The sequence below is a fragment of the Neobacillus sp. NRS-1170 genome (genome assembly GCF_050468025.1).
In genome coordinates this window covers 1-57,671 of the sequence record NZ_JBITPF010000039.1, presented here as the reverse complement: position 1 = coordinate 57,671, position 57,671 = coordinate 1, and the positions used below count along the sequence as shown (strand labels likewise).

The 57,671-nt window shown below is 40.1% G+C and carries 55 protein-coding genes, 1 tRNA gene and 1 other annotated feature (1 of these 57 running past the window's edge); of the genes, 51 read left to right on the top strand and 5 right to left on the bottom strand.

The annotated features are described in order from the left end of the window. The 19 genes from sdhA to yihA all read left to right on the top strand — a co-directional run. Positions 1-1,040, top strand: partial view of a succinate dehydrogenase flavoprotein subunit gene (gene sdhA, locus ACIFOT_RS17960; RefSeq protein ID WP_430066714.1) — the 3' portion only. The gene continues 712 nt to the left of window position 1, outside the view; 1,040 of the gene's 1,752 nt are visible here — the last part of the coding sequence; its start codon lies beyond the left edge, outside the window; it ends in the stop codon at positions 1,038-1,040. A gap of 20 nt (positions 1,041-1,060) precedes the next feature. Beyond that, complete coding sequence (gene sdhB, locus ACIFOT_RS17955) at positions 1,061-1,822, top strand: succinate dehydrogenase iron-sulfur subunit (RefSeq protein ID WP_430066713.1); 762 nt, start codon at positions 1,061-1,063, stop codon at positions 1,820-1,822. 118 nt (positions 1,823-1,940) lie between these two features. Beyond that, positions 1,941-2,522, top strand: coding sequence for a class D sortase (locus tag ACIFOT_RS17950; RefSeq protein WP_430066712.1), 582 nt, complete (start codon positions 1,941-1,943; stop codon positions 2,520-2,522). A gap of 487 nt (positions 2,523-3,009) precedes the next feature. Beyond that, positions 3,010-3,474 carry an acyl-CoA thioesterase gene (locus ACIFOT_RS17945; protein ID WP_430066711.1) on the top strand — a complete coding sequence of 155 codons (465 nt, stop codon included), beginning with the start codon at positions 3,010-3,012 and terminating at the stop codon, positions 3,472-3,474. A 119-nt stretch (positions 3,475-3,593) separates the two neighbouring features. Then, positions 3,594-3,818: a spore germination transcription factor GerE gene (gene gerE, locus ACIFOT_RS17940; RefSeq protein WP_026572264.1), complete on the top strand. Its 225-nt coding sequence runs from the start codon at positions 3,594-3,596 to the stop codon at positions 3,816-3,818. A gap of 183 nt (positions 3,819-4,001) precedes the next feature. After that, complete coding sequence (locus ACIFOT_RS17935; RefSeq protein WP_430066710.1) at positions 4,002-4,451, top strand: MarR family winged helix-turn-helix transcriptional regulator; 450 nt, start codon at positions 4,002-4,004, stop codon at positions 4,449-4,451. A 14-nt stretch (positions 4,452-4,465) separates the two neighbouring features. After that, positions 4,466-5,260: a glutamate racemase gene (gene racE / locus ACIFOT_RS17930; RefSeq protein WP_430066709.1), complete on the top strand. Its 795-nt coding sequence runs from the start codon at positions 4,466-4,468 to the stop codon at positions 5,258-5,260. A 133-nt stretch (positions 5,261-5,393) separates the two neighbouring features. Then, complete coding sequence (locus ACIFOT_RS17925; protein WP_430066708.1) at positions 5,394-6,449, top strand: GerMN domain-containing protein; 1,056 nt, start codon at positions 5,394-5,396, stop codon at positions 6,447-6,449. 101 nt (positions 6,450-6,550) lie between these two features. After that, a complete protein-coding gene (gene rph, locus ACIFOT_RS17920; protein WP_430066707.1) occupies positions 6,551-7,306 on the top strand; it encodes a ribonuclease PH in 756 nt (251 codons plus the stop codon). 59 nt (positions 7,307-7,365) lie between these two features. After that, positions 7,366-7,977, top strand: coding sequence for an XTP/dITP diphosphatase (locus ACIFOT_RS17915; RefSeq protein ID WP_430066706.1), 612 nt, complete (start codon positions 7,366-7,368; stop codon positions 7,975-7,977). Next, entirely contained in the window at positions 7,974-8,495 is a 522-nt protein-coding gene (locus tag ACIFOT_RS17910) for a metallophosphoesterase family protein (protein ID WP_430066705.1), read from the top strand. Before ACIFOT_RS17915 ends, ACIFOT_RS17910 begins: the two co-directional genes overlap by 4 nt. A 481-nt stretch (positions 8,496-8,976) precedes the next feature. Next, on the top strand, positions 8,977-9,132 hold the full coding sequence (locus ACIFOT_RS17905; protein ID WP_430066704.1) for a hypothetical protein: 156 nt from the start codon (positions 8,977-8,979) through the stop codon (positions 9,130-9,132). 312 nt (positions 9,133-9,444) lie between these two features. Beyond that, positions 9,445-9,521 (top strand) — tRNA-Arg (locus tag ACIFOT_RS17900). 99 nt (positions 9,522-9,620) lie between these two features. Then, a complete protein-coding gene (locus ACIFOT_RS17895) occupies positions 9,621-10,646 on the top strand; it encodes a tetratricopeptide repeat protein (protein WP_430066703.1) in 1,026 nt (341 codons plus the stop codon). A gap of 170 nt (positions 10,647-10,816) precedes the next feature. Continuing rightward, positions 10,817-12,094 (top strand): trigger factor, encoded by a 1,278-nt coding sequence (gene tig, locus ACIFOT_RS17890; protein ID WP_430066702.1) that lies wholly within the window; start codon positions 10,817-10,819, stop codon positions 12,092-12,094. Positions 12,095-12,596: 502 nt separating this feature from the next. Beyond that, positions 12,597-13,856 carry an ATP-dependent protease ATP-binding subunit ClpX gene (clpX, locus tag ACIFOT_RS17885; protein ID WP_430066701.1) on the top strand — a complete coding sequence of 420 codons (1,260 nt, stop codon included), beginning with the start codon at positions 12,597-12,599 and terminating at the stop codon, positions 13,854-13,856. 272 nt (positions 13,857-14,128) lie between these two features. Next, a complete protein-coding gene (lonB, locus tag ACIFOT_RS17880) occupies positions 14,129-15,796 on the top strand; it encodes an ATP-dependent protease LonB (protein ID WP_430066700.1) in 1,668 nt (555 codons plus the stop codon). A 200-nt stretch (positions 15,797-15,996) separates the two neighbouring features. Then, positions 15,997-18,324, top strand: coding sequence for an endopeptidase La (gene lon / locus ACIFOT_RS17875; protein WP_430066699.1), 2,328 nt, complete (start codon positions 15,997-15,999; stop codon positions 18,322-18,324). Then, positions 18,321-18,902, top strand: coding sequence for a ribosome biogenesis GTP-binding protein YihA/YsxC (gene yihA, locus ACIFOT_RS17870; RefSeq protein ID WP_430066698.1), 582 nt, complete (start codon positions 18,321-18,323; stop codon positions 18,900-18,902). Before lon ends, yihA begins: the two co-directional genes overlap by 4 nt. A gap of 30 nt (positions 18,903-18,932) precedes the next feature. Here yihA and ACIFOT_RS17865 read toward each other — a convergent pair whose 3' ends face one another. Further along, positions 18,933-19,421: a LiaF transmembrane domain-containing protein gene (locus ACIFOT_RS17865; protein ID WP_430066697.1), complete on the bottom strand. Its 489-nt coding sequence runs from the start codon at positions 19,419-19,421 to the stop codon at positions 18,933-18,935. 203 nt (positions 19,422-19,624) lie between these two features. Here ACIFOT_RS17865 and hemA point away from each other — a divergent pair, with 203 nt between their 5' ends. From hemA to ysxE, 8 genes are all read left to right on the top strand, one after another. Continuing rightward, the gene (gene hemA, locus ACIFOT_RS17860) at positions 19,625-20,968 is read left to right on the top strand and encodes a glutamyl-tRNA reductase (protein WP_430066696.1); all 1,344 of its coding nucleotides are present in this window, start codon (positions 19,625-19,627) and stop codon (positions 20,966-20,968) included. 16 nt (positions 20,969-20,984) lie between these two features. Next, positions 20,985-21,818 (top strand): cytochrome C assembly family protein, encoded by an 834-nt coding sequence (locus tag ACIFOT_RS17855; protein WP_430066695.1) that lies wholly within the window; start codon positions 20,985-20,987, stop codon positions 21,816-21,818. 9 nt (positions 21,819-21,827) lie between these two features. Then, positions 21,828-22,766 carry a hydroxymethylbilane synthase gene (hemC, locus tag ACIFOT_RS17850; RefSeq protein ID WP_430066694.1) on the top strand — a complete coding sequence of 313 codons (939 nt, stop codon included), beginning with the start codon at positions 21,828-21,830 and terminating at the stop codon, positions 22,764-22,766. Beyond that, on the top strand, positions 22,760-23,542 hold the full coding sequence (locus ACIFOT_RS17845; protein ID WP_430066693.1) for a uroporphyrinogen-III synthase: 783 nt from the start codon (positions 22,760-22,762) through the stop codon (positions 23,540-23,542). The genes hemC and ACIFOT_RS17845 overlap by 7 nt, the downstream gene beginning before the upstream one ends. A 38-nt stretch (positions 23,543-23,580) precedes the next feature. Then, positions 23,581-24,561 carry a porphobilinogen synthase gene (gene hemB, locus ACIFOT_RS17840; RefSeq protein ID WP_430066692.1) on the top strand — a complete coding sequence of 327 codons (981 nt, stop codon included), beginning with the start codon at positions 23,581-23,583 and terminating at the stop codon, positions 24,559-24,561. Between the two features lie 25 nt (positions 24,562-24,586). Beyond that, the gene (gene hemL / locus ACIFOT_RS17835; protein WP_430066691.1) at positions 24,587-25,873 is read left to right on the top strand and encodes a glutamate-1-semialdehyde 2,1-aminomutase; all 1,287 of its coding nucleotides are present in this window, start codon (positions 24,587-24,589) and stop codon (positions 25,871-25,873) included. 282 nt (positions 25,874-26,155) lie between these two features. Beyond that, a complete protein-coding gene (gene spoVID, locus ACIFOT_RS17830; RefSeq protein WP_430066690.1) occupies positions 26,156-27,274 on the top strand; it encodes a stage VI sporulation protein D in 1,119 nt (372 codons plus the stop codon). Between the two features lie 88 nt (positions 27,275-27,362). Continuing rightward, positions 27,363-28,397 carry a spore coat protein YsxE gene (gene ysxE, locus ACIFOT_RS17825; protein WP_430066689.1) on the top strand — a complete coding sequence of 345 codons (1,035 nt, stop codon included), beginning with the start codon at positions 27,363-27,365 and terminating at the stop codon, positions 28,395-28,397. Between the two features lie 21 nt (positions 28,398-28,418). On the opposite strand, the gene ACIFOT_RS17820 is transcribed toward ysxE, so the two are convergent. Then, the gene (locus tag ACIFOT_RS17820) at positions 28,419-28,610 is read right to left on the bottom strand and encodes a hypothetical protein (protein ID WP_430066688.1); all 192 of its coding nucleotides are present in this window, start codon (positions 28,608-28,610) and stop codon (positions 28,419-28,421) included. Between the two features lie 176 nt (positions 28,611-28,786). On the opposite strand from ACIFOT_RS17820, the gene ACIFOT_RS17815 reads away from it, so the two are divergent. The 4 genes from ACIFOT_RS17815 to ACIFOT_RS17800 all read left to right on the top strand — a co-directional run bounded on the left by ACIFOT_RS17815 (position 28,787) and on the right by ACIFOT_RS17800 (position 36,329). Then, complete coding sequence (locus ACIFOT_RS17815; protein ID WP_430066687.1) at positions 28,787-30,106, top strand: O-antigen ligase family protein; 1,320 nt, start codon at positions 28,787-28,789, stop codon at positions 30,104-30,106. Positions 30,107-30,218: 112 nt separating this feature from the next. Continuing rightward, positions 30,219-30,453 (top strand) — a binding site (T-box leader). Between the two features lie 51 nt (positions 30,454-30,504). Then, complete coding sequence (locus tag ACIFOT_RS17810; RefSeq protein ID WP_430066686.1) at positions 30,505-33,147, top strand: valine--tRNA ligase; 2,643 nt, start codon at positions 30,505-30,507, stop codon at positions 33,145-33,147. Positions 33,148-33,219: 72 nt separating this feature from the next. Continuing rightward, positions 33,220-34,542 carry a bifunctional folylpolyglutamate synthase/dihydrofolate synthase gene (locus ACIFOT_RS17805; RefSeq protein WP_430066685.1) on the top strand — a complete coding sequence of 441 codons (1,323 nt, stop codon included), beginning with the start codon at positions 33,220-33,222 and terminating at the stop codon, positions 34,540-34,542. 71 nt (positions 34,543-34,613) lie between these two features. Next, on the top strand, positions 34,614-36,329 hold the full coding sequence (locus tag ACIFOT_RS17800; protein ID WP_430066684.1) for a diguanylate cyclase: 1,716 nt from the start codon (positions 34,614-34,616) through the stop codon (positions 36,327-36,329). Positions 36,330-36,386: 57 nt separating this feature from the next. On the opposite strand, the gene ACIFOT_RS17795 is transcribed toward ACIFOT_RS17800, so the two are convergent. From ACIFOT_RS17795 to ACIFOT_RS17785, 3 genes are read right to left on the bottom strand one after another with little or no spacing between them, the layout of a single operon-like run. Next, positions 36,387-37,577 (bottom strand): hypothetical protein, encoded by a 1,191-nt coding sequence (locus ACIFOT_RS17795; protein WP_430066683.1) that lies wholly within the window; start codon positions 37,575-37,577, stop codon positions 36,387-36,389. Then, a complete protein-coding gene (locus ACIFOT_RS17790) occupies positions 37,574-38,038 on the bottom strand; it encodes a PulJ/GspJ family protein (RefSeq protein WP_430066682.1) in 465 nt (154 codons plus the stop codon). The genes ACIFOT_RS17795 and ACIFOT_RS17790 overlap by 4 nt, the downstream gene beginning before the upstream one ends. Before the next feature lie 11 nt (positions 38,039-38,049). Then, complete coding sequence (locus ACIFOT_RS17785; RefSeq protein WP_430066681.1) at positions 38,050-38,505, bottom strand: type IV pilus modification PilV family protein; 456 nt, start codon at positions 38,503-38,505, stop codon at positions 38,050-38,052. 269 nt (positions 38,506-38,774) lie between these two features. Here ACIFOT_RS17785 and ACIFOT_RS17780 point away from each other — a divergent pair, with 269 nt between their 5' ends. The 20 genes from ACIFOT_RS17780 (at position 38,775) to ACIFOT_RS17685 (ending at position 57,531) form a co-directional block, all read left to right on the top strand. Next, positions 38,775-39,551, top strand: coding sequence for a hypothetical protein (locus ACIFOT_RS17780; protein ID WP_430066680.1), 777 nt, complete (start codon positions 38,775-38,777; stop codon positions 39,549-39,551). 23 nt (positions 39,552-39,574) lie between these two features. Continuing rightward, positions 39,575-40,888 carry a G5 domain-containing protein gene (locus ACIFOT_RS17775; RefSeq protein WP_430066679.1) on the top strand — a complete coding sequence of 438 codons (1,314 nt, stop codon included), beginning with the start codon at positions 39,575-39,577 and terminating at the stop codon, positions 40,886-40,888. Continuing rightward, entirely contained in the window at positions 40,872-42,566 is a 1,695-nt protein-coding gene (locus tag ACIFOT_RS17770) for a GspE/PulE family protein (protein WP_430066678.1), read from the top strand. Before ACIFOT_RS17775 ends, ACIFOT_RS17770 begins: the two co-directional genes overlap by 17 nt. A 12-nt stretch (positions 42,567-42,578) precedes the next feature. After that, a complete protein-coding gene (locus ACIFOT_RS17765; protein ID WP_430066677.1) occupies positions 42,579-43,628 on the top strand; it encodes a type IV pilus twitching motility protein PilT in 1,050 nt (349 codons plus the stop codon). Continuing rightward, positions 43,621-44,826: a type II secretion system F family protein gene (locus ACIFOT_RS17760; protein ID WP_430066676.1), complete on the top strand. Its 1,206-nt coding sequence runs from the start codon at positions 43,621-43,623 to the stop codon at positions 44,824-44,826. Before ACIFOT_RS17765 ends, ACIFOT_RS17760 begins: the two co-directional genes overlap by 8 nt. Positions 44,827-44,969: 143 nt before the next feature. Further along, positions 44,970-45,392, top strand: coding sequence for a prepilin-type N-terminal cleavage/methylation domain-containing protein (locus tag ACIFOT_RS17755; protein ID WP_430066675.1), 423 nt, complete (start codon positions 44,970-44,972; stop codon positions 45,390-45,392). After that, positions 45,392-46,138 (top strand): prepilin peptidase, encoded by a 747-nt coding sequence (locus ACIFOT_RS17750; protein WP_430066674.1) that lies wholly within the window; start codon positions 45,392-45,394, stop codon positions 46,136-46,138. The genes ACIFOT_RS17755 and ACIFOT_RS17750 overlap by 1 nt, the downstream gene beginning before the upstream one ends. 26 nt (positions 46,139-46,164) lie before the next feature. After that, a complete protein-coding gene (pilM, locus tag ACIFOT_RS17745; protein ID WP_430066673.1) occupies positions 46,165-47,160 on the top strand; it encodes a type IV pilus biogenesis protein PilM in 996 nt (331 codons plus the stop codon). Further along, positions 47,157-47,984 carry a PilN domain-containing protein gene (locus tag ACIFOT_RS17740; protein ID WP_430066672.1) on the top strand — a complete coding sequence of 276 codons (828 nt, stop codon included), beginning with the start codon at positions 47,157-47,159 and terminating at the stop codon, positions 47,982-47,984. The genes pilM and ACIFOT_RS17740 overlap by 4 nt, the downstream gene beginning before the upstream one ends. Next, the gene (locus ACIFOT_RS17735) at positions 47,981-48,814 is read left to right on the top strand and encodes a hypothetical protein (protein WP_430066671.1); all 834 of its coding nucleotides are present in this window, start codon (positions 47,981-47,983) and stop codon (positions 48,812-48,814) included. Before ACIFOT_RS17740 ends, ACIFOT_RS17735 begins: the two co-directional genes overlap by 4 nt. Positions 48,815-48,948: 134 nt before the next feature. After that, on the top strand, positions 48,949-50,019 hold the full coding sequence (locus ACIFOT_RS17730; RefSeq protein WP_430066670.1) for a hypothetical protein: 1,071 nt from the start codon (positions 48,949-48,951) through the stop codon (positions 50,017-50,019). 227 nt (positions 50,020-50,246) lie between these two features. Further along, positions 50,247-50,819: a Maf family protein gene (locus ACIFOT_RS17725; RefSeq protein ID WP_430066669.1), complete on the top strand. Its 573-nt coding sequence runs from the start codon at positions 50,247-50,249 to the stop codon at positions 50,817-50,819. A 45-nt stretch (positions 50,820-50,864) separates the two neighbouring features. Beyond that, positions 50,865-51,554, top strand: coding sequence for a RadC family protein (gene radC, locus ACIFOT_RS17720; protein ID WP_430066668.1), 690 nt, complete (start codon positions 50,865-50,867; stop codon positions 51,552-51,554). A gap of 162 nt (positions 51,555-51,716) precedes the next feature. Continuing rightward, complete coding sequence (locus ACIFOT_RS17715) at positions 51,717-52,730, top strand: rod shape-determining protein (RefSeq protein ID WP_430066667.1); 1,014 nt, start codon at positions 51,717-51,719, stop codon at positions 52,728-52,730. Positions 52,731-52,755: 25 nt separating this feature from the next. Continuing rightward, positions 52,756-53,637: a rod shape-determining protein MreC gene (gene mreC / locus ACIFOT_RS17710; RefSeq protein WP_430066666.1), complete on the top strand. Its 882-nt coding sequence runs from the start codon at positions 52,756-52,758 to the stop codon at positions 53,635-53,637. Next, positions 53,634-54,149 carry a rod shape-determining protein MreD gene (gene mreD, locus ACIFOT_RS17705; RefSeq protein ID WP_430066665.1) on the top strand — a complete coding sequence of 172 codons (516 nt, stop codon included), beginning with the start codon at positions 53,634-53,636 and terminating at the stop codon, positions 54,147-54,149. Before mreC ends, mreD begins: the two co-directional genes overlap by 4 nt. Positions 54,150-54,286: 137 nt before the next feature. Continuing rightward, entirely contained in the window at positions 54,287-54,967 is a 681-nt protein-coding gene (gene minC / locus ACIFOT_RS17700) for a septum site-determining protein MinC (RefSeq protein WP_430066664.1), read from the top strand. A gap of 1 nt (position 54,968) precedes the next feature. Then, on the top strand, positions 54,969-55,772 hold the full coding sequence (gene minD, locus ACIFOT_RS17695) for a septum site-determining protein MinD (protein ID WP_430066663.1): 804 nt from the start codon (positions 54,969-54,971) through the stop codon (positions 55,770-55,772). A 99-nt stretch (positions 55,773-55,871) separates the two neighbouring features. Next, on the top strand, positions 55,872-56,672 hold the full coding sequence (locus ACIFOT_RS17690; protein WP_430066811.1) for a peptidoglycan DD-metalloendopeptidase family protein: 801 nt from the start codon (positions 55,872-55,874) through the stop codon (positions 56,670-56,672). After that, on the top strand, positions 56,665-57,531 hold the full coding sequence (locus ACIFOT_RS17685) for a M50 family metallopeptidase (protein ID WP_430066662.1): 867 nt from the start codon (positions 56,665-56,667) through the stop codon (positions 57,529-57,531). Before ACIFOT_RS17690 ends, ACIFOT_RS17685 begins: the two co-directional genes overlap by 8 nt. Positions 57,532-57,671: the final 140 nt, after the last annotated feature.

Below are 57,671 nucleotides of genomic sequence, written 5' to 3'. Positions count from 1 at the left end.
CTGCTATTCCTGGCGATGACAAGCTTCGTCTCATGAGTGAGTCTGCACGTGGTGAAGGTGGGCGAGTTTGGACATATAAAGATGGTAAGCCATGGTACTTCCTAGAGGAAAAATATCCTGCATACGGAAACCTTGTACCACGTGATATCGCAACACGTGAAATTTTTGATGTGTGTGTAAATCAAAAATTGGGAGTTAACGGCGAAAATACAGTTTTCCTTGATCTTTCCCACAAGGATCCACACGAATTAGATATTAAACTAGGTGGAATCATCGAGATTTATGAAAAATTCATGGGTGATAATCCACGTAAAGTACCGATGAAAATTTTCCCTGCGGTTCACTATTCAATGGGCGGCCTATGGGTTGATTATGACCAAATGACTAATATCAAAGGTCTGTTTGCAGCAGGTGAGTGTGATTATTCACAGCACGGTGCTAACCGTCTAGGAGCAAACTCCCTCCTTTCAGCCGTTTACGGAGGAATGGTTGCAGGACCAAATGCAGTTAAATATATCAATGGACTAGAAAAGAGTTCCGATGCTGTTTCTTCTTCTGTCTTCGATCGTCATGTAAAAGAACAGGAAGAAAAGTGGAATTCGATCATGTCTTTAAATGGAACGGAAAATGCTTACGTTCTTCATAAAGAGCTTGGTGAATGGATGACTGATAATGTAACCGTTGTTCGTTACAATGACAAGCTGTTAAAAACAGATGAAAAGATTCAAGAGCTCATGGAGCGCTACCAAAATATTAACATTAATGATACATCTAAATGGAGCAACCAAGGTGCAGCCTTCACACGTCAATTACAAAACATGCTGCAAATGGCTCGTGTTATCACCCTTGGTGCTTACAATCGTAATGAAAGCCGTGGTGCTCATTACAAGCCAGATTTCCCAGAGCGTAATGATGAGGAATTCATGAAAACAACAATGGCTAAATTTGTTGATTCTAAATCTGCTCCAGCTTTCCATTATGAGGACATCGATGTATCCTTGATTAAGCCACGGAAGCGCGATTACACTACAAAGCATTAATGAAAGGGGAGTAGGAAAAAATGTCTGAAAAGAAAATGGTAAAATTTATTATCCAACGTCAGGATAGCGAAAATGCCGCTCCGTATGAGGAGACTTTTGAAGTCCCTTATCGTCCGAATATGAACGTTATTTCTGCGTTAATGGAAATTCGTAAAAATCCTGTCGATGCCAGTGGAAAAGCTACTACCCCAATCACTTGGGATATGAACTGTTTAGAGGAAGTTTGCGGTGCTTGCTCAATGATTATCAATGGAAAGCCGCGCCAATCCTGTTCCGCTCTTGTTGATCAATTGGAACAGCCAATCCGTTTAGCGCCAATGAGAACTTTCCCTGTTGTCCGGGACCTTCAGGTTGACCGCAGCAGAATGTTTGATGCCTTAAAGAAAGTTAAAGCTTGGATTCCAATCGATGGAACGTATGACTTAGGTCCTGGACCACGTATGCCAGAAAATAAGCGTCAGTGGGCCTATGAGCTTTCAAAATGTATGACATGCGGTGTATGTCTAGAGGCCTGCCCGAATGTTAACAGTAAATCTGACTTTATTGGTGCACAACCATTATCTCAGGTTCGTCTCTTCAACGCCCATCCAACAGGCGCAATGAATAAGGCTGAGCGTTTGGAAGCAATTATGGGTGATGGTGGACTTGTAAACTGTGGTAACTCGCAAAACTGCGTTCAATCCTGCCCGAAAGGTATTCCATTGACTACTTCAATTGCAGCATTGAACCGTGATACAACGATTCAATCATTCAGAAGATTCTTCGGAAGCGACCATCAATAAATTTGCTTATTAACCTTCTTTTCAATTTTGGAAAGAAGGTTTTTCTGTTTTTAAGATTGAAATCTTTGTTATACTTGTAAATATGAAAATACCTTTTAAAAAGGCAGGTATCCCTAACGTGAAAGCTAAATTTCCGTTATTCATTATTTTTATCGGACTCGTTCTTTTAGGCATCGGTGCCTGGCAATATATTGATGTCAAACTCCAAACAAAGGCGTCTCTAAAAGAGGCAAAGGAGATGGTCCTTGACCACCCTGCTAAAGCAGAAGTGCAGCAGCAAAAACATGATGTGTCAAAGATGGGGGAAACGGCCGGTCTTTTAGTCATTCCCAAAATTAAAGCAGAGTTGGCGATCGTGGAGGGCACAGACCCGGATGATCTTGAAAAAGGTGTCGGCCATTATAAAGGCTCATTTTTCCCAGGAGATAAGGGGCAAATTGTTTTATCTGGACACAGGGACACGGTTTTCCGCCGCTTAGGTGAATTGAAAATTGGCGACTCCCTGAAAATGCAAATGCCATATGGGAACTATACCTATGAAATTACCCATACCAGAATTGTTAAATCCGATGATACCAGCATAATCACCTTGCAGCACGAGAAGGAAGAATTAATCCTCACGACCTGTTACCCATTTCGATATGTAGGGAATGCCCCGAAAAGGTATATTATCTATGCGAAGCTGAAAAAGCTTAATTAATAAACAGTCTCCATTGCCCAAAATGCGGGAAAAAGCCTTTGCTGGGGTAATGAAAAGGTGTTTCATTGCCCGTGAAGAGAAAAATCGCTTGTGTAGGGTCAATGAAAAGGTGTTTCATTGCCCCTGAAGAGGAAAAATGCTTGTGGGCGGTCGTTGAAAAGGTGTTTCATTGCCCCTGAAGAGAGGAAAACTTTTCCTTCGGTCAATGAACGTATGGAAAAGCAAAAACTGTCCTAATTGAGGCTCATGCGGACTAAAACTAAGACTGCAAAAAGACAAACTGTCTTCATAGAGCGTTCATGTAGACAAAAAACAGTACAGAAAAGCAAAATCTGTCCTCATGAAGAATTCATTCCATATATCAAACTGGCATCACCATTACCCCTTATATAATATAAGGGGTTTTTTCTTTTTAAGATTCACAATATAATAAAAAACAGACAATAAAATGAATAGTCATTCATTCGTACAAAAGGGGACAAACAAAATGGCAAAAGCAGCATACATAAATGATTTTCATAAATGGGAGCAGGAATTTGAATTTTATCTCCCCGTCAAGGTTCGATTTTCCGAAACGGATATGTTTGGGAACCTCAACAACACTGTACCATTTATCTATTTTGAAGAATCGCGAGTTGAATTTTTAAAATCAATCGGATTTATGCAAAGCTGGACACGGCCGGAAAGTAAGACAATTCCCGTGGTAGCGGACCTCCAGTGCGATTTTTTAAAGCAGATTTACTTTGATGAACAATTGAAAATCTATGTGAAAGCAGAATCTGTTGGAATTTCTTCCGCTTACATCCACTATATGGGGAAAAGGGAAGACGGTTCGATTGGATTTGTCGGCAGGGGTGCCATTGTTCAAATCTCCAAAAAGACAGGCAAAGGGTTTCCTTGGACAGAGCAACAGAAAAATTTACTCATAAATAATGAAAAAATTGGCATATAATTTTATTTTCCTTTAAGGAAATATAGTCACTCCATTTGCCTTATTCACATAAGATATGGTGACTAAATATATACCCACCCCCGGTGCATAACTGGCGAAGGCAAGGAGGGTCACAATACTTGAAGGAGAATGATTATACTCACAAGCCATTACTCACCAAACGCGAAAGAGAAGTATTCGAACTGTTAGTACAAGACAAAACAACTAAGGAAATCGCTGGTGAACTTTTTATAAGCGAAAAAACGGTTCGAAACCATATTTCGAATGCCATGCAAAAGCTTGGTGTAAAGGGGCGTTCTCAAGCTGTTGTAGAGCTCCTTCGAATGGGAGAGCTCGAACTATAATAATGACCGGCATCCATTTTGGAGGCCGGTTCATTATTTTATTTAAAAACTCTTCGATTATTTCAACTTGAAATTTTAGCGAAAAAAGTAGAAAATAAGTACAAGCATTAAGACTATTTAAAAAAAATCATTAAATAGATAATCTTGTCTTAAGGGAGAAGTTTTTTATAGGAGTGTATGATCATGAAACTCGAAAATACCGAAAAAATTAACGTGGAAATTGTTGCCAATATTGAAAAAGACTTACGCTATATATCCGGAATCATCAAGCAAAAAGGAAGAGAAATGCTAAGCAATTATAAAATTACCCCTCCGCAATTTGTTGCCTTGCAATGGCTGTTTGAAGATGGCGATATGACAATCGGTGATCTTTCAAATAAAATGTATTTGGCCTGCAGCACAACGACGGATCTTGTAGACCGCATGGAGAAAAATCTTCTAGTTGAACGTGTAAAGGATCCAAGCGACCGCCGGGTGGTCAGAATCCATCTGCTGGAAGAGGGCAAAAGAATTATTGATGAAGTCATTAAAAAACGTCAAGTGTATTTAGAGGAAGTATTAGACGATTTCTCAGTGGAAGAAATTCAATTCCTTCAAAAAAGCTTGATGAAACTCCATCAGGAAATGCGTTAAAAGAGGCGAGAAATTTGAAGCAACCAATTGGTGTAATCGATTCTGGTGTGGGTGGATTAACCGTTGCCAAAGAGGTCATGAGGCAGCTTCCTAATGAGAAAATCATCTATTTGGGTGATACTGCCCGCTGCCCGTATGGCCCCCGGACACCCAGAGAAGTAAAAAAATTCACATGGGAATTGACCACCTTTTTACTAGAAAAAAACATAAAAATGCTTGTAATTGCTTGTAACACGGCAACGGCGGCAGCTCTTGATGAGATTCGAAAAGAATTATCGATTCCCGTTCTTGGCGTTATTAACCCAGGAGCAAGGGCAGCCATCAAGCGGACGAAGAACTACCGGGTTGGGATTATCGGTACAGAAGGGACGGTCAAAAGCGGTGCTTACGAAAGGGCACTCAAATCACTAAATAGCCGGCTTTTTGTGACCAGCCAGGCCTGCCCCAAATTCGTCCCTCTTGTAGAGAGCAGTGAGTTTGACGGGCCTATCGCTGAGAAAATCGTTGATGAGGCATTAAAACCGCTCCAAAATCAAAATTTGGACACGTTAATTTTAGGCTGTACTCATTATCCGTTGTTGGAACCATTAATAAAAAATGTAATGGGTGACAATTGTAGTGTTATCAGTTCCGGCGATGAAACAGCAAGGGAAATCAGTGCCATCCTGCAGTATAATGGCTTGTTGGAAACATGTGAGGAAGAATCTTTGCATGAATTTTACACGACCGGTTCAAGGAGGATTTTTTCAAAAATTGCCTCGCAATGGCTGGGAATCCCTATAAATGAAGTAAAAAAAATCAAACTGTAGAGTTCTCAATTCGGGAGCTCTTTTTGTATGAAAAAAATTTTAAAAAGATGTTCTTTTTTCTGGCCTAAGGCGGTCTAATTTTTTCCTAGGCTCGTATACATATTAGTACAAACAGTCTTAGGGGGGAATTAATTTGTTTAAAAATAAAGCAAAAATCCTTGGTTTGACGGTGCTGACTTCATCAGTGCTGCTATCTGGCTGCGGCTTGTTTGGCGGTGAAACACAAAAGAAAATTGATCCGCCAAAAACAACACAGGTAGTCGATAAAAAAGAAAATAAAGAAACAGCGGCTGCGAAGAAGGCCAACGCTGAAAACACTGTTCAAACAGAACTATACTTAATTGATAAAAATGGCTATGTCGTTCCTCAAACACTGGCACTTCCTAAGACCGCTTCAGTGGCCAAGCAGGCTCTTGAATACTTAGTGGTGAATGGCCCTGTTACTGACATGCTTCCAAATGACTTCCGAGCTGTCCTGCCAGAGGATACAGAAATTTCTGTAAACATTGATAAAGACGGGCTGGCTACGGTTAATTTTTCAAAAGAATTTAAGAATTACAAGCAGGAAGATGAGAAAAGAATTCTTCAATCTGTCACATGGACTTTAACCCAATTTGATAATGTTAACACGGTGGCTATTAAAATGAATGGAACGGCGCTAACGAAAATGCCTGTGAAAGGGACTCCAATCAGCGAGCATCTTTCAAGAGCATCGGGTATTAACATTGATACAGCGGATGTAATGGATATTACGAATACCAAGCCTGTTACCGTCTATTACATAGGTGGAGAGGAAGAGGGCTCCTATTACTATGTTCCGGTAACCCGCCGTGTCCCTGCCAGCGAAAAGGATAACATTACTGCTGTTGTGAATGAATTGATTCAAGGGCCTAGTGAAAATTCAAACTTAGTTTCTGAGTTTATGTCTGATGTAAAGCTTTTAGAAGCCCCTAAGATTGCCAATGGTCAGGTGACTTTGAACTTTGATGAAAATATTTATGGCAGCTTTGAAGAAAAAGAAATCTCTCAATCATTACTTAATGCGCTCGTGCTTTCATTAACGGAGCAAAAGGACATTAAAAAAGTGGCCATCCAAGTTAAAGGCACGGCAGAGCTGAAAAATGATAAAGGCAAAAAATTATCTGAGCCGGTAACTCGTCCAGAAAAAGTAAATACAGGTAGTTTCTAAAAAAAAATTTTTGTTATACTATATAGTGACCATGAAAGAGGTTGGCTTTTAAGGCCGCCTCTTCTTTATTTGGCATTGTCGTAATGAAGGGGGCGTATGTTATGCGTGTTGATGGCAGGGAGCCATTGCAGCTAAGGCCAATACATATTGAAACAAACTATTTAATGCATCCCGAAGGATCTGTCCTCATTTCAGTTGGGAATACGAAGGTAATTTGTACGGCGAGCATCGAGGATCGAGTCCCGCCGTTTATGAGAGGCGAAGGCAAGGGCTGGATTACGGCCGAATATTCAATGCTTCCACGGGCAACGGAATCGAGAAATATAAGGGAATCTTCAAAAGGAAAGGTCACCGGCCGGACTATGGAGATTCAGCGTTTAATTGGTAGAGCACTTCGCGCAGTGGTAGACCTTAGTGCTCTTGGCGAGAAAACAGTCTGGATTGATTGCGACGTCATTCAAGCAGACGGCGGCACAAGAACTGCTTCGATAACAGGGGCTTTTGTCGCGATGACAATCGCCATAAATCGTTTATCGGAGAAAAAGTCAATGTCAAAGTTTCCTATTATCGATTATTTAGCGGCTACAAGCGTAGGAATTTTACAAAAAGGTGAAACGGTTCTCGACTTGAATTATGCTGAAGATTCCAAGGCCCACGTCGATATGAATGTCGTAATGACTGGCAACGGTGAGTTCGTCGAATTACAAGGGACTGGCGAGGAATCTACCTTTTCTTATGAACAGCTGCAAGGCTTACTTCATGCCGCACAGGAAGGGCTGATGGAGCTGTTTGAACATCAAAAAACCGCACTTGGCGAAGAGATTACGAAGAAAATTGAGGGCCGGCGAAAGAAGTAGACTCATTTTTGGTATAGGTTGATATTACAGTCTGATATATAACATGAGAGGCGAATGAAATGAAGGAAGTTATTATTGCTACTAAAAACCCTGGTAAAGCAAGAGAATTTGAGCATATTTTTGCCCCTAGAGGGTATTCGGTTAAAACCCTGCTAGATTTTCCGGAGATCCCAGAGGTCGAAGAAACAGGCTCAACCTTTGAAGAAAATGCCATATTAAAGGCGGAGGCTGTTTCACAGGCGCTAAATAGAATGGTGATTGGTGACGATTCGGGCCTAATCGTGGATGTCTTAGAAGGCAGACCAGGAATCTACTCCGCCCGTTATGCAGGAGAGCCAAAGAACGATCAGAATAACACAGAAAAAGTTCTGTCTGAATTAAAAGGAGTTCCTGAGGCGGAGCGAACTGCCCGTTTCTATTGTGCATTAGCAGTGGCGGTTCAAGGGCAAGAAACCTTCACGGTGTCAGGCACCTGTGAAGGGCGTATTTTAGAAGAGCAACGTGGTACTAATGGTTTTGGCTATGATCCCGTATTTTATGTCCCTGAAAAAGGCCGTGCAATGGCTGAGCTTTCTTCAGATGAAAAAAATAAAATCAGCCATCGGGCAAATGCTCTGAAGAAGCTGGATGATGTGCTCGATGGTATTTTAGAAAAGGCTAATGAGGCATGAGCAAGGTTTTAGTTGTTAGCGATAGTCATGGATTGACAAAGGAACTCGAGATTTTACGTGAAAGACATTTGAATGAAGTCGATTTGATGATTCATTGCGGCGATTCACAATTGATGCCTGATGATCAATCCATGTCTGGTTATTTAACCGTAATGGGTAACTGTGATTTCGGCGGAGGGTACCCATTAGATACAACAACGGAGGTTGCCGGCAGGAAGTTCTTCATTACCCATGGTCATCGATATTCTGTAAAAACTTCTTTGATGAATTTAAAGTATATAGCACAAGAGGTTAATGCTGATATCGTCTGCTTTGGACATTCGCACGTCTTAGGTGCAGAAGTTATTGGAGAGACGTTTTTCGTAAATCCAGGCAGCATCCGTCTTCCCCGTGAGCGACTGGAAAAAACATATGTTATCCTAGATTTATTTGTAGATAAAATTAAGATGTCCGTGTTTGAATTGAATGGGCGGGAGATCTTAGAGCTTTCTCGGGAATTTATATTACCTCAAAAATGATTTGAAACCTATTAGTGACCGTGCAGGGGGAAATTAGCTTTGCACGGTTGTTAAGAAGGGCTCATAATGCCTGTGAACCGAGAAAAAGAGGTTTCATGGTCGTTAAGAAGGGCTCATAATGCCTGTGAAACGAGAAAATAGGTTTCACAGTCGTTAAGAGGGGTTCATAATGCCCGTGAAACGAGAAAAAGAGGTTTCACGGTCGTTAAGAGGGGCTCATAATGCCTGTGCACCAGGAAAAAGAAGTTTCCCGGTCGTTAAGAAGGGTTCATAATGCCCGTGCACCAGGAAATAGAAGTTTCCCGGTCGTTAAGAAGGGCTCATAATGCCTGTGAACCAAGAAAAAGAAGTTTCCAGGTCGTTAAGAAGGGTTCATAATGCCCGTGAAACGAGAAAAAGAGGTTTCACGGTCGTTAAGAGGGGCTCATAATGCCTGTGCACCAGGAAAAAGAAGTTTCCAGGTCGTTAAGAAGGGTTCATAATGCCCGTGAAACGAGAAAAAGAGGTTTCCCGGTCGTTAAGAGGGGCTCATAATGCCTGTGCACCAGGAAAAAGAAGTTTCCGGTCGTTAAGAAGGGTTCATAATGCCTGTGCACCAGGAAAAAGAAGTTTCCCGGTCGTTAAGAAGGGTTCATAATGCCTGTGAACCAAGAAAAAGAGGTTTCCCGGTCGTTAAGAGGGGTTCATAATGCCCGTGAACCAAGAAAAAGAGGTTTCCCGGTCGTTAAGAGGGGCTCATAATGCCCGTGAACCAAGAAAAAGAGGTTTAACGGTCGTTAAGAAGGATTCATAATTCCCTTGAATCAAGAAAAACGTGTTCCCGGTCATTAAAACGATTAAATTTACATATCGAAAACTTAAATTAAAATAAAAATAAAAAATGTGAAAAACCCGTTGACTTTTAGATATTTGGATAATATAATAAATCTTGTCGCTGATAATTAAATACGTCCCAGTAGCTCAGCAGGATAGAGCAACGGCCTTCTAAGCCGTCGGTCGGGAGTTCGAATCTCTCCTGGGACGCCATACTACATACCAGACATTAACTCACTTTTGATAGTGAGTTTTTTTTGTGCCTCATTTATGCTACACTATTTTCCAAGACACGCAAAAGGACGGATTTTTATGAAAAAACGGGAAAAAGCGAAACGAATCGATAATGTAATTTTCTTTCCCGGAATCGAAAAAAGATTAACAGATAAAGGCTTAGAGAGCCTGCATAATAAAAAATTTCAAGAGGCAATTACCCTTTTAGAAGAAGCAAAAGAACTAGATCCAGAAAATGACGACATCTTAATTGGACTTGTTCTTGCCTATTTCGAGGCAGGATCCTTTAAAAAAGCAAGAAAGCTTGCCAACGAAATGCTCCTAAAAGGAATTGGCGACTATTTTCAAATGGTAGACCTCTACTTAACAATCCTTATCCAACTCCATGAATACCAAGAAATCGTCTCGACCATTGAAGTCTTGTTAGAAGAAAAAGAGATTCCGCTAGACAAACATGACCATTTTTTAACTATCCTTCAATTCAGCCGGAGAATGGCAGAAAATCGCAAGCTGGAGATAAATGAACCCGAGATTGAGGAAAACCATCCACAGCAGCTAAATCTTTTATCATCAAACAATCTTAATGAACAAATGCTGCTAATTTCGAACCTGGCAGAAAAAAATATCCGCCCCTATGTTCCTGAGATTGAAGAATACCTCAATTCCGAAGAAGGGCATCCGTTTCTTAAAACGATTCTGTTAACGCTGCTCAAAGAGCAAGAAATCGATCGGGAATTAAAAATCACAAAATTCTCACAAGAAAACACAGTCATCCCCACTCAATTACCGGACGTTAGACAACAGCCAAGAATGATCCAAATTAAAGCTCTATTAGAAAATCAACTTGAAAGCAGTAACCCTGTTCTCTTTGAAAATATCATCGCCTTGGTAGAACGCATTTTTTTTATGAGCTTTCCGTTTGAGCTGCAACCTGTGAACAGTTCTGCTTGGGCCGCAGCCTTCTACATTCTTGCTCAAGAATACATGGGAATGGAGCCTAAATTACCTCAAACAGCGATGGAATATGGAGTCACATTGCAAGAAATAGAGCAAGCTAGAGGCCAAATTGAACAAATTGAAAAAATTTCTTATCCTAATATATAACCTCCGGTGTTGAAACACAGGAATCCTGTGTTATAATGTAGGGGTTGCATTGTGTAAATAATTATATTTTACATTAAAAAAAGTGGAAATATGACTTATTGGACAAGACATATTTCGATTCTTAATTCGTTACGAATGAAATGAGAATAGATGTTGGAGGGAAAATAGGTATGACAGCAAAATGGGAAAAATTAGAAGGAAACCGCGGCGTCCTTACAGTTGAGGTAAGTGCTGAACAAGTAAGCAAAGGTTTAGACGAAGCATTCCAAAAAGTTGTTAAGCAAGTAAACGTTCCAGGCTTCCGTAAAGGAAAAATGCCTCGCGGTATGTTTGAAAAGCGTTTCGGTGTAGAATCACTTTATCAAGACGCATTAGATATTCTTCTTCCAGAAGCATACGGCAATGCAATCGACGAAGCAGGAATCGAGCCAATCGACCGTCCTGATATCGACATCGAACAAATGGAAAAAGGCAAAGATCTTATTTTCAAAGCAACAGTTCAAGTTAAGCCTGAAGTAACATTAGGCGAATACAAAGGCCTTGAAGTAGAAGCGTTAGATACAAATGTGACTGACGAAGACGTTCAAAAAGAATTAGAAACACTTCAAAACCGTCACGCTGAGCTTGTTGTAAAAGAAGACACTGCTGCTGAAAACGGTGATACAGTTGTTATCGACTTTGAAGGATTCGTTGATGGCGAAGCTTTCGAAGGCGGCAAAGCCGAAAACCACTCTTTAGAACTAGGATCAGGATCTTTCATTCCGGGCTTCGAAGAACAATTAGTTGGTGTTAAAGCTGGCGAATCTAAAGATGTAGAAGTATCATTCCCTGAAGAATATCATGCAGCTGAGCTTGCTGGCAAACCAGCAACGTTCAAAGTAACTGTTCATGAAATCAAAGGCAAAGAGCTTCCTGTATTAGATGACGAGTTTGCAAAAGATGTTGACGATGAAGTAGAAACATTAGATGCATTAAAAGAAAAAATCAAAACTCGTTTAGAAGACAGCAAAAAGCATGAAGCAGAACACCACCTTCGTGACACAGTAGTGGAAAAAGCTGCTGAAAACGCACAAGTTGAAATTCCAGAAGTTATGGTTTCTAACGAAGTAAACCGCATGCTTCAAGAATTCGAACAACGTCTGCAAATGCAAGGCATGAACCTTGAGCTTTACTTCCAATTCTCTGGTCAAGACGAAGCGGCTCTTCGCGAACAAATGAAAGAAGAAGCACAAACTCGCGTGAAAGTGAACTTAACACTTGAAGCAATTGCAAAAGCTGAAAACCTTGAAGCAACTGACGAAGATGTAAACGCTGAGCTTGATAAAATGGCTGGTATGTACAACATGTCAGTTGATGCAATCAAACAAGCAGTTGGCGGCGTAGAAGGCATCAAAGCTGAACTTAAATTCAAAAAAGCGATCGACTTTATTGTTGAAAACAAAAAGTAATTTTTATAAGTAATCGCAAGGCACGATTTTGATCGTGCCTTGTTTTATACATTTTTTCAATTACATATTATAATTATGTCAGGGAAACCTTTTTAATATCTAGCTTCAGCGCCTAGGGGCTCGAGGTCATAAGCCAATCCGGCATGAAGGTTAAAAAACAACCTTCCTGCCGGCTCGTCTTATGCTTGTCGCCCCTGGTCAAGGCGCTTCAGCTTTTATTTACAATGGGCAGGAAATTCAACACTACATATCGAATTAATAATTTCCAAAGAGCTTTTAGATTTATTTTTAAAAATTATGGCAAAGATTAATGAGTACATATGTTTTAAACTGGTGCTTCTCCAAACAAATCAAAACATAATGCATTTTAGTTCCAGTCCATTGGCCAAATATGTTACAATGCAGAATACATACCATTTTAGAAATAGTTTGAACTCGGCTTTTGTTTGGATGATCCACCAGCTTCAAAGAAGGATATAACACGTTTCAAGGGGTGAAAGAGTTGTTTAAATTTAATGATGAAAAAGGACAATTAAAATGTTCATTCTGTGGAAAAACGCAGGATCAAGTCCGTAAACTAGTGGCAGGGCCGGGAGTTTATATATGTGACGAGTGCATCGAGCTTTGCACAGAAATCGTTGAGGAAGAGCTTGGAACTGAAGAAGAAGTAGAATTTAAAGATGTTCCAAAACCGAAGGAAATCTGTGAAATTCTTGATGAGTATGTAATTGGTCAGGATAAAGCGAAGAAATCGCTTTCCGTAGCCGTATACAACCACTATAAGCGCATCAATTCCAACAGTAAAATTGATGACGTTGAGCTTTCCAAGAGTAATATTGCTATGATTGGGCCAACAGGAAGCGGGAAAACACTATTGGCGCAAACATTAGCACGTATCTTGAATGTGCCATTTGCTATCGCTGATGCTACTTCTCTTACAGAGGCAGGCTATGTCGGTGAAGACGTTGAAAATATTTTATTAAAATTAATTCAAGCTGCCGATTATGATGTAGAAAAAGCGGAAAAAGGCATTATCTATATCGATGAAATTGATAAAATTGCCCGTAAATCCGAAAACCCATCGATTACACGCGATGTTTCCGGTGAAGGCGTACAGCAGGCATTATTAAAGATTCTTGAAGGTACGGTGGCAAGTGTTCCTCCTCAAGGAGGAAGAAAGCACCCGCATCAAGAATTCATTCAAATTGATACCACCAATATTCTATTTATCTGCGGTGGAGCGTTTGATGGAATTGAACCGATTATTAAACGCCGTTTAGGACAAAAAGTAATTGGTTTTGGTGCAGATCCAAAGCAAGCAGAGATTACTTCCAAAGAGCTGCTTTCAAAGGTATTGCCTGAAGACTTGCTGCGATTTGGTTTAATCCCTGAATTTATTGGCCGTCTTCCAGTTATCGCAAGCCTTGAACAGTTGGACGAGGCGGCATTAATTGAAATTTTAACAAAACCAAAGAATGCGCTTGTGAAACAATATCAAAAAATGCTTGAAATTGATGATGTTGAGTTAGAATTTGAAGAAGGCGCATTAACTGAAATCGCGAAGAAAGCGATTGAACGCAAAACGGGTGCCCGTGGATTACGTTCAATCATTGAAGGAATTATGCTTGATGTCATGTTTGACCTTCCTTCCCGCGATGATATTACAAAGTGTATCATTACGAAAGAAACAGTCATCAACAACAGCGTTCCGAAGCTTGTTTTAGAAGACGGAACAGTCGTTGTTGAAGAAAAATCAGCATAATATAGAAGGGCCTGGCGTTTGCTAGGTTCTTTTTTATGTGCTTTTTTACAGAAATTGTTAAAATGTACAAAACCATTGAAAAAATAGACAATGTACCTCAAAAAATAAACAAACCCACTAAAAAATTAGACAAAGCACCCCAAAAAATAGACAAACCCATCCCAACACAGATTCCCAGCACATCAGTTTCTTGCATTTTGTGGTTTATTCCACCACTCGGCAGGAAATACTTATTAATATCTATAGAAGTACAAAGTGCTGGAGGGAAAAATATGAGTTGGACGGGGATTGCATTATTTATACAGCTGTTTTTTGGAATCATCATCGGGCTATACTTTTGGAATTTGCTTAGGAATCAGCGGACTCAAAAGGTTTCCATCGATAGGGAATCCCGAAAAGAAATGGAACAGCTTAGAAAAATGAGATCGATATCATTAACAGAACCATTATCTGAAAAGGTACGTCCCACGAGCTTTCAAGACATTGTTGGCCAAGAGGATGGAATAAAATCTTTAAAAGCAGCATTATGCGGACCGAATCCGCAGCATGTCATTATTTACGGACCACCAGGAGTCGGGAAAACAGCAGCAGCGCGTCTTGTATTAGAAGAAGCAAAAAAGAACGCTAAATCACCATTTAAAAAAGAATCTGTTTTTATTGAACTAGATGCTACAACAGCACGATTTGATGAGAGGGGGATTGCGGACCCGTTAATTGGATCAGTACACGACCCGATTTATCAAGGGGCTGGTGCAATGGGCCAGGCTGGGATTCCGCAGCCTAAACAAGGGGCCGTAACAAATGCTCATGGCGGTGTCCTTTTTATCGATGAAATCGGCGAACTGCATCCGATTCAAATGAACAAACTGTTAAAAGTTTTAGAGGATCGCAAGGTTTACCTTGAAAGTGCCTATTATCATGAAGAAAATACACAGATTCCAACGCATATCCATGATATTTTTAAAAATGGCCTTCCAGCCGATTTCCGTCTCATTGGGGCAACGACGAGAACACCTAGTGAAATTCCCCCGGCGATTCGTTCGCGTTGCATGGAAGTTTTCTTCCGTGATTTAAATCAGGAAGAAATTGTGACAGTAGCAAGAAAAGCAGCAGATAAGGTGAATATGGAAATAAACGATACGGGTGTGAATACACTTTCTACCTACGCCCGTAATGGCCGTGAAACGGTCAATATGATTCAAATCGCAGCGGGACTTGCAATTACTGAAGACCGCAATTTTATTAAAGATGAAGATATCGAGTGGGTGATTCATTCCAGTCAAATGACTCCGAGAATGGAACGAAAGATCAATGATATTGCCCATGTTGGTCTTGTCAATGGACTAGCTGTATATGGACCGAATTCCGGTGCGCTTCTCGAAATAGAAGTGACCGTCATTCCGGCAAAAGAAAAAGGAAGCATTAATATAACAGGAATCGTCGAAGAGGAAAGCATTGGCGGACAGGGTAAATCGATACGCCGCAAAAGTATGGCGCGGGGCTCGATTGAAAATGTCATTACCGTTCTCCGCTCCATGGGTGTCCCGGCAAATGACTACGATATCCATGTTAATTTCCCAGGCGGCGTTCCTATTGACGGACCATCAGCAGGAATCGCCATGGCGACAGGTATATATTCAGCGATATATAAGATTCCTATCGACAACACCGTAGCGATGACGGGTGAAATCAGTATTCACGGAAATGTAAAGCCGATTGGCGGTGTTTATCCGAAGGTAAAGGCGGCCAAGAAAGCCGGTGCGAAAACGGTTATTATCCCGGATGAAAATATGCAAACGATTCTAAATGAAGTCGAGGGCATTCAAATCATTCCAGTCAATCATCTGCATGAGGTATTTGAAATTGCCTTGAAAAATGATTATCGGAAAAATATTGCCATTCCCGCTTCTATAGAACTATCTAAAAAAGAGTCGATTTAACCAAACACTTCGGTTTGACCTAAAAAGCAAACCGGAGTTTTTTTGTGAGAATGTTGGGGAAAATAATTATATTGCTAAAGAGATACCTGCTCTATCTCTAAAAATAGACACGTAAAACCAAATAAGATAGAATTGTACAACAAAGACTATTCTGCATTTGCAGTAGTAAAAAAGGATTATGCATGTGGAGGTGCTGTATTATGGCGAAAAATAATGAATTGCTCGTCCCCCTCCTGCCGCTTCGGGGATTGCTAGTTTATCCGACCATGGTGCTTCATTTAGATGTCGGCCGTGAAAGATCAGTGCAGGCCCTTGAAAAAGCAATGGTAGATGACCATTTAATTTTTTTAACCACTCAAAGGGATGTCTCGATCGATGAGCCTTCTGAAGAGGATTTATACAAGGTTGGAACCTTAACAAAAGTTAAACAAATGCTTAAATTGCCAAATGGAACAATCCGGGTATTGGTGGAAGGACTAAGCAGGGCGGAAATTGTTACTTTTTATGATGAAGAAGATTACTTTTCTGTCACCATCACCACCTTCGATGACCCAGAGACGAAAGATGTGGAAGACCAAGCCTTGATGCGGACGATGCTTGAATATTTCGAGCAATACATAAAATTATCCAAAAAAATCTCTGCTGAAACCTATGCGTCTGTCGCAGATATTGAGGAACCTGGGAGAATGGCAGATATCATCTCCTCCCATTTGCCAATCAAGCTGAAGGAAAAACAGGAAATTCTTGAAACGATTGACGTTAAACAAAGAATGAACATGGTCATTGACACGATTCACAATGAAAAAGAAGTGCTTAATCTTGAAAAGAAAATTGGCCAGCGTGTCAAGCGGTCCATGGAAAGAACGCAAAAAGAATATTATTTGCGTGAACAGATGAAGGCGATTCAGAAAGAATTAGGCGATAAAGAAGGCAAAACAGGTGAAATTGCCGAGCTTACCAAAAAAATTGAGCAAGCGGGAATGCCTGAACATGTCCATCAAGCAGCGCTTAAGGAATTAGACCGCTATGAGAAGGTGCCTACAAGCTCAGCGGAAAGTGCGGTCATCCGCAATTATATTGAGTGGCTAATTTCCATTCCATGGTCGAAAAAGACAGAGGATGACATTGATATCCTTCGGGCTGAAAAAATCCTTAATCAGGACCATTATGGCCTTGAAAAAGTGAAGGAACGTGTGCTGGAATATTTAGCGGTTCAAAAGCTGACAAACTCCTTAAAAGGACCGATTCTATGTCTTGCAGGACCTCCAGGGGTTGGGAAAACAAGCTTGGCCCGTTCCATCGCCACATCGCTAAATCGTAATTTCGTCCGCGTATCGCTTGGCGGCGTCCGTGATGAATCCGAAATTCGCGGCCATCGGAGAACATATGTCGGGGCGATGCCAGGCCGGATTATTCAAGGGATGAAGAAAGCGGGCACTATAAACCCAGTCTTTTTATTAGATGAAATCGATAAAATGTCGAGCGATTTCCGCGGCGATCCATCTGCAGCGCTGTTGGAGGTCCTTGACCCGGAGCAAAACCATAATTTCAGCGACCATTATATAGAAGAAACGTACGATTTATCGAAGGTCATGTTTATCGCAACGGCGAACAACCTGTCCACCATCCCGGGACCATTGCTAGACCGAATGGAAATCATCACGATTGCCGGCTACACTGAAATTGAAAAGGTTCATATCACAAGAGATCATTTGCTGCCAAAGCAAATTAAAGAAAATGGCCTTTCAAAAAGCACCTTGCAGGTCCGTGATGATGCGATTTTAAAAGTTGTCCGCTATTATACACGCGAAGCAGGGGTTAGAAGCCTTGAACGTCAGATGGCGACGATTTGCCGAAAAACGGCCAAAATCATTGTGTCTGGTGAAAAGAAACGCGTCGTTATTACCGATAAAAATGTAGAAGAGTTTTTAGGAAAACCAAGATTCCGGTATGGCCAAGCGGAAACAGAAGACCAAGTGGGCGTGGCAACCGGATTGGCGTACACTACCGTGGGCGGCGATACCTTGCAGATAGAAGTTTCCTTAGCCCCTGGAAAAGGAAAACTGGTTCTCACGGGTAAACTTGGTGATGTCATGAAGGAATCAGCGCAGGCGGCCTTCAGTTATATTCGCTCTAAAGCGAAGGAACTGGGTATTGATGAGAATTTCCATGAAAAATATGATATTCATATTCATGTACCGGAAGGAGCCGTACCAAAGGACGGACCATCTGCCGGAATAACAATGGCAACCGCACTGGTATCCGCGTTAACGGGCAGACCGATCCGCCGTGAAGTCGGCATGACCGGTGAAATTACCTTGCGCGGCAGAGTGCTGCCGATTGGCGGCTTAAAAGAAAAAACACTTAGTGCTCATCGAGCAGGCCTGACAAAGGTCATCCTTCCAAAGGATAATGAAAAAGATATCGATGACATTCCCGAAAGTGTGCGAAATGAATTAGAGTTTGTTCCAGTAACACATGTAGATGAAGTATTGAAGCATGCTCTATTGGAAGGCGGAGCAGAATGAAAGTAGTAAGTTCAGATATAGTTATTAGTGCAGTTAAACCTGAGCAGTATCCGGAAACGGATCTGCCTGAATTTGCACTGGCCGGCCGGTCAAATGTCGGCAAATCTTCTTTTATCAATAAGATGCTGAATCGAAAGGGCTTGGCGAGGATTTCCTCTAAGCCTGGAAAGACTCAGACATTAAACTTTTTCCTAATCAATGAAATTCTTCATTTTGTCGATGTTCCGGGATATGGATATGCAAAAGTGTCCAAGACGGAGCGGGCAGCCTGGGGAAAGATGATTGAAACTTATTTTACGACCCGCGAGCAATTAAGAGCGTGTGTGCTAATCGTTGATTTGCGCCATCCGCCAACTTCTGATGATGTCATGATGTATGATTTTTTAAAGCATTATGAAATTCCTTGCGTCGTTATTGCGACTAAAGCGGACAAAATCCCAAGAGGAAAGTGGCAGAAGTACCTAAAAGTGACGCGTGAAACGTTAGATCTTGACCCCAACGACCATATCGTCCTGTTCTCCTCTGAAACCGGGGAAGGAAAAGATAAAGCGTGGGCAATTTTACAAAGTTTTATGTAAACAAAAACCGCCAGGCATAATGCCAGGCGGTTATTTTTTCTTTTTTAGTAAAAAATAAATACCAACAACTATTAAGAGAGCAGGCCAAAATTTCCAAACCAAGCTCATTCCGTTTTGTAATAATCCAAGATATCCCGCAATTTTATCATAAAAAAGCAGCAACACTGCTAAAATGAGAAAGAGGAAAGCTTGAAATAATCCTGTGTTTGTTTTTTGAAAACGGAGAAAGAATCCGATTGAGATAATTAAAATTAACATACCAATCGTATTAGTTGGCCAAAACGAAACATGGCCGGCGAGATGAAAATGAAGTCCAAATCCAGTCATGATAACGCCGGGAAGAATGGCTTCCTGATCATTCGCCCGAAACCCTTGACCGAGAAAAGCAATTCCCACAATGATGATTAACGTCGGCCAAGTGAAAAATTGTTGAAAAATTGTTATCCCTGCTTGTTGTAATAAAAAGTAGGCTCCAAAACCAATTAAAATAATTCCAGGGAAAATACGCTGGTTTTTCATAGAAATACACCACTTCCAGTAAGGTTCACTTGAATATCATCGATTTTTTTGATACTGTACATAGGGAAGTAATTTTACCCATATAATTTTCTATGTTACCACATAGTTTCATTTAATGTTCACATTTTCCGAACGAAAGTAAAAAATGCTCGTGATATAATCAATCTAGTTATTCATGTTATTAATGGGGGTGTTCTAAACAAATGCATATATTAGTTGTCGGTCTAAACTATAAAACTGCCCCTGTCGAAATCCGTGAGCGGTTAACTTTTAGTGAAACTGATCTTGTGGATGCCATTAAGAAATTAAACACTAAGAAAAGCATCCTAGAAAATATCATCTTGTCTACATGTAATCGTACGGAAATTTACGCGGTCGTCGATCAATTACATACAGGCCGCTATTATATTAAAGAATTTCTCTCTGAATGGTTTGGAATGGAACAAGCAGAATTTACACCGTTCCTCTTCATTTATGAAGACGATGGTGCGGTCGATCACTTGTTTAATGTAACTTGTGGACTTAATTCAATGGTCTTAGGTGAAACGCAAATTCTAGGACAGGTTCGCACAAGCTTCATGCTGGCCCAAGCAGAGGAAACTACAGGTTCCGTGTTTAACCACTTGTTTAAACAGGCGATTACTCTTGCCAAACGGGCTCATTCAGAGACGGAGATTGGTGCCAATGCTGTTTCTGTCAGCTATGCAGCAGTCGAACTAGCAAAGAAAATTTTCGGGTCGCTTGCAAATAAGCATGTGTTGATTTTCGGCGCAGGCAAAATGGGTGAATTAGCCGCACAAAACCTGCACGGCAATGGTGTCAAAAAAGTGACGGTCATTAACCGGACCTTTGATAAAGCCAAAGTTTTAGCCGGCCGTTTCAGCGGTGAGGCAAGGACGATTTCTGAATTGGAAAAATCACTGGTGGAAGCGGATATTCTAATCAGTTCAACCGGTGCGAAGGATTTTGTCATTACCAAAGGGATGATGGCAAAAGTTGAAAAAATGCGGAAGGGTAAGCCATTATTTATGGTGGATATTGCCGTACCGCGCGACTTAGATCCGGCTATTTCGGAACTGGAAAACGTCTTTTTATACGATATCGATGATTTAGAGGGAATTGTCGAGGCTAACCTGCAAGAACGCAAAAAAGCGGCTGAAAAAATCATGCTTATGATTGAAAAGGAAATCGTCGACTTCAAGCAATGGCTAGGTATGCTTGGTGTGGTTCCTGTCATTTCAGCTCTTCGCGAAAAAGCCCTGGCGATCCAGGCTGAAACAATGGAGAGTTTGGAACGCAAACTTCCTAATTTATCTGATCGTGATATCAAGGTGTTAAATAAACACACCAAGAGTATTATTAACCAAATGTTAAAAGATCCAATTTTACAAGCAAAAGAATTGGCTGCAAAACCTAATGCCGAACAGGCCATGGACTTATTTATGAAAATATTTAATATTGAAGAGCTTGTTCACGAACAACATGCGAAAGCAGCCGAAACCAATAAAATATCGGTTACAGAAGCACAGGCTTCCTTTCAGTCTTAAGGGGGCCCCCTGAATTATGTCTGATGTCTTTATGACAAGGCTTCACGAATTTACAGTTGTTCTGTATGCCTTCAGTGTGTTGTTATATTTTTTCGACTTCATTCACCATAACCGGAAGGCAAACCGTACTGCCTTCTGGTTACTTGCATTTGTATGGATTTTACAAACAGTGTTTCTATTTTTCTATATGAATAAAACAGGCAGATTCCCTGTTCTCACTATCTTTGAGGGACTCTATTTTTATTCTTGGGTATTAGTCACATTGTCACTTGGTATAAATCGATTACTTAGGGTAGATTTTATTGTTTTTTTTACAAATATATTAGGCTTTATTGTCATGGCGATTCATACCTTTGCCCCAATGCAATACCACTCACATGTCATGGCCAAACAACTAGTATCTGAACTTTTATTAATTCATATTACAATGGCCATTCTATCATATGGGGCTTTTTCATTATCTTTCGTTTTTTCAGTGTTATACCTGCTTCAATACGATTTATTAAAAAGAAAAAAATGGGGAACACGTCTCGTCCGAATCGCAGATTTAGAGAAACTCGAAAGATTATCTTACATATTAGCGGTAATCGGTGTTCCTATGCTGCTGCTAGCGCTCATCTTGGGCTTGCAATGGGCTTTTCTTAAGGTTCCCGGGATGCCTTGGTATGATATGAAAATTATTGGTTCGTTTCTCTTACTAACGGCCTATAGCGTTTTTTTATATCTCCGGATTGCAAAAAATCTATCAGGGAAAAAATTAGCCCTTTGGAATACAGCATCTTTTTTAATCGTATTAATTAACTTTTTCTTATTTGGTCGATTATCATCTTTTCATTTATGGTACTCATAGGAGGCAGTCATGCGAAAAATTATTGTTGGCTCTAGACGCAGCAAGTTAGCTTTAACACAAACAAATTGGGTGATAGAGCAGCTTAAAAAAATAGATTCCGGCTTCGAATTCGAAGTAAAAGAAATCGTCACTAAAGGTGATAAAATCTTAGATGTCACCTTATCCAAGGTAGGCGGTAAAGGGTTATTTGTTAAGGAAATTGAGCAAGCCATGCTGGATAAAGAGATTGATATGGCGGTTCATAGTATGAAAGACATGCCTGCTGTATTGCCGGAGGGTCTGACTATCGGCTGTGTGCCATTCCGTGAGGATCACCGCGATGCCCTTATTTCTAGAGACCATGTAAAGCTAAAGGATTTGAAACCAGGGGCCATTATAGGTACGAGCAGTCTGCGCCGCAGTGCCCAGCTGTTAGCGCAGCGTCCGGATTTAGAGATTAAGTGGATCCGCGGTAATGTCGATACAAGATTAGAAAAATTAAAGAGTGAAGAATACGATGCCATCATTTTAGCGGCAGCAGGCCTTTCCCGCCTTGGCTGGGCAAGCGACGTCGTGACTGAATTTATTGATGCCGATATTTGTATCCCTGCCGTTGGACAGGGGGCGTTATCGATCGAGTGCCGTGAAGATGACAAAGAGCTTCTTGACCTGTTTGAAAAATTCACCTGCAAGGAAACGGAAAGAGCCGTTCTTGCTGAGCGTGCCTTCCTTCAAAAAATGGAGGGCGGCTGCCAGGTGCCGATTGCCGGGTTTGCCCGTATCGATGAAAACGATGAAATCGTCTTAAATGTTTTAGTGGGATCTCCTGAAGGTCAAGAGATTTTTAAAGAAGAACTTCGCGGACAAAATCCGGAAGAGCTTGGTGTTCAAGCTGCGGATTTATTAACTCAAAAAGGAGCCAAGGACCTGATTGATCGAGTGAAACGTGAGCTCGAAGGTCAATGCTAAACTCCCTTCCTCTCCTTGATAAAAAAGTGCTTGTTCCAAGAGGAAAAGATCAAGCAAAATCTTTTTCCCAGCTTGTTGAACGCTTTGGAGGGATTCCCGTGGAAATCCCTCTAATAGCCTTTCGACCGATAGCATCAAATGAGCGCATTCAAGATTGTTTGAGGGCTCTTGATACATATGATTGGATTATTTTTACGAGTAATGTCACGGTGGAAACCTTTTTTTCTTTTTTAGAAGATGGTGTGGCGGTTTTGCCGAAGGTCGCCGTCATTGGTAAAAAGACCGAAGAGGTTTTGAAGGAAAAAGGGGTTCAAGCTGAGTTTGTTCCTTCGGTTTATGTTGCCGAAGAATTTGTAGAGGAGTTTTTACCGATTCTTGAGGGCGGTTCAAAGGTGTTAATTCCAAAAGGCAACCTTGCCCGTGAATATATCGCAACTGCTTTGACAGAGGCTGGCACTCAGGTTGACGAGGTCATCATTTATGAAACGTACCTGCCTGAGGAAAGCCGTTTAAAAGTACGTGGAATGTTGGCTGATGGAGAGGTTGATATTTTAACCTTTACAAGTCCATCAACGGTGGATCATTTCATGGAAGTGGTAAAGGAATTCGGTTTGTACGAGCCGATGTCAAACTGCATCGTCAGCTGCATCGGGCCAGTCACTGAGAAAAAATTACATGAATACGGCCTTACGGTGCATGCTTCACCAAAGGAGTATACTGTGAAAGACATGATTAATAGCACGATAGATTTTTTAAAAAAAGCATCGCTAAAATAGGATTCGCAAATAAAGATTTATTTTGGGAGGAAAATACAATGGATCTTCAATTTAAACGCCACCGCCGTCTGCGTTCAAGTGAAAGCATGCGTGCACTTGTTAGAGAAAACCACCTGAAAGCGGAAGATTTCATTTATCCGCTGTTTATTTATGAAGGGGAAAACATTCGCAACGAAGTATCATCCATGCCTGGTGTCTTCCAAGTGTCCATGGACAATCTTCAAGCGGAAATGGAGGATATTGTAGGCCACGGAATTAAGTCCGTATTGCTATTCGGTATCCCGAAAACAAAAGATGCCTGCGGTGAGCAAGCCTACCATGACCACGGCATTATCCAGGTAGCAACCCGTTTTATAAAAGAGAAATTCCCAGAAATCATCGTTGTCGCTGATACATGCTTGTGTGAATACACCAGCCATGGCCATTGCGGTGTCGTAGAAGGGGAGAAAGTCCTAAACGATGAATCTCTTGAATTACTTGTTAAAACGGCTGTCGCCCAAGCTGAAGCTGGGGCTGATATCATTGCACCGTCAAACATGATGGACGGTTTTGTAGCGGCGATCCGCGCCGGTTTAGATGAAGCTGGTTTTCAAGAAATTCCAATCATGTCATATGCCGTCAAATATGCTTCCGCGTTCTACGGACCATTCCGTGAAGCGGCAGAAGGCGCGCCGCAGTTTGGCGACCGTAAAACCTATCAGATGGACCCGGCAAACCGGTTGGAAGCCTTTAGGGAAGCAGAATCCGATGTAGCTGAGGGCGCAGATTTCTTAATCATTAAACCTGGTATGCCTTACCTAGATATCGTTCGTGATATGAAAAATACCTTTAATTTACCTGTTGTCGTATACAACGTAAGCGGTGAATATTCCATGATCAAAGCCGCCGCATTAAACGGCTGGATTGACGAGAAAAAGACCGTTCTTGAAATGCTCATTGGCATGAAGCGTGCAGGTGCAGATCTTATCATCACCTATGCCGCAAAAGATGCGATTCGCTGGTTAAAGGAAGAGGAATAATCCATTTTTGAAAAGAGGGAAAAAGATGCGTTCGTATACAAAATCGATTGAAGCATTTAAAGAAGCCCAAAAACTAATGCCTGGCGGTGTCAACAGCCCGGTTCGCGCCTTTAAATCAGTGAATATGGATCCGATTTTTATGGAACGAGGCAAAGGCTCCAAAATCTATGATATTGATGGCAATGAATATATTGATTACGTTCTTTCTTGGGGGCCGCTCATCCTCGGCCATACAAACGACCGAGTGGTTGAAGGGCTTAAGAAAGTAGCTGAATTAGGTACAAGCTATGGTGCACCAACCTTAATGGAAAATGAATTGGCGAAGCTTGTCATCGAACGTGTACCATCTATTGAAGTGGTACGGATGGTTTCATCTGGTACGGAAGCAACGATGAGTGCGCTTCGTTTAGCTCGCGGCTACACAGGACGCAACAAGATTTTAAAATTTGAAGGATGCTATCATGGCCATGGTGATTCCTTATTGATAAAAGCTGGTTCTGGTGTGGCAACACTTGGATTGCCAGACAGCCCAGGGGTGCCAGAAGGGGTTGCCTCCAACACGATTACCGTCGCTTACAATGATCTTGAAGGCGTGCGATATGCGTTTGAACAATTCGGTGAGGATATCGCTTGTATCATCGTTGAGCCAGTTGCCGGTAATATGGGACTTGTTCCGCCGCTTCCTGGCTTCTTAGAAGGCCTTCGTGAGATTACTTCTGCGAACGGCTCACTGCTTATTTTTGATGAAGTAATGACTGGCTTCCGCGTCGGTTATAACTGTGCGCAAGGTTATTTCAACATTACACCGGATATTACCTGTTTGGGTAAAGTTATCGGAGGCGGCCTTCCTGTTGGGGCATATGGCGGCCGAGCGGAGATTATGGAGCGAATTGCCCCAGCCGGTCCGATTTACCAAGCTGGAACCTTGTCTGGTAACCCGCTTGCAATGACAGCTGGTTTTGAAACATTAAGCCAATTAACACCGGAGCACTATGACGAATTTATTCGTAAGGGTGACCTTCTGGAAAAAGGCTTTAAGGCTGCGGCTGAAAAATATGATATTCCGATTTCATTCAACCGCGCTGGTTCGATGATTGGTTTCTTCTTTACAAATGAAGAGGTTATCAATTATGAAAAAGCAAAGTCCTCTAACTTGGAATTTTTTGCAGCGTATTATCGTGAAATGGCTGATCAGGGCATCTTCCTTCCGCCATCACAATTTGAAGGATTGTTCTTATCTACTGAGCATTCCGACGAAGATATTGAAAAAACGATTCAAGCGGCTGAGATTTCATTCTCCAAACTTAAATAATTTTGTGTTAGCATCCACCTTGTTTGGTGGGTGCTTTTTATTTAGTTAGCTACGTTAATCAGCGGATAACAGGCTCCAATCAGCGGATAATGAGCTCCAATTGGCGGATAACCGCTCCAATCAGCGGATATCTCACTCCAATCAGCAAATCGACGCACTCCAACCCATCTCACGATTCTTTTTCACAGACAAATCTCTTTTTTATCATAAAAAATCCACTTGGTTCATAGAGTGTAAGTGACATAGTGATTTTACGTGAAGGAAACGAAAGGAGGAGTCGCTTTGTCCCAGGAGAATCAATCGTGTCTGCGATTTTCCTTGGAGGAGTCGCTGTGGTTTAGAAAAGGACAGGAAGTCGAAGAGCTTATCTCCATTTCTCTAGACCCGGACATCACCATCCAGGAAAACGATCAGTACGTAACCATAAGAGGTTCGCTGGAACTCACCGGCGAATATAAAAGTTACGAAGAAAGCGAAGTAATTGAAGAAGAAGGGTTTACCTCTCAAAAATTTGTCGAGCGAGTGGCAGAACGCGAAGGGGAAGAAATCTGTGAATTTTCACATCGATTCCCAGTCGATATCACCATTCCGAACAATCGGATTCAAAGTATTTATGATATTGATGTCCTCGTTGAATCATTTGACTACTCCTTCCCAGAGCGTAGCTGCTTGAAGCTTTCAGCTGAGCTGACTATCAGTGGTCTTTACGGAACTGAGCAGCAGCAGGAGGAGGAAGAAGCAGAAGCAGCAGAACCTGAATTTGAAGTCCTTCACCGCTCCGAAACTGAAGTGGATGAAGTAGAATCCATCCAGGCTGCGTTACAAAACAATTATCAAGACAGCTTCTTGTTTGAAACAGAAGCAAGGAAGCCGCTGGAAGAAGAAAGTGTTGACGTTTTACCGAAATACCCAACCTTCAATTATCAGCCGCAGCAAAACTTCTATCAAGAAGAGGAAGAAGAAAACTACCAGCCTGCCTGGAGCTTCCAAGAAGCAAGAGGTGATAAGAAAAAGGCGGTTGTAGAAGAAGAGAAAATTGTCGTTGAAAAAGAGCCAGTTCAAAAAGTGGAAGTCAAAGCAGAAGAAGTGGAAGTTTCAGGGCATGAAGAAAGCTCCTCTTCATCCTCTTCATCAGAAGACTTTATCCACAAGATTAAGAAAAAGCTTCCGATAAAAAAGAAAAGCATGACGCTGACAGAATTTTTTGCCCGGAAAGACGAGGGGGCAGACCAAGCGAGATTAAAGATGTGCATCGTTCAAAAAGGGGATACCGTAGACAGCCTGGCAGAACGTTACGATGTCTCCGTAAACAATCTTCTCCGCGTCAACCAGCTGGAACTGAATCAAGATGTTTATGAAGGCCAGGTATTATATATCCCTGCAACACTAGCTAAAAAATAATTTTTTAAAAGAAGATGAGCGGGTTTTCTGACCTGCTCACCTTCATTTATCAGTGCTTCTGTTTTTCGAGGAAAGAGAGTTGAGTTCTATGAGTGACTCAAGCAGAATAGATGAATTTTCACCAATATTAAATAACTATCTTATTGAACCTTATTTTGTTGAAGATTTCGGACCTGTTCAAAAAGTCTATTCCAATAAAGGCACCTTTGCATTAAAAAAAATCGCCCCTGCAACCGGAACCGATTTCATTCGTCACGTTCATCTACTTTATCAAAAAGGCTTTAATCGTATCGTTCCAATCTATCCGACGATGGATGGCAGGTATGCTGTCCTCCACGAAAATAACCTTTATTATCTAATGCCATGGATGCCGAATGATCACCGTGAAGATCGGCAGCAAAAGAATCACCAGCTTTTCCGTGAACTGGCCAGACTTCACACCCTTTCTGCGAAAGAAATCACGATAAGCAAAGAAGAACGAACTGAACATTATGAAAAGACGATTCAACAATACGAAAAACATCAGGAATTCTTGGATGGCTTCGTTGATGAATGCGAAAAGAAAACCTATATGTCGCCATTCGAATTGCTTTATTGCCTGTACTACAATGAAATTAACCAGGCACTAAGATTTTCGAAAACAAAATTTGAAGAATGGTATGAGGGGACAAAAGAAAACGATAAGGCCCGAATGGTGATTACCCATGGGAAATTATCATCCGAACATTTTCTATACGATGAACGGGGCTATGGCTTTTTTATTAACTTTGAAAATGCCCGCTATGGTTCACCGATTCATGATCTTCTGCCTTATTTATCCCGCGCCTTAAATACCAGCCCAAAGCGCAGTGATGATGTCATCGATTGGATTTATCATTATTATAAATATTTTCCATTTAAAGCAGATGAAAAACAACTATTCTACAGCTATTTGGCTTATCCAACTCCAATTATCCAAATGGCAGAAAAATATTATCGAAAGCAGCGGCCGAAGAACGAGTTGAAATTCGTCCGTAAGCTGCAGCAACGCTACTGGCATTTGAAAAACTCGGAGTATGTCGTGATGAGAATGTCGGAAATCGAAGCCCAGCAAAAAGCAAAAGAAGGAGCCCAGCAGCAGTGAGAAACCTGCCCCATGGGCTCCTTAAACTACGTCAAAATAGATGGAAATCGCAATAGCGATAAACACCGCTAATAATAATACGTCAAAGACTGTAGGCAGTAACAGCGTTCGAATAAATTGAAATATCACAAAAGGGACAATAAATTGTCCGCATATTCTCCGGCACGTTCTAAACCAGGGTTGGTATTTGATTTTGTTGAAATTCCCTTTCACCTGGAAAACCTCCCCTTGCTTTTATGACATTTATTTTATGTATATTCCAAACCCACTACGTATTCCCCTAAAATAAATCATTTTAATGAAAAATTCAGATTGAATAGTTTATTAGGAAATGGAATAATGAGAAAGTAAATAAATTAGCAGTTATCTTAAAGGGTGAAAAATTGTAAATGTATTGGTTTATCGTTTTGTTTCCGTTAATGATTTACCCGTGGGGTATTGATCCATACTACACCACTACTAAGACCAATTACTTGTATCTTTTTGTGTTTGCTGCATGGCTGTTTATTATTTTTAAACGAAAATATCGTACTTTATTACCTGCAAAAGATGAATCAAAAGCAATCTATATATTATTAGTTTTCTTATCATTAGTGGAGCTTTCAACTGCTTTTACAAATTATACATATAGCTCGGTTTATGGCTCAATCGATCGCAAGGAAGGACTTATTACCTTCTTCTCCTATTGCAGTGTTTTTCTTTTTTCATATAAGTTACTAGATTTAAAGAAGGTAAATAAAGTCTTTCCTGGCATTGCCATTGTTTCAATGATTGTTTCCGTGTATGGAATACTGCAGCACTATTCTTTAGATTTCCTGCCGAGAAACAGTGCAATGCGTGGTTATACTGGAACCTATACCTTTTTTGATAATCCTAACTTTTTTGGATCGTATCTTGTATTAATTTTGTTAGTCTCGATGATGATGTATTTAACGGAAAAAAATAAAAAATTATTATCGTTATATTTTATTGTGTCAAGTTTAGGCTTCATTGCCCTTATTTTTTCGAGTACAAGAAGCGGCTATGTCGGTGTTTTCTGCGGAACTGTTTTTCTTTCCCTTTTTGTTGTCCTGAAAAGAAAATATCTTTGGAAAAAATGGGCTTCCTTATTACTTACGATGGCACTTTTACTTTTGGTTATTAATATCACTGAAAAGGGCCAATACTTTAATCGAATCAACTCTGTTGTCACGGATACCTATAGTGTGGCATCAAATCAAAGTACCGGCCATGAAGGTTCATCGCGCTTTTTTATTTGGGAAAAATCGTTCCCGCTTATTCCAAAATATTTTTGGGTTGGCTCTGGCCCGGATACCTTTGAATTTGTTTTCAAAGCATCTCCAGAGGAACTGCAAGAATTTTTTGGCGATCCAAATATAACAGTTGATAAAGCCCATAACGAATATTTGCAGATAGCCATTACAATAGGCACACCTGCACTCTTAACTTACTTACTTTTCATATTTGTCATTTTTAGGAGGGCATTCAAAGCTGTTAGACAAGCACAGGGGAATGAGAAATTAATTCTTTACGGACTAATGGCGACAATCATAGGGTATTTGGTACAAGCATTTTTTAATATTAGTACAGTTCCGGTTGCACCGATTTTTTGGTCGATCCTAGGCATTACTATGGCTAAATCGGAAAGCATTCTTAAAAATTCCAAAGCAGCACAATCATTTGAAGAACTAACTGAAAAAAGTGCATAATAAATACAATCAATTTCGTCTTCCTGCTCATAAAGTATAAATAATAAAAAAATCGGCAATCATGATTGACGTGAAACCCTTTTTTTCGGTAGTATAACAATATAATTTAAAAAGTTAAGCTAAGACAGGGAAGAGTACGATGCCAGCCTGCTTAAAGAGAGGGAAATCATTAGCTGGAAGATTTCCTAAGAGGTTCATCAGAAGGTCGCCCAAGAGCTTCTTCTGCGAAAAGGTCATTTGGCCCGAGTAGTTGAAGACGGATGAAATCCGTTATCCAGTTAAGTGCCAATCATTTTATGTGATTGGAAAAAAGGTGGTACCGCGAAGCAACTCCATTCGTCCTTTTATGACGAATGGAGTTTTTTTATTTTCCGGTACAATTGAAGGAGGAATATTAAGTGGAAACAAAAGAATTATCAATGCCAACCAAATACGACCCGCAAGCGATTGAAAAAGGTCGTTATGAATGGTGGTTACAAGGAAAGTTTTTTGAAGCATTAAATGATGAAGGCAAACAGCCATATACAATCGTTATCCCGCCGCCAAACGTTACAGGCAGACTTCACCTTGGTCATGCGTGGGATACTACGTTACAAGATATCATTACACGAATGAAAAGAATGCAGGGCTATGACGTTCTTTGGCTCCCTGGTATGGACCACGCCGGAATTGCGACCCAGGCAAAGGTTGAAGAAAAGCTTCGCGGAGAAGGCAGAAGCCGCTATGATTTAGGAAGAGAAAAATTTGTTGAAGAAACGTGGAAATGGAAAGAAGAATATGCTTCCCATATCCGCCAACAGTGGGCAAAACTTGGCCTTGGTCTTGATTACTCACGTGAGCGCTTCACCCTTGATGAAGGCTTATCTTCAGCAGTTCGTGAAGTATTTGTTACCCTTTATAAAAAAGGACTCATTTACCGCGGTGAATACATCATTAACTGGGATCCATCCACGAAAACGGCTTTATCTGATATCGAAGTTATTTACAAAGATGTTCAAGGTGCTTTCTACCACATGAAATATCCGTTAGCAGACGGTTCAGGACATATCGAGGTTGCGACAACCCGTCCTGAAACAATGCTTGGTGATACAGCGGTTGCCGTACATCCAGAAGACGAGCGCTACAAGCATTTAATTGGAAAAACCGTTATCCTTCCAATCGTTGGCCGTGAAATTCCAATCGTTGGCGATGATTATGTGGATATGGAATTCGGTTCCGGGGCTGTAAAAATTACACCGGCACATGATCCGAACGATTTCGAACTTGGCAACCGTCACAATCTTGAACGTGTCCTTGTAATGAACGAAGACGGCTCCATGAACGAGAAGGCTGGTAAATATCAAGGTTTAGACCGTTTTGAATGCCGAAAGCAAATTGTAAAGGACCTTCAGGAACAAGGCGTTCTATTTAAAATTGAAGATCACCTGCATTCCGTTGGCCACTCTGAACGGAGCGGCGCGGTAGTCGAGCCATACCTTTCAACTCAGTGGTTTGTTAAAATGCAGCCGCTTGCGGATGAAGCAATTGCTCTTCAAAGCAAAGAAAACAAAGTAAATTTCGTTCCGGACCGTTTTGAAAAAACATACCTCCATTGGATGGAAAATATCCGTGATTGGTGTATTTCAAGACAGCTTTGGTGGGGACACCGTATCCCAGCATGGTATCACAAAGAAACTGGAGAAGTTTATGTAGGCCATGAAGCACCAGCTGACAGTGAAAACTGGGAGCAGGATAAAGACGTATTGGACACTTGGTTCAGTTCCGCTCTTTGGCCGTTCTCGACAATGGGCTGGCCTGATACGGAAGCAGCTGATTTCAAGCGTTTCTTCCCAACAGATGTTTTAGTAACCGGTTATGATATTATTTTCTTCTGGGTATCCAGAATGATTTTCCAAAGCATCGAATTTACTGGCGAGCGTCCATTTAAAGATGTTCTCATCCACGGTCTCGTTCGTGACGAGCAAGGCCGAAAAATGAGTAAATCTTTAGGTAACGGTGTTGACCCGATGGATGTCATCGATAAATATGGTGCAGATTCCTTACGTTACTTCTTATCAACTGGTACTTCTCCAGGGCAGGATTTACGCTATAGCACTGAGAAGGTTGAAGCGACCTGGAACTTTGCCAATAAAATTTGGAATGCCTCCCGCTTTGCGTTAATGAATATGGATGGCATGACCTATGAGGAAATTGATTTCAGCGGCGAAAAATCAGTTGCCGATAAGTGGATTTTAACTCGTCTAAATGAAACGATTGACCATGTAACAAGACTATCTGAGCGCTATGAATTCGGTGAAGTTGGCCGTGCTCTTTACAACTTTATCTGGGATGATTTCTGTGACTGGTATATCGAAATGGCGAAGCTTCCACTATATGGTGATGATGAAGCAGCGAAGAAAACGACTCGTTCCATTCTGGCCTATGTATTAGACAATACGATGCGTTTATTACATCCATTCATGCCGTTTATCACCGAGGAAATTTGGCAAAACCTACCTCACGCTGGAGAATCGATTACAACAGCGAAATGGCCTGAGGTGAAGCCTGAGCTTTCGGATGAAGAAGCAGCCGGAGAAATGAAGCTGTTAATGGAAATGATCCGCTCTGTACGGAATATCCGTGCCGAAGTAAATACTCCATTAAGCAAGAAAATCAAAATGCTTGTTAAAGCGAAAGATGAAAAGATTTTAAAATCCATCGAGAAGAACCGCAGCTACATTGAACGCTTCTGTAATCCGGAAGAATTAACAATGGGCACTGAGGTTCAATCTCCGGAAAAAGCGATGACAGCGGTTATAACAGGATTAGAAATAATCTTGCCGCTTGAAGGCTTAATCAACATTGACGAAGAAATCGCTCGTCTACAAAAAGAATATGAAAGACTAAATAGAGAAGTAGAACGAGTTCAGAAGAAATTAAGCAATGAAGGCTTTATCAAAAAAGCTCCGGAAAGTGTAATCGTTGAAGAACGTGCCAAGGAAAATGATTATCTTGAAAAGAGAAGCATTGTTGAAGCACGTATTAAAGAATTAAAAGGTTAAACAATAAAGAGACGAATCCAATTTGGATTCGTCTCGCCTTTATTCCCAGACTAAATAGATGGAGTGTCAAGAATGTTTACTACATATCAGGAAGCATTAGATTGGATTCATGCCAGGTTAAGGCTAGGGATTAAGCCTGGTTTAAAACGGATGGAATGGATGATGGAAAAGCTCGACCACCCTGAAAATAAAATCAAAGCCGTCCATATTGGCGGTACAAATGGAAAGGGTTCGACCGTTACCTTTCTACGCTCGATTCTGGAAGCAGCCGGTTATACGGTTGGTACGTTTACTTCACCCTATATCGAACAATTTAACGAAAGAATCAGTGTGAACGGAAAGCCGATAAGCGATCAAGAAATACTGAATCTAACCAATATTATTCTCCCTTTAGCAGATGAATTAGAAGAAACGGAACTTGGTGGCCCAACGGAATTTGAAGTGATTACCGCCATGTCCTTCTATTATTTTGCCAATATGAATAAGGTTGATATTGTTCTCTTTGAAGTAGGCCTAGGTGGACGATTTGATTCCACCAATATTATTCAGCCATTAGCTTCGATCATTACAAACATAGGGCTTGACCACACAAATATTCTCGGCAATTCTTATGAAGAAATTGCATTTGAAAAGGCGGGAATTATTAAAGAGAAGACACCAATCTTTACAGCGGTAAAACACCCAGGTGCATTAGAAGTCATCGAAGAACAAGCGGAAAAAAGGGAAGCACCCATTTATCGGTTAAATCAGGAATTTTCCATAAGCTCTCATACATCGCTCACAAAGGGCGAAGTTTTTAAGTTACAATCCCCAACAAACAACTTGGACCATCTCGAAATTAGCATGATTGGCCAGCATCAAACGGAAAATGCTTCACTAGCTGTTTGTGCGGCACAATTTTTGAATCAAGTCAGCTCGTTCAACATTTCTGAGCAAGCTGTTAGGAGCGGATTAAAATCAGCCTATTGGCCAGGAAGATTTGAAATCCTTTCGGAACATCCACTCGTTATTATTGATGGCGCCCACAATGATGAAGGAATTACAGCCTTAGTTCATGAATTATCTTCAAGATATGCAGATCGAGTTATCCATATCATTTTTGCAGCCTTAAAGGACAAAAAGCTTGATAAAATGATCGCCAAGCTCGATACCATAGCGAATCAAATATCCTTTGTCAGCTTTGATTTCCCGCGGGCCGCCGACGGGAAGGATTTGCTGAACATCTCCCAATCACAAAACAAAGTGGCCGTTGACAACTGGAAATCTTATGTAGTAGAAGAGATGCAAAACCTTCAAGAAAATAACATGATCGTTGTGACAGGATCGCTTTATTTTATTTCGGAAGCAAAACCATTTATATGTAAAAATTTGAAAAATTTGACGATTCCGTTGTGACAAGCCCCCTATAATTTGATAAAATTATTTTATCTTAAATTAATAATATTTGTTCGGGGAGGGGGAGTAAGATGCAAGTAAACCCGCAAATAAAAAAGGTCATTTTTATCGTATGGCTTTTATTAGTGCCTGCAGGCATGTGGTATACCTATCAATCTTACCCCCCTCATTTTTCTGGTCCTTGGATCGATTTATTAGCCTTTTTGCTTTTAACTTGTGTTGTGGCCTGCATGCCGATTGTCATTAACGAGATGTTTATTTTCTTAATCCAATGGGTAGCACTCGCGACGTTTTTAAGATATGGCTTATTTGTTGAAATGGTCTTTGCACAGGTCGCTGTCATTGCATTGCTTTTAAAGCTTAAAATTCTTCGAAACGGTCAATTTTTTCGACTACCGCTAAATTTGATTATGTTCTTTTTAGTGTCTTTTATTAGTGGGATTGTCTATTACTTACTAGGCGGAGAGTCAAGACCGAAATTGGCTGATAATTCAACCGCAATCGGTCTTGCAGTCATATATGCAATAATAAATTATTTGATAAACCAAGTAATCATTTCCTTTAATCTTTATTTTATTTACAAAAGCAAAGAGCCTTATTTTGGGAAGGATTTCTTTGTCGAGACCATTACAACATTAATTACGCTGCCAATTGGTATTATTTTGTATATCCTCTACATTCAGGTGGGGCTTTTTGCGCTTTTATTTGTAGGTGTACCGTTCGTAAGTTTATCAATCATATTTAACCTTTATTATTCAAGTGAAAAAATTAATGTATATCTGCAAAAAGCCGCCGAAATAGGCCATCAAATGGCAGAACGCCTGCAGGTAATTGATGTTATTGACCTATTTATTCAAAAACTGGGGGAAATGCTCCCAGTAGACTATGCCTACATTTTTGACGCAAACGAAGATGAACTAATATTAATTCGCCGCATAGAAGCTGGAAAAGTATTATCCAATGATTTGCCAGCCTTGAAAAAAAATGAAGGCATCAGCGGCAGAAGTTGGGCGAACCAAAAGTCCTATCATTACTCAGCAAGATTTGAATGGCGGGGAATAACAACAGGGTATATACCCGGTGATGCTGAAAGTATTTTGTGTGTGCCAATCGTAAGAAATAGAAAGGTGATTGGGGTATTACTGTTAGCATCAAAGCGGAGACGTGCCTATGAAAAATTTCAACTTATGATCATTGAGATCCTTTGTTCTCACTTTGCTGTTGCGATGGAAAATGCCAAGCATTATGAATTGACGAAAATGCAAAGTGAACACTGCTCCTTAACGAAATTATACAATTATCGTTATTTGGAGAACCTGTTGAATGAAGAATTTAAAAGATTGACCCGATTCGAACGGAGAACATTATCATTAATTATCTTAGATATAGATCATTTTAAACAGGTAAACGATACATTTGGGCATCAAAGCGGAAATGAGATCCTGCGTGAGATTGCTAGTAGAATAAGTAAACTGGTAGGAGTTAGCGGGACAGTCGCCCGGTATGGTGGAGAAGAATTTGTAGTTTTATTGCCGGATGCTACAAAAGAAGAAGCCTATCAAATTGCTGAGCATATTAGGCAATCGATAGCGGGCAGGCCTTTTATCCTTCGGCAGTCTTTAGATTACAATCAACAACAAGTAATCATAACTGCTTCTATTGGTGTTGCAACTGCTCCTGAGGATGCAGATGATTCATTAGCGTTAATTAGACATGCTGACCAAGCACTATATGTTGGAGCGAAGAGGGCTGGTAGGAATCGGGTGGCTGAGTATTCGTCGTTTTAAAAAAGAGGTGTGATTAAGTTGTTCTTAACAACTTTGGTCACACCTCTTTTTTTGTAGTTAATTATAATCGACATTATTGATGAGTGTATTAACGTTATCTCCCCACTTAATTTTGAAATCAACCGGTACTTCCATTCCGCACTCTTTGATAAATGTGTCACTATTGACAGTGTAATTGGATGTTTCCACACCACTTTCCCAAACTCTTCCTAGAACATATAGCTTACTGTTTGAATCGACAGATATACTTTTAGCGGATAAATTTCCTTTCACACACATTTTCGAGGAAGTTAGGATATTTAAATTGTTATCAACCGTTGCAGCCTTATCAGTATTTGGTACATCAGTTCCGCCTACAAATACAAATGAATGATCTGCAAGCTCTAAATTTTGATCCGCATCTAAGGATTTATTAACTAGTATTTTTGATGACCCACTTATTTTTACATTTTGCATGAAATTCGCTTTATCTTTTGTTTCAATAAGTATATTTGCTGCACTATTCATATTCTTGCCAATGGTGAGTTCACCTTCCGAATGAATTTTGACATTGGTTATATTGTTTTCATTACCATTTCCCGTGAAACTTAATGAACCTGTAGAAAAAATTGTTTGGTTATCCTTTATACCGTTATTCCCTGAAAAGCTTCCATTACCATTTATATAAACATTAGTACAATCTAACGTATTACATCCTGACGGTGCCATTGAAACATTCGTATAGATCGGAAGAGCATTTTCTGTAATGTTTTCCTCTGCTGCCTGATTAACGATGGAATCAAAGTTAATACTCATTTGCGCAAATAGTGTCGATTCTTTTAGGTTATCCGTGCCAACTACATTTAAACTGATTTTAACTTTATTCGAGCTGGGATTAGGATCAGGAATAACTACATAATTATTCATATGATAAGGGACATTAGCAGGTGTAGTGATTGTTGTCTTTTGCAGCTCATCTGCCATTTTGACGGCTGCTTCCCTTTTAAAGTTAGTTCTAAGCGCCGGGTTTGCTCTAATATAGTCACTTACAGCCTGCTGTTTCGATTCAAAAGTTCTTTGAATTTCAACCTGGTAATAGGAAATTCCCATTTCTGCTGCAGCAACAGATCGAGACTTTTTCTCTACTACTTGATTTTGCTTTGTACTGCTAAAGGCTTGACCCATGAATGAAAGAGAAATAATCATAAACACAACTATTACGATTAATACCGTTACAAGTGCATATCCTTTTTCATTCTTTAAACTCATTGATAATCAACACCCTTCACTCGGTAGAGAAATGTATTAATAGTGACACTATTTGCCTGATTATTCTTATCGCTGGCACTAATTTTCAAAGAGACATCATTTGCATTTTTATTTGGTTCGATTGTTATTGGCCCTGAACCTGAAACATTATTAATCTCTAGTATTTTAAAACAGATACTTTGATGGTTGAACTCTTGTACTTGCGAAGGATTAGTTAGATCTGTAACTTTTATTGTACAATTTTCACTTCTGATCTCATATTTGATAAGTTTCTGATGTACCCTTTTTAAATTCGTAACTAGTATATTTGATTCTTGGAGCATAAAGTTCTTCGAAATCGCTTTTTCCGAAAAATTTAACCCTTGAAAGAAAACACTCCAAATAATAACAGCAGCCATAGAGAATATTGCTAATGTAGCTAACACCTCAACTAGTGTTAATCCACTTTCATCACGCTTCAATCATTTCACTCCTATCTTTTAACGTATCCAAACGTTTCACTAACGACATTGTTATTTTTTTTATTTAACATCTGGACAAGAATATAATTTACGCTAGATAATCTTGAACTCGTTTCAGGAGATTTTTTAATTTTTATTTTAACGTTGTAAATATCTTTAGTTGCATCAAAATAATAATAGTTTGAGTCATAGGTAAAGGCATTGTAAGTGACCTTTGGATCTGTAGAGGTAAAGCCGGTGACACGGTCTGATTTAACAAGGAACCATTTCACATCACTTGATTCCTGCCAGTTAATCAGTACTTCTTTCGCAATATTAATGGCTTGTGTCTTATCTTGATTTTGCTTATTAACTAACCCCATTTGTGGGAAGAAACTCATAGTTGTCAATAGGACCATTGATAAAATTACGATAGAAACAAGAACCTCAATTAATGTTAATCCTTTTTCATTTTTCTTAAAATCCATTTAATCAAATCCCTTCCAGGGAAAATTGTTCAATTTCATAGTTTAATAGAATCATTTTAACGAATTTATAAGATAAAATTTAACAATAGTCAGTAATTAATACCTATAAAAGTTCCCCATCTTCTTTTAAACTAGATGAAAATATTATACAATATTTAGTAGGCGAATTTTGTCTATTTTTTGTATAAAATTAATAAATCTTAGTTTATTTTGAAAAAAATTGTTGTTTAATAGTATAAAAGTTTGTTAAGTATAAGGGGAGTTACGGGATGGAATCGATTGTTTGGGCCTTCGGAGCTATGTTGTGTTTGATGTTAATTATAGCCTTTTTGCCTATTGGTATTACGTTAAGAGGTAAGATTTATTTGGTTTTTGCTAGTTTTGTATTAGCCCTTGGAGGAATTGGAGCAGTTACTTCTTTCCCACTATGGCAGTCAGCATTAATGATTTTTTTATTAGTCATAATTACGGCATATATAATGAGCAGCCGTCTTGCGGCAGTTTTATATAGTCAAGAAATAGAGTCTATTGAAGATGTTTACAATGACGAAAGTCCTGAATCATTTGACATTGTAAAACAATCAGAAAATACTACAGATTTAGACATGATTGATTTAGGAGAAATAGAAATTACTGCCCCTTCAACAGATAATATCGAAAATATTAATGAAGACGCTCTTGAATTACAACCTCAAATGTTAGAAGGAAATGATGGATTATCAGAAATAGGCGATGAAGAAATTTCGTTTCTGGATGAGCGGCCTCAAATTCAATTAGTTGAAACTAACGAAGATACTGAACTGGAAAATGGATATTTAGCGGATATTGAAAGTTTACTCTTTGAAGAAACAATTGAAACGACTGTATCCCAAGAAAATGATTTAATTGTGGAAATAAAAAAGGATAATTCAGAAGAAGAAAACTTCCTTTATGATGAAGAAAACGACTTAGAAGAATTATTTTTTGCAATGGAAGAAACGGCGGCTTCCAATGAAGTAGAACAAGAGGAAAGCCAATTGAAAAAAACTGTTCAATTGCAAAAGTAATTTGAAAGAAAGGGGGAGTATAGATGAGGAAAAACCAACAGTTTATCAAGCTTTTTGTCGTACTTTTTTTCGGTACTGCCTTCATTTTTAGTTTTTCTCATTTTGGAGCACAGGCTTTCGAAAAATTAGGAAAAGCAGATGGAAAATACTCCGATGGAACGGCAATCGGAAGTTTAGATATTTCTGGAAAAACAGATAGCGAAGCAGCAAGTTTGCTAGAAAAAAAGTATGTCGAATGGCTAAAAAATACAAAATTTTATTTTCAATACAGTGAACTAAGTGTTCCATTTAACTTAAACCTTTTAAGTCTAGATACAGAAACAACAATAAATTCAATTAAGGATGGCCAGCAAAATCCAGTTTATATTACTATAAACCAATCTGATGTCGAGGATCAGATTCAAATTCTTTTCCCACAGCTCAATAGTAAAGAATTTGACTTAAATAAACTGAAAAATAATATTGTAACAACTGCTTCCAAGTTTCAAACAGGCTCCTTTACCTTCAATCTTTACAATGGTTATTCCCTTGGAGGTAAAAAAGATTTTATCGTAAGTGAAACAGCACTTAAATTAACAGATATTCCTTCAGAACTTCAGACAATCGTGAAGAAAAATCCTGAAATCAAAATTGCCGAAGGAGCTACTTTTTCCCTTTTGGATTTTGCTATGAATCAAAAGATTGAGAATTCTGAAGCACTTAGTATGCTTGCTACAGGAATATATCAAACAGTTCTGCCAACGAATTTTACAATAGTTGATCGAAATATTAGCAGTCTAATTCCTGCATATTCAGAACTAGGATTTGAAGCCAGGGTCAGCCCTGCACAGAAGACAGACTTAGTCATTACCAATCCAAATAAATCAGTCTATACCATACGGATATCATTAGAAGACAATATATTAAAAGTTAGCCTAAAGGGCGAGAAACTACTCTACAATTATAAAATTTCTAAAAAAGACCAACAGCAATTAAAGCCAAAAACAATCGTCCAATACAGTCCGCTTCTAAAAGCAGGTAAAACCATGGTTAAAACTGCAGGGGCTGATGGGATTTCCGTGAAAGTATACAGGGATATATACCAAGGTGAACAATACCTAAAAAGTGAACTTATATCTGAGGAATATTACCCGCCAATTTATCGTGTCGAAGTTCATGCTTTAAGAGGAACACTGCAGGGTTCTTCAACAGCTACTAACAGCCAAACTAACAGCACAGTGAATGCTGCAACTGAAACTAATCCTGATGGAAGTCAAACTACTTCAACATTAGACACAACACAACAAGAATCTGATGTTGATAACCTTTGGGGGAAGCCGAATGAACAGCCAAAATAGTGTTGAGTTAAATAAAAAGAAGCAAACTAGAACACGTCTTGGTGATTTATTGATAGAAGAAGGAATCATCACCGTTGAACAGTTAGAAGCGGCTTTAGATGAAAAAGGGGCCAACCAAAAACTTGGTGAAGTACTACTGCAAAAGGGATATATCACCGATCAACAATTGGCAGAAGTGCTCGAACGCCAGCTTGGTATTCCACATGTAAACCTTTTTCAATATCCATTTGATACAAATCTCTTCTCGATCATTTCGAAGGATACGGCAAGACGGAATTTAATTGTTCCTCTTAAAAAAGAGGGCAACAAGCTGTATGTGGCCATGGTTAATCCAATGGATTTTATCATCATTGATGATTTGCGTTTATCGACCGGTTTTCAGATTGAAACTGCGATAGCAACAAAAGACGATATATTACGAACGATTAATAAATATTATGACGATGATGAAGGCTTAGAGGAACTTTTCGATGACTTTTCACCAAGCGAGCGCGGCAGGGATGAAGATGTTACTAACCAAGACTCGCCGATCGTTCGACTCGTCAATCAAATCCTAACTAATGCCGTCATTCAAAAGGCTAGTGATATTCATATTGACCCGCAGGAAACGAAGATCGTTGTCCGATACAGAGTGGATGGCGTGCTAAGAACTGATCGTGTATTACCGCGCCATATGCTAAGTGTGTTAACAGCCAGGATTAAGATTATGTCAAATCTTGATATTACCGAACACCGGATTCCACAAGACGGCCGGATAAAACTCCATCTTGATTTTCATCCAATCGATCTTCGTGTGTCCACGCTGCCAACTGTATATGGCGAGAAAATCGTAATGCGTCTGTTGGATATGGGTGCTGCCTTAAATGATATCAATAAAATTGGCTTTAATACTCTCAATTTTAAGAGATTTAATGACATGATTGAGCAGCCGACTGGGATTGTTTTGATAACTGGCCCAACGGGCTCAGGGAAATCCTCGACTCTGTATGCTGCACTTAATAAACTGAACAGTGAAGAAGTTAATATCATCACGATTGAGGACCCAGTCGAATACCAATTGGAAGGGATTAATCAAATCCAGGTTAACACCAATGTTGGGATGACGTTTGCTGCCGGTCTCCGTTCAATCCTCCGTCAGGACCCAAATATCATCATGGTCGGTGAGATTCGTGATAAAGAAACTGCAGAAATAGCAATTCGTGCCTCTTTAACTGGGCATTTAGTCTTAAGTACTTTGCACACCAATGATTCGCTGGGGACCGTAACACGTCTGATTGATATGGGAGTCGAACCCTTCCTCATTGCTTCCTCACTAAGCGGCATTGTGGCCCAGCGTTTAGTCCGTAAGGTTTGCAAGGATTGCGCCGATGTTCAGGTACCTTCAATGAGAGAAAAAGATATCTTTGCAAGACGTGGCTTGAAAATAGAAAAGGTTATGCGAGGAAAGGGATGTCCTTCTTGTAATATGACCGGATATAAAGGAAGGGTAGCTCTTCATGAGGTATTGGTCCTAAATGACGATATGCGTCGAGTCATAATGAATGAAAATTCCTTTCAAAAGCTGAAAGAACATGCGGTTAAAAACAAAACGATCTTTTTGATTGACGATGGTTTATTAAAAGTGAAACAAGGTTTAACAACAACAGAAGAAGTATTACGTGTAGCCATTCTGGAGTAGGAGCTCGAACAGATGAAAGAAAGAATCGATAATATTTTACGTGCCGCGCTTGAATTTAAGGCTTCCGACATCCATTTAACAGTGGGCGTTCCTCCTGTGTTCCGTATCAATGGGGATATTAAACGCTATGGTAAGGATATGTTATTGCCAGCAGATACAGAAGCGATCGCTAAAACAATTGTTCCTGAAAATTTGTATGACTTGTTTAAGGAAAAGGGAGAGCTGGATTTCTCATATGGTATTCCAGGGGTTTCTCGCTTCCGTGTTAATGCCTACCACCAACGGAAAAGTGTTGCACTTGCCCTTCGTGTAGTTGCGTCAAAAACCCCTACGATTGAAGAATTAGACATGCCGGAAATCATTCCAAAGCTTATAGAGAAGCCACAAGGGCTAATCCTTGTTACTGGTCCAACAGGAAGTGGTAAATCAACGACACTTGCGTCGATGATTGATTATATGAACCGGACAATGCGAAAGCATATTATTACACTTGAAGACCCTATTGAGTATCTTCATAAACATGGTAATTCGATTATCGACCAGCGGGAGGTCGGCTTTGATACGAAATCATATGCTAACGGCTTGAAGGGGGCTCTACGCCAAGACCCTGATGTTATCCTGGTTGGGGAGATGCGTGACTTAGAAACGATTGGAATCGCAATCACCGCAGCGGAAACTGGGCACTTAGTGCTCGGAACCCTCCATACATCTAGCGCCCCGTCCACCATTAACCGGATTATCGACGTATTTCCGCCGGCACAGCAACCGCAAATTCGGGTTCAGTTGGCATCGGTATTAGTAGGAGTTATTTCACAGCGTCTATTTCCTACTGCCGATAAAAAGGGCCGAAAAGCGGCAACAGAGATTTTAGTTAACAATCCGGCCATTGCCAACCTTATCCGAAGTGAAAAAATTCACCAAATTTCAAGTACAATGCAAACATCTCGTGCCCAGGGAATGCATACACTTGAAATGAGTATCCGAGACTTGCTTGACCGCAAATTGATTGAAAAAGATGCAGCAACAAAATACCTTCACGAAAAGATGATGCAAGATGCCTAGATTTAAATATTCTGGTCGAGACAAGCGTGGGAAAAAGCAGGGCACTGTAACAGCTGCCTCCAGACGGGAAGCAATGATGAAGCTAAAAGAAGATGGCGTTCGGGTTGTTGAAATGAAGGAAGTCCCGGAAACCCTTATGACGATGGAACTAACAATTGGAAATCCAGTTAAGCTTCAGGATTTTGTAATTTATATTAGGCAATTCGCGACATTGCTGAAGGCCGGGGTAACCATCGTTGATGCAACGTCAGTTCTTGCTGCCCAAACTGAAAGTAATGCACTAAAAAGAATTTTACTAGATGTGGAGCAAGAACTACGTGAAGGAAACCCCTTTTCGGAAGCTGTTTCCAAGCATAAGAAGGTATTTAATTCTATGTTTGTTAACATGGTTAAGGCAGGAGAAGTAAGTGGTAATATGGATGAGACACTAGAACGTCTTGCGACAGATTTTGAAAAACAACATCATACCAGGCAAAAAGTTGTTTCAGCGTTAACTTACCCGCTTGTTATAGGAATCATTGCAATTTTTGCTGTAATCTTCTTACTAGTCGGGGTTGTTCCCAAATTTGTTACGATGTTTGATGATATGGGGGCTGAGCTACCAGGAATAACGAAGTTTGTCTTATCCTCCAGCGAATTTATGAAGTCATTTTGGTGGGTAGTTTTACTGTTATTCATTGCTATTTATCTTGGTTTTACCTTTATGAAAAAAAATAAGCAAACAAAATATTATCTAGATTACGCACTCTTAAGGATGCCTATATTCGGCAAAATGATGCAAAAAGCCCAACTAGCCAGAATGATGAGAACACTTAGCACGTTATTTTCAAGTTCTGTTCCCATTCTACAATCTATGGCCATCGTGGAAAAAGTCGTAGAAAATGAAGTGATATCAAAGGTCATTCGTGAATCAAGAGACTCTCTTGAGAAAGGCCAATCAATGACTGAGCCAATGAATGATCACTGGGCCTTTCCTCCTCTTGTAACACAAATGATATCCATTGGAGAAGGGACCGGGGCATTAGACGCAATGCTTTCAAAGATTGCTGAATTCTATGAAAAAGAAGTCGAAGCAGGTACAGATAGACTAAAGTCCCTGATTGAGCCAATCATGATTGTCTTTTTAGCAGGGGTTGTAGGGGTAATAGTCCTATCCATAATGATGCCAATGTTCTCAATGTTCGAGCAAATGAGCTAAAAATTTCAAATAATTCGATAATTATTACAAAAATCTATATTTTGAGACAAAAAATGTTAAAAAACTCTTTTCGAATACTGTCATTTATTGTATACTCATAGAGAAATAATACTAGGTTCATAGAACCAGAGGGAGCGGAAAAAATGGTACAGGCTTTAAAATTAAATATGAAGGAACAAAAAGGTTTTACTCTTATTGAATTGCTAGCAGTTATTGTTATTTTAGGGATTATTGCTGCGATTGCAATTCCTGCGATTACAGGTGTTATTAACAAATCTGACAAAAAGGCTTCTGCTGAAGAAGGCTTATCAATCATTAATGCTGCAAAAATGTATGTAGCTGAACATCCTAATGCAGCTACAGGTGATATTGCCCACACTGCTTCTAGTACTAGCGACCCGCTTGATGAATATTTGGATCATGTTAAGGATGGAGACTTTACAATTAATATCTCTAAAGCAACAACGGGAGGAAAATTCACTTTTATTTTGAAGAATCACAAAGCCAATACTGATTGGAATGATACAGATTTAACAGAAGCAGATTTAATTGATAAAGCAAATTAATGGTTTACGTTATTCTATTTTGCTATGGCCTCCTCCTAGGCTCCTTCTTCAACGTAGTTGGCCTAAGAGTTCCATTAAAGAAATCAATCGTAAAACCAAGATCAGCATGTCCAACTTGCGGACATCAGCTTACACCATTAGAACTAATTCCGGTTTTATCATATATGCTTCAAAAGGGGAAATGCCGCGGCTGTCAGTCGCGGATTTCGCCTATCTATCCATTATTTGAACTGCTGACAGGAATCTTGTTTGCAGCGGCACCATACTTGGTTGGATGGTCTGGAGAATTATTCGTTGCTTTAACGTTAATTTCAATGTTTATGATTATCATCGTTTCCGATATTCATTATATGATCATCCCTGATAAAATTGTAATTTGGTTTGCAGGGATTTTTTTATTGGAACGAATTATCATGCCATTAGACCCATGGTGGGATAGTGCACTCGGTGCTGTCATTGGGTTTTTATTACTGTTAACCATTATGATTGTCAGTAAAGGCGGTATGGGCTTTGGAGATGTAAAGCTTTATGCCCTCCTAGGCCTAGTCTTAGGATTAAAATTGGTCTTATTATCTTTTTTTCTTTCCACATTGTACGGAGCTGTGATCGGCGGTTTAGCCCAACTTTTTAAGATCGTAAAAAAACGCGAACCGATTCCATTCGGCCCATTCATTGCTGCCGGTACATTGACAGCTTATTTTTGGGGTTTGGATCTAATAGATTTATATTTTCAAATTCTTTTATAGGAATTTTTTTATAAGGGGTTCATGATATGGCATTTTCCCTCTTTTCTACTAAAAATCGAATAATCAACCTGGTAATAAATGACCACTCGATTCGCTTTCTTGAGTTGAAACAAGCGAATCCCCCTACACCGCAAAGGTGGAATGAGCGCTTTTTACCGCCTGGAATCATTACGGATGGAAAAATCGTCGACATTGATTCACTCTCAAGCATTCTTGAAGAATGTATTGACGAATGGAAAATTCGCAGACGTGCGATTCGTTTTATAGTACCAGATCCTCTGGTCATTATACGGAAAGTTTCGATTCCAGCAGATGTGCAGGAAGATGAGATTAAGGGGTATCTTTATTTAGAGCTGGGTTCTAGTATACATTTACCATTCGAGGAACCGGTATTTGATTATTACTCACTTCCGGATAACGGTAAAACAAAGGATTTATTATTATTTGCTGCTCCAGAGCAGAATGTAATGGAGTATGTTGACTTACTCAACAGTCTCAAATTAAATCCTGTTGCGGCTGATATCTCTCCGCTCTCATTATATCGTTTGTATTACCATTTAGGGCAAGCAAGCGAAAGTGAGGTCCTATTCACAGTCCAATTTGATTTGACCAGCGTCAATTTATGCATCTTTGATGAGACGGTGCCATTAGTCATGCGGTATTTCGCTTTACCGTTTGATTTTGACAAATGGGAAATAACCCGTGATACGTTAGGATTAATGGTATGTAAATATACGGGGGAACCGGAAGATTTGGTTGTGCAGTTTGAAGACATCTTTAAAGAAATAAACAAGTTATTGGATTTTTATAGATATTCACTTAATAGTGAAAAGCACGATGTCACCAAGTTTTTATTAAATGGCGACCATCCAATGCTGATGGCAATTTTTGATGAAATGAGAGAAAGATTTGAAATTCCTGTTGAATTAATCAATTTCGAAAAGGAAGCAAACAGTAAACCGATTAGTGTACCGAATAATTTATTAATGCCTTTAGGTCTTGCTTTAAAAGAGGTGCAATGATGCTAGTAGAAATTAACCTGCTTCCTCAAAAAGAGCCCAAAAAATTCAATATTATTTATTTGACATCGATCGTTGCGGCATTAGTTCTTATTGGCGGGGTTTACTTTTGGCAGATTCAATCCGTTAAAAGTGATGTGAAAGCTGTAGATAGTCAAATTGCGTCGACAAAGAAACTTGCTGAAAAGCAACAGCAAAATGCCAATCAAGCACAAGTAGCATCTTCAGCTGGGTTATTAAAATCTGCCGTTGAATGGGTGAAAAACTACCCTATTCAAACCATCCCGGTGATGAGACATCTGACATCTCTATTACCAGAACGAGGTTTTATACAATCTTTTGCCTATACAGAGGCAGGGACGGTAACACTTAGTGTGCAATTTGACAGTGCTAGAGAGGCAGCCTATTTTCTCGAAAACTTAAAGGAATCTGCATGGATTTCCGATGCCAGCCTTAACTCTTTAACTGCTGTCGAGAAAAAGGAAAATACTGCAACTTCTGCACAAACAACTGGTCAAAATACTGCATCTAATACTAGCAGCCAAAACACAGCTACAACTGCTACTCAAAATACAACGAATACAAGCACTGCAGCTACTACTAATCAGAGTACAGCTGCTGCCGGTCAAACTAGTACTACAAGTTCAACTACTAATACAACATCGAATACTGTAAACAATTCAGGTGTTGCTGCCACTGGCACAACTGCCCAACCTGATAAAAATATTCTTCCAAGGTACCTTGGACAATTTGAAATTAAGTTTAATAAAGATGTTATAAAAACGGATTTGAGTAAGAAGAAGGGCGAAGGGGGGACAGGCTCATGAAGTCCCGCCTATCAAAACTAGACAAAATAATTGTGGGTGGCGGTTCCCTATTAATCATACTGGTATTCGTCTATGCACAATTCCTTTCGTTAACACCCTTGAAATCAGATTTATCATTAAAGCAACAAGAACTACAGACTGAGCAAAAACTGGTAGAATTGATGACAAAGAAAAAGTCAGACTCCCAAAAGACAGAACCTGAAAATACAAGTGAACTGCAAAAGCAGCTTCCTGTTATGCCACTCCAGGAACAAGTTCTATTGGATCTTGAAAAAGCTGAAACTGTTTCAAATAGTCAAATTAAATCCATGAGTTTCACGAAAGATGCAGATGTGACGCAGCCAGCTCCTGAGGCTGCAGCAGCAAATTCCGGAACGAATCAAGGGGCAGCACAAAACCAAAGTGCCACTAATCAGGGTACTCAGAATCAAGCGGCTACGCAAAATCAAACGACAACTGCTCAGGGGACTGGCAATCAAGCAGCAACTCAACAGACGGCTGCAGCTACTGCCCCAAACGGTCTCAAAAAGATTACCGTTCAGCTTCAGATTGAATCTCAAACCTATGCAGAATTGGAAAAATTCATTGAAACTTTAGAGTCACTGCCGCGAATTGTGGTAGTAGAGGCAATCAATTATACAGGCGGGGAAGAGGTCACGAGTCTTGATCAAGAAGATAAACCGTTAAGCTATTTGCTTACCGTCTCTGCCTTCTACATGCCAACATTAACTGACCTTGCAGCCCAGATGCCTAAAATCGATGCACCGGCACCTGCGGGTAAAGATAATCCATTAACCCAGTTTCCGGCTACTGCAGCAACTCAGCCTTAATGAACAAGTTAGCGAATGAACCAATAATTTGGCGAAACTCTACGATAACAAGACGACAAAAGTCTTGTTATTTTTTTTTGCTCCTATGATAGGATGAAACTAATTATCTGTCGGAAGAGAGAGGAGAGCGTAGAGTGGACAAGCCTAAAAAAGGCAATACGATCACGATAAAATTAAATGGAGAAAGCCAGTCCTATCAGGAAGAACCCCCAAAAAAGGATTTGGAAGCCAACATTGAACCCTATTCCAAAGTAATAAAAATAGATAGAGGGCTGCCGGAATCGGAAGGGATTATTGAAACTGCTGCCGCACAGGAGTCCGTAGATGAGAGCTTTGACTGGATTATTCCTGAATCGGATGAAAACGATATTGAGGAATTCAAATTTACTAATAATTCAAACCCTAAAACAACCAGCCACAAAATACTTACATCCTTTACGACTAACTCTAAGAAGAAAAATGGGCGGCCTTTAGGTTCCATATTAATCTCTGCATTTTTCGCGGTTCTGATTGGCACCACAATTGGCTTTTTCATGTTGAAGCTTGTCATTTCAGAGCAGGGGAATAAGGGGCCGGTGAGTCAGCCAATTGTAAAGGAAACAGGAACAGAAAAAACTGCAACTGAAGGTAATGCTTCTTCAGCGACTATCGATCAATTAACAACATATGTGGTTCAAGGAGGAGTATTTTCTTCCAAAGAAGGCACCCAAGAAATCGCAAAAGACTTAGAACAGAAAAGCGTCCCATCGCAAACGGTTGAATTAAATGGTAAGTTCTATCTACTTTTAGGCTTAGCAGATTCAATCGAAACGGCTAAAGCATTAGGAAATCAGTATAAAGAAAATGGAGTAGAGGAAGTATTTTCAAAGCCGTTATTACTGGATGAAAAGAAAGTTTCAAACGTAACGGATAAAGAAAAGTCTTTTATTGAAGAACTTCCATCCATCTATCAAACTTTGGCAGGAGCAACTTCGAGTGCTCTCGTCACAAAAACGATTCCAGCAGATTCAGCGAAATCTCTAGCTGGCATTGAAGAACAATTAAAAGCCAGCGGTATTAAAAATGAGAAGATAAAAAACCTTAAGACGGAATTAACAAGTGCTGATGAAAAGATAAAAGCTTATCAAAAGTCTAAAAATGTTAAAAGTTTAACCGATGCACAGCAGCATCTATTAAACTTCATATCTCAATACAATGCCATGTAAGTCAGCATCTGACAAACTTCGGTATTTTCCGGGAAATGAAAATAATATTTAGCCTGCTCAATTAGGGCAGGCTTTTTATTGTACACAGTTCTTCCATAAATTGATTATTTCTGCATAATTTTACAAAATTCATCAAACTTTAAGGATATTAAAATTGTTTGCTTATTCAATTTCTGATACGATTAACTTGTATCTCCCTATACAAATGCAAAAGGTAAGGTGATTAAATGCAAAACCTCATTTTAGCCTCTTCTTCTCCACGGCGAAAAGAACTTCTAGAAACTCTCCAGTTAACATTCGCGATCTCAAGCAGTGAAGTAGATGAAAGCTTTGATCCATCTCTCTCCCCAGAGGAAGTCGTGATGGAGTTAGCCGAACGAAAGGCCCAGGTCATTTTTAAAGAGAATCCTGAATCTTTTGTAATTGGCTCAGACACGATCGTGGTCGCGGATAATCGAATCTTAGGTAAGCCCGCTGATGAAGCAGAAGCCATTAGTATGTTACAAAGCCTTTCAGGAAGAAAGCATGAAGTATTTACTGGTGTATCAATTATGTCTCCAACAAGTTCAACCCGTTTTTACGAAAAAACAGAAGTTTGGTTTTGGGAGTTAACGGATGAAGAGGTACGGTCATATGTGAAAAGTGGTGAACCGCTTGATAAAGCAGGTGCATATGGCATTCAGCAGCTTGGAAGTATGCTTGTCAAAAAAATACATGGAGACTATTTTGCGGTTGTCGGTCTGCCCGTTGCAAGAACGGTAAGGGAATTGCAGCAGTTAGGCTACCAGTTGCCGTATTAACTTTTTAAAAGTTCATTAACTCCCGATCATAAGGGAGGAAAAAAAGTGTCCACAAATACATTAATGATCCGTGATTTCCCTCAAGACGAAAGGCCGAGAGAGCGTTTTATCAATCATGGGCCTCAAAGCTTATCGAATCATGAATTGATTGCCATCCTACTTCGAACCGGGACAAAAGATGAATCCGTGCTGCATTTATCGAATCGCCTGCTGACCCATTTCGAGGGACTGCGGCTGTTAAAATCTGCCACCTTAGAAGAAATTACTGAAATCAAAGGAATTGGTTTAGCCAAGGCCATTCAAATTCTTGCTGCCGTAGAGATTGGCAGAAGAATTGCCAATCTTTCCTTTAATGATCGATACGTCATCCGCTCCCCTGAGGACGGAGCGAAGTATGTCATGAACGATATGCGCTTTTTATCGCAGGAGCATTTTGTTTGCCTATATTTAAACACGAAAAACCAGGTCATTCATAAACAAACGATTTTTATCGGGAGCTTGAATGCTAGCATTGTACATCCAAGGGAGGTCTTTCGCGAAGCATTGAAGAGGTCAGCAGCCTCCGTTATTGCTCTGCATAATCATCCCTCTGGTGACCCCACTCCTAGCCGAGAAGACATAGAGGTCACAAAAAGGCTGGTGGAATGTGGAAAAATTCTAGGTATCGACCTTCTAGACCATCTCATCATCGGTGAAAATAAGTTTGTCAGCTTGAAAGAAAAAGGATATTTATAACACTATGTTTTTATTTGACGTTACGCTATAATTTTGGTTATGATTTTTTAGGACTGCTTTAGACCTAGCAATTAAAAAAATAAGAAAAAAGACATGATATAAAAGGTGATTACCTGCCCAGGGAATTTTTGCATTTCGTATCAGAAAGGGAGCTACATAATTATGTTTGGAATTGGAACAAGAGATTTAGGAATTGATTTGGGGACTGCCAATACCCTCGTCTATGTAAAAGGAAAAGGAATTGTCCTACGTGAGCCATCGGTTGTGGCCTTGCAGACAGATACAAAGAGCATCGTTGCCGTTGGGAATGACGCGAAAAATATGATCGGACGGACACCTGGTAATGTCGTCGCAACAAGACCAATGAAGGACGGTGTCATTGCCGACTTTGAAACTACAGCAACGATGATGAAGTACCACATCCGTCAGGCTCAAAAAAGTAAAAGTGTTTTCTCTGGTAAGCCATATGTCATGGTGTGTGTACCGTCTGGAATCACAGCAGTAGAAGAAAGAGCGGTAATCGATGCCACTAGACAAGCCGGTGCAAAAGATGCTTACACGATTGAAGAACCGTTTGCGGCAGCAATCGGGGCCAATCTTCCTGTTTGGGAGCCAACCGGAAGCATGGTGGTCGATATCGGCGGGGGAACTACGGAAGTTGCGATTATTTCTTTAGGCGGTATTGTCACAAGCCAATCAATCCGTATTGCCGGAGACGAAATGGACGAAGCGGTTATTTCTTATATTCGCAAAAATTATAATTTAATGATTGGAGACCGCACGGCGGAAACGATCAAAATGGAAATCGGCTCTGCGGGCACCCCAGAAGGCATCGATAATATGGAAATTCGCGGCCGCGATTTATTAACAGGCCTGCCAAAAACGATCGAAATTACCGCAAAAGAGATTGCAACAGCCCTAAATGATACCGTTTTTGCGATTGTTGAAGCGGTGAAAAATACACTTGAAAAAACTCCGCCGGAACTTGCAGCAGACATAATGGACCGGGGAATCGTGTTAACGGGCGGCGGTGCCTTGCTTCGTAATTTGGACCGAGTCATCAGTGAAGAAACAAAAATGCCGGTGTTAATTGCTGAAAATCCGCTTGATTGCGTGGCAATTGGTACAGGAAAAGCATTAGACCATATTCACTTATTTAAAAATAAAGCGAAATAATCTAGATAAATAGAGGTGTATAATCATGCCACAGTTCTTTTTGAATAAACGACTGATCATTTTGCTTGTCAGCATCATTGTTCTCGTGGCATTGATTGGGTTTTCTTTAAGGGAGAGAAGTAAACTATCCTGGCCGGAACAATTTGTGAAGGACACAACCGGCTGGGTTCAATCCCTGGTTTCAAAGCCTGCCAATTTCGTTGCAGGCTTTTTTGAAAATCTCCAGGACTTGCAAAATACATATGAAGAGAATAAAGAACTTAAATCCCGAATTGAAGATCTTGTCAGCCTTGAAGCAGAAAACCAAGAGCTGAAAAAAGACAATAAGGAATTGCGTGAAATTCTCGGTGAAAAAAAGACCCTGAGAGATTTTAAACCATTACCAGCTACTGTTATTGGCAGAAACCCTGATCGTTGGCATGAAATGATTATTATCGATAAAGGAAATCTCAACGGCATTAAAAAAAATATGGCGGTCGTTACGGCCAAAGGTCTGATTGGCAAGGTGAAGACAGTCAACCAATTTAGCTCGACTGTGCAGCTATTGAGTGCGATGGATCCAAAGAATCGGATATCCGTAACCATTCAAGGTGAAACAAGTATTTATGGATTTGTTCAAGGCTTTGATGATAAAAAGAAATTACTGTTAGTGAAAAGCATTCCTGCTGGAGTCAAAGTGGAAAAAGGCCAAAATGTGATTACCTCAGGTAAGGGCGGTGTTTTTCCCGAAGGCTTGGTCGTTGGGAAGGTTGTCGAGGTTAAACCTGATCAGTATGGACTGAATCAAACGGCATTAATAAAACCTGGAGCGGACTTTTATGATATTGAAAACGTCATAGTCATTAAACGATTGATGACACAGCCTGAAATAACCGATATGGAAAACGAGAAGGAGAAGGATCTATGAAAAAATTCCTTCTTCCTCTTTTGTTTTTGTTTCTTTTTCTAGCCGAAAGTCTTTTCGTTCAATTTTTTCCTGGCAACGTTTTCGGAGGTAAGGTCATCGTTCCCCATTTTTTATTTGCGGCACTTGTTTTTTTAACAATTTTTACAGGCAAAAAACAAGGCATCATCTATGCGGCCATTTTTGGGATGATATTTGATATTGTTTATGTTGAAATTATCGGGATATACTTTTTTCTTTTTCCCTTTATCTGTTACATTGTTACGAAAATCATGCATAGCATGCAGTCCAATATCATTATTGCCTTCCTCGTTTCAATATTTGCCATTGCATTATTGGAGATAGGGGTATATGAAATGAACTTCCTCATTCATGTAACCGACCTCGATTTTATGGGCTTTTTGAATTTACGATTTTATCCAACGCTAATCCTAAATGCGGTTTTTGTGTTGATTTTTGGATATCCATTAAAGAGACGCTTTGAAAAGTATGCCGATGCATTAAGAGATGAATGATTTTTTTTTAAAAGAGGAGAATAGACGCATCGTGTCGAATTTTATTAAGAAGAGTCTGCACTTTGATTCGGAATAGGTCATTCTCCTTAATTGTCTATTCCGAAATTGTTTTTTTAATTATGAGGTGAAAAATCTCCATGAAAAATCGGCAAAATGTTACAATAAAAGGTACAAAGGATGGACTTGTCCTGCATCTTGATGACAGCTGTTCCTATGAGGAGTTAAAAAAAGAATTAGACCAAAAGCTTTCTGCCAATTCCCAGACACAGGATGAGCAGCATATAATATCTGTTAAAGTGGAAATCGGCAATCGTTATTTAACAGAGACGGAGCAGGAAGAATTAAAAGAACTAATTCGGCAAAAAAAGAATTTAGTTGTTGATGATATTGAAGCGAATGTAATCACAAAAGAAGAGGCCAATCGCTTAAAGGCGGAAACAGAGGTCGTGACCGTGTCACGTATTATTCGTTCTGGACAGGTGTTAGAGGTTCCAGGGGATTTACTGTTAATTGGTGATGTAAACCCTGGTGGAACGGTGATTGCAGGAGGAAATATATTTATTATGGGTACACTAAAGGGAGTGGCCCATGCCGGTTATTTTGGCAATGATGAAGCCGTCATCGCTGCTTCGAGCATGAAACCTTCACAGCTGAGGATTAGCGATTGTATTGATCGAACTCCGGAATCGGTTCAAAGTGTAGAGAAACGCGAAATGGAATGTGCTTACATAGGTGATAACCGCCAAATCATTATTGATAGATTGCAAGCTTTAATCCAATTAAGGCCTAATTTAAATAGATTAGAAGGGGGACATTAAAGTGGGAGAAGCAATAGTAATTACATCCGGTAAGGGCGGAGTGGGCAAAACAACAACCTCTGCGAACATTGGTACTGCACTCGCCCTGCAAGGGAAAAAAGTATGCTTAGTGGATACTGACATCGGTCTTCGAAACTTAGATGTCGTAATGGGACTTGAAAACCGAATTATATATGATTTGGTTGATGTTGTAGAAAAAAGATGCAAAATCCATCAAGCTTTAGTGAAGGATAAACGTTTTGATGGGTTATTGTATTTATTGCCTGCAGCTCAAACTGTTGATAAATCGGCTGTTCATCCAGAGCAAATGAAAGAGCTCATCACCGAATTAAAACAGGATTACGATTATATCATTATTGACTGTCCTGCCGGAATTGAACAAGGCTATAAAAATGCTATTGCTGGCGCGGATAAAGCCATCGTCGTCACAACGCCTGAAGTTTCTGCCGTACGCGATGCCGACCGGATTATTGGCCTCCTTGAAAAAGAAAAGGGCATGGAATCTCCAAGATTAGTTGTGAACCGAATTCGCAATCATATGATGAAGAGCGGTGACATGCTCGATTTAGACGAAGTCACCCAGCATTTATCCATTGAGCTAATTGGAATTGTCGCGGACGATGAAGAAGTTATTAAAGCTTCAAACCACGGCGAACCGATTGCTTTAAATCCTAACAGCAAGGCATCTATTGCCTACCGGAATATTGCTAGAAGAATCCTAGGGGAATCCATCCCGCTTCAGCCGCTTGAAGAAGCAAACAAAGGCGTCTTTACAAAACTTAAAAAGTTCTTTGGAGTTCGATAATAGTTAAGCCTGTCTAATTAAATATAGACAGGCTTTTTTTTGTAGTCATACTCTTTAAATCCTGCTCATAGACTTGTACAAAAAGCGGGAAAAGGGTTGATGGATATGGCTCGGTCTTCAGCGGATGAAATACGGCGGCGAATCGCCAGAAGAAAAAAAGAACAAGGGACTCAAGGGACTCAGGGGAAAAGTCCAGAACGACATATTGCTTGGCCTGGTGATGATGATGATAAATACGGATTTAATCAGTTTACCTCTTCAGGGTCGAATGGAGACGACGGGCATCCCTTATTTAAGAAGGAAGTCTTTTTCTTTAAAATCTTAGCGTCTATCCTCCTGTTTTTAGTAGTAGCTATCCTGTTTCGCAATCAAACAGCCTCACTGGAGCCGGCAAGGGATGCGATTGTCAAAACAATGGACAAGGACTTTAAGTTTGCCACTGTATCCAAGTGGTACGAGGATAAGTTTGGCAAACCGCTTGCCCTCCTGCCTTTTATCGAGGACGATAAAGCCGACAAAAAAGAGGTTGTTCAAAACAAATCGGCTGTGGAGGTTTCCGGACGACTCCTTGAGAATTTTAAGAAAAATGGTCAGGGCATCATGATCGAGACGCAAAAAGGAGCCGGGGTTCAAGCGATCAATGATGGCTTCGTCCGCTTTACTGGGGTGAAAGATGGGCTGGGGAATACAGTCATCATTCAGCACTCAGACGGTTCCGAAACCTGGTACGGAAATTTGGACACGATTAAGGTTAATTTATATGACTTTGTTGAAAAAAGAACGGTGGTTGGCTCCGTATCTTCCTCCACTGGCGAAGATAAATCAAAAGGCAAATATTATTTTGCGATAAAAAAAGGCGATGATTTCATCGACCCAATTCAGGTGATTCGATTTGAATAGAGCGATATATTTACTTCGTCATGTTCATATCCATCCATTGTTGTGGATTGTGATTGCACTTTCGATTGCTACAGCACATTTCCTAGAAGTTTGTTTACTCCTTGGGATTATTTTCATTCATGAAATGGGGCATGCTGCTGCAGCTTCTTTTTTTTCATGGAGAATCAAAAAAATTACTCTGCTGCCTTTTGGCGGGGTGGCTGAAATGGATGAGCATGGCAACCGGCCGTTAAAAGAGGAGGCCATTGTGGTCATCGCCGGGCCGCTCCAGCATGTTTGGATGGTTGGACTGGCATACGGTTTATTATCCTTTCATCTCATTTCAGAAGAGTTATTTAGCCTCTTTTTAAGTTATAATCTGATGATTTTTCTGTTTAATCTATTCCCAGTCTGGCCTCTTGATGGCGGCAAGCTGGTTTTCCTGCTGCTATCCTTAAAAAATTCATTTCCGAGCGCCCATCGCATTACGCTTTTGCTATCGTTTGGCAGCTTACTTCTATTTTCCATCGCGATCTTAGCAGCGGCTCCCACTCATCTCAATGTTTGGATCATCATTGCATTCTTATTTTTCTCGCTATACCACGAATGGAAGCAACGGCGCTATATTTTCATGCGATTTTTATTAGAGCGCCATTACGGAAAAAAATCCAGCCTGCACAATTTGAAGCCTATCCAAGCGGATGAACAGGAATTACTCATTCATGTTTTAGAAAAATTCCAACGCGGCTGCAAGCACCCGATTATAGTGGAAGTGGATGGGCGGGAAAAGGGTAGATTGGATGAAAATGAACTATTGCATGCTTACTTCACAGAAAAACGTTTGACCGATAAAATCAGCGACCTTTTATTTTCATACTAAAAGAGTATAATATTAAGGAAAGCGCAGGCGCTCGGGGTACGGGCGCTTTTGCTGTGATGTTTGATAATGTGAAAGACATTACCGATGAAAATCCTTCAAGTATTGTCCTTCATAAGTAGTATGAAAGACATTTTCGGTGA

Excerpts from the sequence above, each read along its gene's own strand:
- ACIFOT_RS17905 (WP_430066704.1), top strand. The coding sequence starts at position 8,977 with ATGCCCGTGAAACGAGAAAAAGAGGTTTCCCGGTCGTTAAGAGGGGCT.
- ACIFOT_RS17795 (WP_430066683.1), bottom strand. The coding sequence starts at position 37,577 with ATGAGTTTAAAGAATGAAAAAGGATATGCACTTGTAACGGTATTAATC.
- lonB (WP_430066700.1), top strand. The coding sequence starts at position 14,129 with ATGAGTTGGACGGGGATTGCATTATTTATACAGCTGTTTTTTGGAATC.
- hemB (WP_430066692.1), top strand. The coding sequence starts at position 23,581 with ATGGATCTTCAATTTAAACGCCACCGCCGTCTGCGTTCAAGTGAAAGC.
- ACIFOT_RS17865 (WP_430066697.1), bottom strand. The coding sequence starts at position 19,421 with ATGAAAAACCAGCGTATTTTCCCTGGAATTATTTTAATTGGTTTTGGA.
- tig (WP_430066702.1), top strand. The coding sequence starts at position 10,817 with ATGACAGCAAAATGGGAAAAATTAGAAGGAAACCGCGGCGTCCTTACA.
- lon (WP_430066699.1), top strand. The coding sequence starts at position 15,997 with ATGGCGAAAAATAATGAATTGCTCGTCCCCCTCCTGCCGCTTCGGGGA.
- hemA (WP_430066696.1), top strand. The coding sequence starts at position 19,625 with ATGCATATATTAGTTGTCGGTCTAAACTATAAAACTGCCCCTGTCGAA.
- ACIFOT_RS17740 (WP_430066672.1), top strand. The coding sequence starts at position 47,157 with ATGATGCTAGTAGAAATTAACCTGCTTCCTCAAAAAGAGCCCAAAAAA.
- sdhB (WP_430066713.1), top strand. The coding sequence starts at position 1,061 with ATGTCTGAAAAGAAAATGGTAAAATTTATTATCCAACGTCAGGATAGC.
- ACIFOT_RS17735 (WP_430066671.1), top strand. The coding sequence starts at position 47,981 with ATGAAGTCCCGCCTATCAAAACTAGACAAAATAATTGTGGGTGGCGGT.
- ACIFOT_RS17800 (WP_430066684.1), top strand. The coding sequence starts at position 34,614 with ATGCAAGTAAACCCGCAAATAAAAAAGGTCATTTTTATCGTATGGCTT.
- ACIFOT_RS17690 (WP_430066811.1), top strand. The coding sequence starts at position 55,872 with ATGGATATGGCTCGGTCTTCAGCGGATGAAATACGGCGGCGAATCGCC.
- ACIFOT_RS17775 (WP_430066679.1), top strand. The coding sequence starts at position 39,575 with ATGAGGAAAAACCAACAGTTTATCAAGCTTTTTGTCGTACTTTTTTTC.
- ysxE (WP_430066689.1), top strand. The coding sequence starts at position 27,363 with ATGAGTGACTCAAGCAGAATAGATGAATTTTCACCAATATTAAATAAC.
- ACIFOT_RS17750 (WP_430066674.1), top strand. The coding sequence starts at position 45,392 with ATGGTTTACGTTATTCTATTTTGCTATGGCCTCCTCCTAGGCTCCTTC.
- ACIFOT_RS17805 (WP_430066685.1), top strand. The coding sequence starts at position 33,220 with ATGTTTACTACATATCAGGAAGCATTAGATTGGATTCATGCCAGGTTA.
- ACIFOT_RS17760 (WP_430066676.1), top strand. The coding sequence starts at position 43,621 with ATGCCTAGATTTAAATATTCTGGTCGAGACAAGCGTGGGAAAAAGCAG.
- ACIFOT_RS17815 (WP_430066687.1), top strand. The coding sequence starts at position 28,787 with ATGTATTGGTTTATCGTTTTGTTTCCGTTAATGATTTACCCGTGGGGT.
- ACIFOT_RS17725 (WP_430066669.1), top strand. The coding sequence starts at position 50,247 with ATGCAAAACCTCATTTTAGCCTCTTCTTCTCCACGGCGAAAAGAACTT.
- hemL (WP_430066691.1), top strand. The coding sequence starts at position 24,587 with ATGCGTTCGTATACAAAATCGATTGAAGCATTTAAAGAAGCCCAAAAA.
- yihA (WP_430066698.1), top strand. The coding sequence starts at position 18,321 with ATGAAAGTAGTAAGTTCAGATATAGTTATTAGTGCAGTTAAACCTGAG.
- ACIFOT_RS17855 (WP_430066695.1), top strand. The coding sequence starts at position 20,985 with ATGTCTGATGTCTTTATGACAAGGCTTCACGAATTTACAGTTGTTCTG.
- minC (WP_430066664.1), top strand. The coding sequence starts at position 54,287 with ATGAAAAATCGGCAAAATGTTACAATAAAAGGTACAAAGGATGGACTT.
- rph (WP_430066707.1), top strand. The coding sequence starts at position 6,551 with ATGCGTGTTGATGGCAGGGAGCCATTGCAGCTAAGGCCAATACATATT.
- ACIFOT_RS17910 (WP_430066705.1), top strand. The coding sequence starts at position 7,974 with ATGAGCAAGGTTTTAGTTGTTAGCGATAGTCATGGATTGACAAAGGAA.
- hemC (WP_430066694.1), top strand. The coding sequence starts at position 21,828 with ATGCGAAAAATTATTGTTGGCTCTAGACGCAGCAAGTTAGCTTTAACA.
- ACIFOT_RS17755 (WP_430066675.1), top strand. The coding sequence starts at position 44,970 with ATGGTACAGGCTTTAAAATTAAATATGAAGGAACAAAAAGGTTTTACT.
- ACIFOT_RS17770 (WP_430066678.1), top strand. The coding sequence starts at position 40,872 with ATGAACAGCCAAAATAGTGTTGAGTTAAATAAAAAGAAGCAAACTAGA.
- ACIFOT_RS17945 (WP_430066711.1), top strand. The coding sequence starts at position 3,010 with ATGGCAAAAGCAGCATACATAAATGATTTTCATAAATGGGAGCAGGAA.
- ACIFOT_RS17915 (WP_430066706.1), top strand. The coding sequence starts at position 7,366 with ATGAAGGAAGTTATTATTGCTACTAAAAACCCTGGTAAAGCAAGAGAA.
- mreC (WP_430066666.1), top strand. The coding sequence starts at position 52,756 with ATGCCACAGTTCTTTTTGAATAAACGACTGATCATTTTGCTTGTCAGC.
- ACIFOT_RS17935 (WP_430066710.1), top strand. The coding sequence starts at position 4,002 with ATGAAACTCGAAAATACCGAAAAAATTAACGTGGAAATTGTTGCCAAT.
- ACIFOT_RS17785 (WP_430066681.1), bottom strand. The coding sequence starts at position 38,505 with ATGGATTTTAAGAAAAATGAAAAAGGATTAACATTAATTGAGGTTCTT.
- mreD (WP_430066665.1), top strand. The coding sequence starts at position 53,634 with ATGAAAAAATTCCTTCTTCCTCTTTTGTTTTTGTTTCTTTTTCTAGCC.
- ACIFOT_RS17845 (WP_430066693.1), top strand. The coding sequence starts at position 22,760 with ATGCTAAACTCCCTTCCTCTCCTTGATAAAAAAGTGCTTGTTCCAAGA.
- ACIFOT_RS17715 (WP_430066667.1), top strand. The coding sequence starts at position 51,717 with ATGTTTGGAATTGGAACAAGAGATTTAGGAATTGATTTGGGGACTGCC.
- ACIFOT_RS17895 (WP_430066703.1), top strand. The coding sequence starts at position 9,621 with ATGAAAAAACGGGAAAAAGCGAAACGAATCGATAATGTAATTTTCTTT.
- ACIFOT_RS17780 (WP_430066680.1), top strand. The coding sequence starts at position 38,775 with ATGGAATCGATTGTTTGGGCCTTCGGAGCTATGTTGTGTTTGATGTTA.
- pilM (WP_430066673.1), top strand. The coding sequence starts at position 46,165 with ATGGCATTTTCCCTCTTTTCTACTAAAAATCGAATAATCAACCTGGTA.
- ACIFOT_RS17765 (WP_430066677.1), top strand. The coding sequence starts at position 42,579 with ATGAAAGAAAGAATCGATAATATTTTACGTGCCGCGCTTGAATTTAAG.